Genomic DNA, 56,971 nt, shown 5'->3' on the forward strand with positions numbered 1-56,971 from the left:
TAAGTATATTGTCTCATTGACAACAATTACTTTGCCTTAACTTGTCACGAATGGCCTACCACAAACTCTTGGACTTAAATTTTTACAACCCAGCCTAATATGTCGCAGGGCTGGATATCAATAAGACTGTAAATGGAGTGTAAGCCTTAACGTCTTCAAAACTTCTGAAAAGATAATTAAGGCGATCGCATTTGGCACCGACTAAAGCGCGATCGCCTTCATAAGCTGACAGTTGTAAGAGTAAGGCAGTGTCTTACCCTTACGATGGTGTATTGATAATCTTTTTTGAACGTCCACTAGACAAAGGTGAACTGTGATAAATCAATATTTGTTGTGTCTTGCAGTACACCAATCAGCTCCTCCGAACCCGTACCACCTAGGTAGTAAATTCCTGTATCGTAATCCGCCGTGCCAACCCAGTTTGTTTCAAACTCTAGCCGATAATCACTAGAGCTACCATACAGTTGAATGGAATCAATTGAAGCTTCCCAGTCAGTAATTGTGGCGTAGCCAGCCGCATCCTCAACGTAGTATGCGCCCCACCAAGAGTTACCTAGAATAAAATAGTCAGTTCCAGCGCCACCTGTTAAGGTGTCAAATTCTGTACCTAAGCCATAACCATCAAGGTAGTCGCTACCATTGCCACCTTCCAAGGTGTCATTGCCAGAGTTGCCATATAAGCCATCGTCGCCATCTTCACTAACTAAGGTGTCATTGCCATTACCACCTTCTAGGTAGTCATTGCCGCCATAGTTGGTATTTCCGAACTCATCAACATAGTCAACTTCCTCATAAAGGTAGTCGTCACCGTCACTACCATACAGGATGTCATTGCCAAGATCTCCTAGCAACGTGTCACTGCCAGCACCGCCATCAAGGTAATCATCGCCATTCCATCCATCAAGGGTGTCGTTGTCTGCTCCACCATATAAGGAGTCATTGTTATAACCACCATTTAGGTAATCTTCACCAGAACCTCCCTCCAAATAATCATTTTCTAATCCTCCATAAAGGCTGTCATCTCCATCCTCTCCATAAAGGCTGTCATCTCCGCCGTTGCCTAAGAGAATGTCATTGCCCTCACGACCAGACAGAATATTGCTGCCAGAATAACCAACAATCTTGTTGTTGAGGGCGTTACCCGTACCGTCGATATCGTCAGAAATAGTGAGGAACAGGTTATCGACTCTCTCTCCTAGCGTAAAGCTGACTGACGACTTAACGGTATCTACACCTTGGTTAGGATACTCGGTAGCTGTGTCTTCTTGGTTGTCCACAATGTAGGTATCGTTGCCAGTTCCACCGAACATCGCATCGCTACCATTACCCCCATCTAGAATGTCGTTGCCCGCTCCACCATAGAGCGTATCGTTACCTGTTTCATCATAGTCATAGTCATATTCATTATCGCCAAACAGCTTGTCGTCACCCTCTCCTCCATCAATGGTGTCATCGCCAGCTTCGCCATAGATGGCATCGTTAGTGTTACTACCAGACAATGAATTATCAGCAGCATCGCCATTCAAGGTTTGGTCGATGACATCATTATCATTAATAGTGATTACAACCTCGCTATAAGTGCCAGTCGTACTCACCTCAACAAAGCCCATGCCATCACTTTCACTGAAGGTGTAGGTTTCTTGAGTGAAGCCATAGCCACTCTCAGTAATGTTCCAAATAACAGTTTGAGGGACTTCGACTTCGGAGAAATTATTATCAATGATATGGAGAGGTAGCAGAAAAGACTGTCCATCTACCAAGGTAACGTCAGCTAGTGTAGACCACAGTCCATCTGAAGAAAAGTTGTCACCCCATATATCGGAAGGCGGTTGATAATCCCAAGCATTATCGGGACTAACTTCAGCGGAAACAACCCCTGAACCATCATTGTTGTCTACAACAGCATTTCTACGGCGACGTGGACGTGGCATAATCTTATTCCTAACGAAAAGCTATAGTTCAAGATTCAATCTTGGTGAGCTGAAATATCTACTGAAGTAGAAATGATTTAAGAATTCTGTAAAGTAAAAAAAAGGCGATCGCCTCTTCTCTACTCCGCCTTTCTCTCAACAACGAATTTACAGGGCAACGTAAGATTCTCAGACCTTGAGGCAGAAGTTACGCAACTTTCTTACAAAACTTTATATTGATGGCTAATCATGAGAACGTAACGCCTAGATAGTAGACTGGCTCTTGCAGCATCCCAGTAGAGGAGAGCTGTACGCAATCAAGAGCCACTAACTACTAGGTGTAGCCTCAAAGGAGTTCTTATTATGACCGCAGGAAATGACCCCGTTAAGATAATGAAGCAGGAAGTCGGCAAAGCTGCTGCTGCGCTTGTGCAGTCAGGTACGATTGTCGGGGTGGGTACGGGTTCAACCACTGCCTATGCGATCGAGTGATGCATTGATAATCTTTTTTTTAAACGTCCACTAGACAAAAGTGAACTGTGATAAACCTACATTGGTTGTGTCTTGCACCACCCCAATCAACTCCTCCGGGCCTGTACCACCTAGGTAGTAAATTCCTGTATCGTAATCCGCCGTACCAGCCCAGTTGGTTTCAAACTCTAGCCGATAATCACTAGAGCTACCAGACAATTGAATGGTATCAATTGAAGCTTCCCAATCAGTAATTGTGGCGTAGCCAGCCGCATCCTCCACGTAGTAAGCACCCCACCAGTAGCTACCAAGAACAAAGGTATCAGTTCCGGTTCCACCTGTTAGGGTGTCAAATTCTGTACCTAAGCCATAACCATCAAGGTAGTCGCTACCATTGCCACCTTCTAAAATATCGTTGCCAGACCCGCCATATAAGTAGTCGTCACCATCTTCACTAACTAAGGTGTCATTGCCATTGCCGCCATACAGAAAGTCATTGCCGCCAAAGTAGGTATTCCCGTACTGATCAACATAGTCAACTTCCTCATAAAGGTAGTCGTCACCGTCATTGCCATACAGGGTGTCATTGCCAAGATCTCCAAGCAGTGTGTCACTGTCAGCACCGCCATCGAGATAATCATCGCCATCCCAGCCGTCAAGAGTGTCGTTGCCCTCACCACCATACAGAGCGTCGTTGTCCTCACCACCATTTAGATAGTCTTCACCAGAACCTCCCTCTAAATAGTCATCTCCATCCTCTCCATAAAGGCTGTCATCTCCATCCTCTCCATAAAGGCTGTCATCTCCATAGTTGCCTAAGAGAATGTCATTGCCATCAGCGCCAGACAGAGTGTTGATGCCCTCATTACCGATAATCTTGTTGTTGAGGGCGTTACCCGTGCCGTCTATGTTGCCGGAGAAATCAGCAAGGAACAGGTTGTCAATTCTCTCTCCTAGCGTAAAGCTGACTGAAGACTTGACTGTATCTACACCTTGGTTGGGGTACTCGGTAACAGTGTCTCCCAAGTCGTTCACAATGTAGGTATCGTTGCCAGTTCCACCGAACATCGCATCGCTACCTAAGCCCCCATTTAGAATGTCATTACCCGCTCCACCATAGAGAGTGTCATCACCAGATTCGCCATAGATGGCATCGTTATTGCCACTGCCAGTCAAAGAATCATCGGTGGCAACCCCAGTGGTATCTCCATTTAAGGTTTGGTCGATGGCATCGTTATCATTAATAGTGATTACAACCTCGCTATAAGTGCCAGTCGTACTCACCTCAACAAAGCCCATTCCATCGCTTTCACTGAAGGTGTATGTCTCTTGAGTGAAGCCATAGCCACTCTCAGTAATGCTCCAAATGATCGTTTGAGCCTCTTCGGACAAAGCATTATCAATGATTTCGAGCGGTAGTAGAAAAGATTGCCCATCTACCAACGTGATATCAGCTACTGCCCCCCAAGACCCGGTATCACCAAAAGGATCAGCTTGAAACCACATATCCTCAGAGAGTTCATAATCCCAGGCATTATCGGAACTAATTGCAGCGGAAGGAACCCCTGAACCATCATTGTTATCTACAACAGCATTTCGACGGCGACGTGGCATAATTTTATTCCTAAAAGAAAGCTATAGTTCAAGATTCAATCTTTACGAGCTGACATATCTACTGAACTAGAAATGATTTAAGAATTCTCTAAAAGTTGAAAAAAGCGATCGCCTCTCATACATCCCCCTTTACTCTCAACAACGAATTTACAGGGCAACGTAGACTTCTCAGACCTTGAGGCGCAACTTATGCAACTTTCTTACAAAACTTTACATTGATGGCTAATCATGAGAACGTAACGCCTAGATAGTAGACTGGCTCTTGCAGCATCCAGGTAGAGGAGCGCTGTACGCCATCAAAAGCCACTAACTACTAGGTGTACCCTCAAAGGAGTTCTTATTATGACCGCAGGAAATGACCCCGTTAAGGTAATGAAGCAGGAAGTCGGCAAAGCTGCTGCTGCGTTAGTGAAGTCGGGTACGATTGTTGGGCTGGGTACGGGTTCAACGACTGCCTATGCCATTGAATATCTAGGAAATCGCCTCAAGTCGGGTGATCTAAAAGACATTAAGGGTGTGCCAACTTCGTTTCAGGCAGAAGTCTTGGCAAAACAATACGGGATTCCCTTAACGACGCTGGATGCTGTTGACCATATTGATATCGCGATCGATGGTGCTGATGAAGTCGATCCGCAGAAGAACTTGATCAAAGGTGGTGGTGCTGCCCATACTCGCGAGAAAATTGTTGATGCCTTGGCAGACCAATTTGTTGTTGTCGTGGATGGGAATAAATTAGTCGATCGCTTAGGTTCAACATTCTTGCTACCCGTAGAAGTGATACCAATGGCGATCGCACCTGTCATGCGTGCGATTGAAAAGCTAGGTGGAAAACCAGAACTCCGCATGGGCATCAAAAAAGCTGGCCCCGTAATCACCGACCAAGGCAACATGGTTGTTGATGTGAAATTCGACTCCATTGATAACCCTGCTGAACTTGAAAAAACGCTGAATAACATTCCAGGCGTTCTAGAGAATGGCTTATTTGTAGGTGTTGCTGATATTGTTCTGGTTGGCGAAGTCAAAGATGGTCAACCTATTGTCCGAGAAATGTAAGAGTCGTAGAGACGTTCCGTTGGAACGTCTCTTTCTCAAAATGCAACCCAGTTTGAACTGTATGGCGGTATGCAGCACTTTGGAAAGCACAGTAATTTAGATTTAGAGAGGGTTTTGCTGTAGCCGTGTAGATACACAAAGCCAGTTCTAGGTTCAAAGCGTGTTTATGACGATGCAATACCGAAGATTTGGGCGTACAGAGTTACAAATGCCAGTGTTTTCTTGCGGTGGCATGAGGTATCAGTTCAAGTGGCAGGATGTCCCAGAATGGCAAATTCCCAAAGATAATCAGCAGAATCTAGAGGCGACGATTCGTAGAGCTGTTGAAGTTGGTATTAATCATATTGAAACGGCGCGTGGGTATGGGACTTCAGAGGTTCAGCTAGGGCGAATTTTGCCGACATTTCCTCGTGAACGGTTAATTGTCCAGACCAAGATTAGCCCAACTTCAGATTCCAAAGAGTTTCAACGTACTTTTGATAAGTCACTGGCGAATCTGAAACTAGACTACGTTGACTTATTAGGGATACACGGCATTAATACTCCTGAATTGCTGCATGATAGTGTCCGTCCGGGTGGTTGTGTCGATGTAGCGCGGCAGTTGCAAGCCCAAGGAAAGGTGCGATTTCTTGGCTTTTCCACGCATGGGCCAACGGACGTGATTGTCAAGACGATTGAAACGAATCAGTTTGACTACGTTAACCTGCACTGGTACTACATCAATCAATTGAATTGGGCTGCTATTGAAGCGGCAACACGCCATGATATGGGTGTCTTTATCATCAGTCCTTCGGATAAGGGAGGGATGCTCTATAAGCCGCCACGAAAGCTAGTGGAACTGTGTAAACCGCTTAGCCCAATGGTGTTTAATGACTTGTTTTGTTTAAGCCATCCTCAGGTGCATACGTTGAGTTTAGGGGCATCACGACCAACGGATTTTGATGAACACTTGAAGGCAGTAGAGTTATTGGATCGGGCTTCGGAGATTTTGCCGCCGATTTTGGTGCGTCTAGAGGAAGAAGCGATCGCAATTCTAGGAGAAGATTGGGCTAAAACTTGGCACGTCGGCTTACCGAAGCCAGAAGAAACGCCAGGAGGTTTAAATATCCGGGTGATTCTGTGGTTGAGGAATCTTGCTGTTGCCTACGACATGATTGAATACGGAAAAATGCGGTACAACATGTTGGGTAATGCGAGTCACTGGTTCCCCGGTAATAAAGCAGACCGAGTGAGAGGATTAGACTTACGACAATGTTTACGGGAGAGTCCTCATGCTGACAAAATTCCCACCCTTTTGGAAGATGCTCATCAATTATTAGGTGGTCAAGAGGTTAAACGCCTATCCCAGCAGTAACTAGTTCGCTCGTTTACTAAGCGTCAAGTGGAGTAATGTACAAACAAAAATGTTTTATGTTTCACTACCAGTTTTCCTTAGTTGAGGGGTTTTAACTTCTTTAACTGATGCTTTCCGGATGTAGAGACAGTGACGGATGCTATGGCTAATGGGTGTTGTGAAGGCTTCAATTGACTGAATCTCGCCACCTAACGGTTCAAGAACTGGTTTTAGGGTTTCGGTTTCTTCATCTGTCCAATGCCCTCGATAGAGGATGGCTAAACCACCTTTTTTTAGGAGTGGTAATGAATATTCAGCGCAGACGGATGCAGGTGCAACAGCTCTCAGGAGTGCTATATCGTAAGCTTGTCGATGTTGTGGTTGTTTGGCGATCGCTTCTGCTCTCCCTGTTAATGTCGTAGCATTTTTGAGGTCTAGTTTAGCGATGAGCGTTTCGAGAAAGGTGATTTTCTTGCGGGTGGAATCGAGTAAGGTAATGGCAGTATCGGGAAATGCGATCGCCACAGGAAATCCTGGAAACCCTGCACCTGTACCAATATCAATAATTTTTGATGTTGGACTAATCTCACATTTACCTTCTGATTCCTGACTCCATACACCCCGCAAAGAATCCCATAAGTGTTTTTCCCAAAACTCCACAGGTTCAGTAATGCGGGTCAGATTTAACTGCTGGTTGCCTTCTAAGATTCCTTCATAAAGCTGCTGGAATAATTGCTGCTGTTGAGTCGTTGGCTGCCAACCTAGTGTTTGCTGCCAGATGTGTACCATCTCCGGTAACATCAATAGTTCAAGTTCACTCATGGGGGATTGTTCGCTGCTCAAGATTAGACAAATACGGGTAGGCTAAGTTCAACCTTGTTTCAATCTGACATGTTATAGCAATCAGTAGTTAGCTTTGGGCGGTCAGCTTTGGGTCAAATCGCCTCTAGCTAAGGAACGCTCTTCTCCCGTTAATGTCCTAACATTCGTGGCTACTGCTATAAAAAGCTGTTCTCACTGCCTTGGGTCAAATTATTGCGATCGCTTTTCGGTTCAAAGAGTCTCCTCTAGATAGCTGCAATACCTTGATAAGGTTTGCCCACCACAAAGAATAAACGTCTCTTCCCCTACTCTCACTTTTAAGAAAGCTTTCAGATTCATTAGCTATACTGACATCCTCAAAAAGTGTTGAATATATACGCAAGGTTCTTCTAAAGAAGACCACTCCCTACTTTCAAATTTGCCAGTTGTGGCTTGACTTGCATGAAAAATCTTTTCCTCGACCTTCGCCAGCGCCAAACTCGTTTCCAAGTTACTGGCAAATTCATCACACTCAGCGTATTGCTAGGGCTACTGAGTACCCTCAGTACACCTGTCAAGGCTCAACCGCTAGTTACACCTTTAGTCGCTCAAGCCCAAAGCACTTCTACAACAAATCCTGTAGAAACACAATTGCAGGGACGATGGGAAGTGGAAGATCCATCGGGTCAGAAGCTTACGTTGATTTTCGCGCCAGAGGGCAAATTCTTTATGCTTTTGCCTTTAGTCCCTGATTCTCCTGTTGCCCTACCATTTGGCTATCGAATTGACTCAACTGTGCAACCCATGCACATTGATGTGCTTTTGCCAGAACAGAATGAAACGGTAATGACTATTTTTGAGCTGACTGATGATGGTCAGCTACGTTTGCAATTGAGTGATACAAACCCTGGACAACCCAGACCTACGGCGTTTACAGATGGGGCTGTCTTACTTCAGAAGATTTCTGAGGAAACAACAGTGCCGTCGGGGGTTCCAGTTCTATCTGACATTGAGACACCAGCAGAACAAGAGCAAGTTATAGCCGACCTTGAAACACAAGCTAGGGAGGCACGAGAAGCAGAAGGCAAACTGATGACTGGGGCGATGAACCGCGCACAACAGGCTTTTTACCTCGAAAATGAAAAATTTGGTACAGCAATTGAGGATTTAGGTATCGGCATTAAACCGGAAAGCGAGAATTATCGCTACCAAATTGTGCCTCAAGGCAATCAGGCTCAGAGTGTGATGATGACAGCCCAAGCCAAACGTCCTGAACTTAGAAGCTATACGGGTACAGTATTTGTCGTCAAAGATGGTGATGATCTTCTTACTGTTGCAGGGATTTGTGAAACGGACACACCTTCATCAACTCCTCCAGCGATGCCAACCGCTCCTAGTAAGACACAGGGCAGGTGGATGATTCAATGTCTCGCAGGTTCCCATCCATTAGAACGATAAATAAGGCGGCATGAATACCAATCCAACGCTAGCTGATTCTACTCCTTGCCTGATTTCACCAACTGTTCCGACCGTAGGAGCAAAAGGACAACCATTGAAACTAGGGATTATGGCTTCGGGAAGTGGCAGTAACTTTGAGGCAGTGGCTGATGCGATCGCATCCCAACAACTGAACGCCGAGATTCAAGTCCTAATTTACAATAATCCCGGTATCAAGGCAGTAGCGAGAGCCGAGCGTTGGGGGGTTCCGGCTGTCCTACTCAATCACCGAGACTACAAGCGCCGTGAAGACTTGGACACAGCAATTGTCGAAGTCTTTCGGCAGTACAAGGTGGAGTGGGTAGTGATGGCAGGCTGGATGCGCTTGGTAACACCTGTACTCATCAATGCCTTTCCTGACCGAATTATTAACATTCATCCGAGCTTATTACCCAGTTTCAAAGGCGTAAAAGCTGTAGAACAAGCAATTGAAGCAGGTGTCAAAATTGCGGGTTGTACTGTTCACCTGGTACGCCTAGAAGTTGATAGTGGTCCAATTTTGCTACAAGCGGCTGTCCCGGTTTTGCCAGACGATAGGCCAGAAACCCTCCACGCTCGTATTCAAGTCCAGGAACATCGAATTTTACCGCAAGCGATCGCACTAGTGCAGCGCGGCAGAAGTTTGTAACCACTTCCCAGCGACAAGGGGGACAAGGGAGAGATTTTAGCGGGTCACTTATTTCCGCTATGCTGCACTAGCCAGACAATTATTTAATGGTTGACGGTTGACGAAATTCAAATTCAACCAACAACCAACAACTAATAAGGGACTTGCGGGAAAATAGAATACCAGCCACTCTAGAGAAGAGGAAACAAAAAAGGCGACGCTCCTGCTCCAATCACACTTGACTCTTTCTCAGGATGATACTCGACGCAACCGTTAAAGCTACGTTCAAGGATGCCAGTGAAAAACTTACGGGATACCGTAAACGAGACTTCATAGCCAAGGTCACCGAAGATTACTTCGATGGGTCAGCGCGCAAAGCGGAAACCATCATGGGGTGGAATCGCCAGAGTGTACAACTGGGGTTAAATGAACGGCGAACAGGACTCCAATGTGTAGATAACTATCAAGCCAGGGGACGACACAAAAGTGAACAAGTGCTGCCCAACCTAGAAGCAGATATCCGTTCTTTGGTGGACACGCAAGCCCAAGCCGACCCAAAATTGCAATCTACATTTTTATATGCGCGTATCAGTGCCAGAGCAGTACGAGAGGCATTAGTGAGTGAAGCTGGCTACACAGAGTTATCCCGATATCTCAGAATGGGTGATTGACCTTGATGGTGGTGCAGCAACTCGTAGTGACCGAACGCAATTTATCAAACGCATGGTTGAACTGCTCCATTGCGATTGATGTAAAAATCCGACTGATTTACTATCCTCCTTACCATAGCAAGTACAATCCCATAGAACGCTGTTGGGCTGCCCTAGAAAATTATTGGAACGGCGCAGTTTTAGACTCGCTTGAAGCTGCTATACAATGGGCTGCCAACATGACTTGGAAGGGCATTGCACCAATTGTGCATCACGTCGAAACCATCTATGACAAAGGCATTAAAGTCCTACCAACTGAGTTAGAACAGTACCATCCTTTCTGGCAGCGTTCTGAGACATTGCCCAAATGGGATATCACGATTGTCCCCGGTTGATTGGTACCTTATTTTCTTGCAATTCCCTAACCATCATCTAAGCTTCAACTTGCCTATTTTTTAGTTTCCACAGGTAACTAGAAACCAAATTTGTAACGACATGAGCCACAATCGGGACTAACAAATTGCCAGTTGCCAAGGCGCTCAATCCTAGCAACAATCCGACGACTGATGCCCAAGCGACATAGGGCCATTGTTGGGGGCTACTGAGGTGCAAAACGCCAAACAATAAACTGGAGGCAAGTAAGCCTGTGGCATTCAAGCCAACTGCTGGTAACATTACGCCTCGAAATAACAATTCTTCGCTCATGCCAGGTAGTAGCCCTAGCCAAATGATGTCTGGTAATACTAAAGGCTTCAGTACCAACTGTAGGTAAAAGTCTGCGCTTTCGCGGTAAGCCGGCCAAAGGCGATAAACTAAGCTACTTGCCCCACTAATTGCTACCGCTAGACCCAACCCTAAAAGGATTGCATCAACAGTTCCGCGTAAAGGGAGGAGGTTAACGGAGCCGAGACGCAGCCATAGCTTGGCAACGATTAATAACACGGCAGCCGTTACACCCATCGCAATTAAAATTTGGGTGCGCGTCAGGGGTTCAATTTCAGGATTATCAGGAAGCTGTTTTGCCACGAACAGATAAGCAGTGCAAGGACGAGAGAGATGGGCTGAGGGCATCAGCACTAATACCGGCACGATGAGTAACCAGATAGCCTAGCGCCTCTAAATACGAGTGTACTCTGATTGCCTTAATCCCTAAATGTTCCGGGGGAACTTGCATGGAAGTTTGGTTTTCCTCAACGGCAATAATTTGCGATCGCGATTGGCTCAAACTCAACAAAGCACTGCCACCACAAGCACTTGCGGGGACAACGACAGCATCTACATCCGTTGCCCAGATGTCTCCAGATAGAGATGTAACGTTTGATGTCTTGTCAACAAACTGGGGCGCACGACTTAACCCAACGAGAACGCAGGGTAAAAAGGTATAGCCCAATTCTTCAGCGGCTGAACGAGGTGATAAGTCAGGGTCAAGCGGTAGAGGCGTGAGTGCGGGGGCGTGAGCGCAAGGGATTTGAAAAGTACGAACAATCAGGTGGCTAATGACGGCTTCGGCACCTGCAAGAGGGTCTACTCCCTGTCCATGTCGATAAGCGACGAGAGCTTCACTACCAGAATCATCGGGAAATCGAGCAACAACTGCGATCGCTTCTGCCCTTGCCTGATGAATCAATACATCAGCGGCTCGTAGTAAGCTGTCAGGATTCCCTATTGTGCCCCAACTCGCTCCCGATGCGGCTGTCCGCAGTTCTACGTTTAAGGGAGCGTCTGTCACCACATAATCTGTAAGATTTAACCCTAGTGTCGCTCTGGTTGCGTCTGCTGCCTGGATGTGCCTTAATCGCAAGTCTGGTTCAATTCCTTGGTCAAGGATTAATCCTACTCGATTTTGATGCCTGGGTTGTAATCCCCAGCATCCAGCCGCGAATTTGTCAAGTCCGTAGCCTTCTACATACAGCGCATTGGGTAAGTTCCAGTACAACTGGGCACCATTGAGGACGTTAGGGTGGGTAATGAGGCGATCTGAGCAGGATGCGATCGCTTTTGCCACGGGTAGCGCATCTCCCGCATAGCCACCAATAGCTGCTCCAATCCCAGTCGGAATGATTAAAACAACGGTGTAAGGACGCTGATTCACGCTTCGCTAGAAGCCTCTTGTGCTACTGTTACAATCGCTTCCACAGACACTTTCTGCTGCTCGACATCCACATCTGTTATTGCCCAGCGTAGGGGTTCACCTCGTTTTTGGAGTTCGGCTTCAATGCAAGCCTGTAACTCCGTTGGTGTCTGTTGTAGGTCAATTTCTGCCGTGATGAAGTGTGTTGTCATTGGCTTCGTGTTGTATTTGTAAGTTTAATTAGTGTATCAATCACTAGCAGTGCCGTCAGCTAGCAACTACTCGTATTTTTTTTAATAACCTGTATTTTTAGGGCTTGAGTGTAAACATTTAGTTAGATCCAACTGACAATTGCAGTTATTGCAAATTATTATGCGATCGCAAGTCTAACGTTTGCATTCTACGCATCAACCTCAACGACAATCAAACCAACCCTTATAGGGTAAAGGATAGATGTGAGATGGAACATCCCTCTCTGCTCAAGCAAGTGATGCTGCAATTTCAGGATTCTTTTAAACCCCTTCATGAAGATTTATCAGCGGCTCTCCTCACTCCTGATAAACACTTATGGGTTGGTTCAGATGAGACAACGACGCTTGAACGTCTAACATTTGATGATGATACTTATACTTTTACTAATCATCAGCATATTGATCTTGGACAGTTTATTGAATTACCAGCAGGCAAGGATGAAGAGATTGATATTGAAGGGCTAGCTTATGCTGATTACTACCTCTGGGTTGTCGGCTCACACAGTTGGAAACGCAAAAAGCCAAAAGAAGATAAAAAAGAACAAAAGAATGTTGAACGACTGGCAACTGTAGCCTCAGAAAAAAATCGTTATCTGCTTGCTCGTATCCCCCTTGTCAATGGCGAGTTATTCAAATCCTGCCCCCATCCGGAGAATCCCAATGAGCAGCTAACAGCCGCTAACTTAAAATTCACTGAACGGGGCAATTTATTAATGGATGCTCTGGACTCAGACCCCCATCTTCACCCCTTTATTCTTGCTGAAATTCCTAGCAAAGACAATGGCTTTGATATCGAGGGTATCCTTATTTCCAGAGAAAAAGTTTTTATTGGGATGCGAGGACCAGTACTCCGAGGCTGGGCAATAATTCTAGAGTTAGAGTTAGAGCTTGAAGCAAACAATCCAACAACTCTACAGTTAAAAGAAATAGGAGATGTAGGTAAACTCTACAAAAAGCATTTTGTCAAGTTAAATGGCTTAGGGATTCGTGATTTGTGTGTAGATGGTCAAGACTTATTAATCCTCGCAGGACCAACAATGGATTTAGATGGTCCTGTTAAGCTTTTTCGGTTGCCAAATGGGTTCAATGAACTAGGCAAAAGCCTCTCTTGGGAACCTACACCAATCCTCGACTTACCTTATGGCGAGGGCAATCATCATGCAGAAGGCATCACGCTATTTGATCCAATTTCCCAACAGCCGTCTATTTTAGTTGTTTATGACTCACCTTCTCCAATAACACATCTAGAAGGTGCTACTGTTCTTGCTGATATCTTCCTATTAGGTTAGGCAGAATACTAATAATGAAGTGCCGCAGGTTAACGACACTTCATCTAACAAATGTTTTGAAAGGAGTTCAGAAGTTCAGCTTGGGACAAGTGAAATAGGGATTCTAACTCTACCTCACACGCACCACCACTGAAAGAATTTTAGTGGGGGATTGCAACCCTTGCTCCTTCTCGGCACCAGAAGTTTAGTTTATCCAAAGTTCAGGAGAATTCTGAACTGAACACAGCCACGTCTGTATTCTTCTTGTTCAAGGCTTACCAAACTGACGTTGGTACACAATCTCTTCTTTTTCTGTCTCAATTTTTAAGTTAGAACGCGGATAGGCAACACATAGTAGTGCGTAACCTTCTTCTTGAAGTTCGGGACTGATACCCATCCCGTCGCTTTGCTCGACTGTTCCTTCTAAGATCTGTGCAGCACAGGTGGTACAAACTCCTGCGTTGCAGGAACTCGGTAAATCTATGCCAGCGGCATAAGCAGCCGAGAGAATCTGTTTATCCTCTGGTACTTCTATAATGTGGGTTTTCCCTTCGTGTTGGATTTCGACAGTATAAGTCTTCGGCATGAATGGCAGTGGTGTAGGTACAGTTCTCCTACACGAAAATACTTGTGAAAATCGTGGTGGAGCATATGGAATTAGATTTTACTGTAAACCTGATCGAGATAGCATAACGAGTTTGGCTTCAGCTAAAAAAAAGCTAGAGCGATCGCTCTAGCTTCATCATGTTGTCTCTACTTATCTATACTGATTTAAATAAAATTGTGTAAATGACCTTTTATACACTTATTTATCAGGTTGATTCAAGTTTAATCACGCTCTATTAAAAATACATTCGAGAAATTACTGGCACATCTCAATGTTCTCGAAAAAAGCATCCGTAGTTTCCCTAAGCCTTTCTACACATCCTAGTTCTGCTTTAATCAAAATCTGTTGGCAAATCAGGCTGGCGGTGATGCTCAAAAAGCCGTGTGATTTGAGTGGGGACAATGCGAGTGAGAGATAGTTCTGGAAGCTCATGCTCCCGAAAAAACTCTACTCCGTCCGTTTCTATATTTTGTTTAGGGGAGCCACCAATTAGTTCACACTGAATAAAAAGCTGGTAAGTATGATGTCGTGAAGGAGGATATTCGTACTTATTGCGATCGCAAACTGCTAGCATCTTAGTAGCGCGTGTCTCATAGCCTGACTCTTCATACACTTCTCGGACGACGGCTTCACGCACAGACTCACCAACATCAGCCCATCCCCCTGGTAATGTCCAACAACCATCAGCGCGTTCCCTTACTAACAAGATAGTATCGTCACGAAATACGGCACCCCGCACAACGACTTTAGGCGTTGCATAGCCGATTTCGTGAGCAAAAAGATCGAGGACGTAGCTAGGTTCTACGTTGGAATAGGTGGCTAAGATTTCTGCTGCGAGCGCTTGTAGTGCCTTGTAGCGTTCCCTATCAAAAACTCCATCAGTGTAGGTAAGACCATTTTGTGCGATCGCTTGTAGTTGTTTCCCCCATTCCAGCCATCTCAAATCCACAAGTTTCTCCTAGCCTGAGCCAAGCAATATCTTGGCAAGATTTTAACTCTTGAACTGGAAGTCCTGCGATGACGAAAAATAAAAACTGGGAGAAAGTATCCCCCAGTTCTTGCAATTGTACTAAACGCTTACGAAGGCACTAGTACAGCGCGACAGAAATAACCCACCCGTTCAAAAAGGTTAAAAAGCTTATTGTACAACCTTTCTTTCCTTCCGCCTTCTGCCTCCTATCTTCTGCCTTCTTGCACTAGACTAATTCGGCTACACGAAAACCTCAGAGAGATTGTTAGTCAAGGTGCTAGCTTGTGTCCCAACCACAACGGCTAGGACATCTCCGAATGCCGAGATCTCAGCACCATTTGCGCCTTGAGTGATAGTCAGGTTGCTCGTATTGGTAGGGCTAGTCAGACTACCCACCCTGAAAGTAGTTTGACCAAGCTGGAAGTTGTTGATAGTATCAGCTTCTCCAAAAAAGTCGAATTGCAGGACAACTATATCCTCACCGCCCCCAAGGAAGATCGTGTCACTACCAAAGCCACCATCAATGAAATCATTGCCAGAGCCAGTGTAGATGGTGTCATTGCCCGAACCACTAAAGCCCCCCAAATCACCAAAGACAGCATTATTCCCCTCACTGGCGTAGATCGTATCGTTACCAAAGCCACCAAAAATCGTATCACGCTGCGAACCGCCATAAATAAGGTCGTCGCCATCGCCACCCCGGAGATTGTTGACACCCTCGCTGCCGAAAATCGTGTCATTGCCACCAAAACCCTGAATCCTATCGTTACCGACAGTGCCAAAAAGGGTCTCGCTGTCTGATGTTCCGGTGCTCACTGAATCGAATTGCACGAAATTGAGACCGATTGAGCCTTCATTTCCAGAAAAGCCATCAACAGCAATTTGGTAGGTTGTTCCGGCTGTAGCTGTAAAGGTAACCTGGCTTATCAGACTAATGCTATCGTCGTTGCCTGCGATCGTAGATAAGCTGTTGACTGCTGAACCCGTATAGACGGCTAGGCTGGTGTCATAATTACTACCAATCGTGTCAATTGTGACTTCTCCAGATTCTGGAGCTGTCCAAGTCCACCAAACGGACTCTATAGGAGTAGACACTCCAGCATGGTTAGGTTCGCCAGGTTCTCCTGTAGCCCCCACATTAGTACCTGTGGTATTGGCTGAGTCACCGTTCAAAATGATTCTGTTAGCGAAATTGTCATTTACAGGAGGCATTTTTTTTCTCCGTTAGCTTAGAAGTTTTTGAAATGATGCCACCTCCAAAATCTCCAGCAAGACACTCTTCAACAGGGTTATGAAGCCATGCCATATGGGTATCGAGGAGGCAAATTGCTTTGGTCTAGTTTCAGAAAAGTTCTGTATCTACTTATACGTTCTATTTAATATAGATTACGTTAAGTTAGTTTAAGTTTCTATAAACTGAAGCCTAACTTGAACTTCAAAATTAGAGCCAAAGCTCTTTAAGTTCCTTCGGAGCGAATGTAGTTTCATCATGCTTGATGTGAGCAATCACTCATGAAGGTCTTGCATTATTTCGATAACTAGGAGTACCGCTTTCTTGAGAATGTAAAGGGAGGTTAGTAGGCAAAGACTTGTTGGCAAAATTTAAGGATTTATTTCTGTAAACAGAACAGATATCTTTTTACGAATCTTCATCGTTCAAGCTATCAATAGTGGCTTGACAGCAACAGCCATTAATAATGTGCGAGTTTCCTAACTACGACAAAGCGCCTGAGTTACCCCAAGCGCTTTTAGCAGTTTATTAAAAATAATTTGGTTAGTAATCTAACCTAGTGCTTCCGCACCGCCTACAACTTCCAGGATTTCCTGAGTAATTGCTGCTTGCCGTGCCTTGTTATAAGACAACGTGAGTGACTTCACTAAGTCTGAGGCATTATCGCTAGCGTTGTTCATCGCCGTCATCCGGGCAGCTAGTTCACTCGCCGCTGACTCTTGCAGTGCCCGCAGCAATTGGTTGTTCAGATACAGTGGCAAGAGAGCGTCCAGAATTTGCACTGGGTCTTGCTCAAATATCATGTCACGAGGGAAGCTACGCTGTGTTGCTGTGACTTTCTCCCGTGTCACCTCGAAGTCGCCACCACGAGTCGTCAATCTAAAGATTTCATCGTCTTGTACTTCTAGTCCTTGTGCCGTCAGCGGCAGTAGGGTTTGAATTACGGGACGAGAACTAATCAAGGAGACAAACTTCGTGTAGACCAACTCAACCCGGTCTACAGATTCTGACAGGAACAAAGAGAGCAATTCATCGGCAATCATTGATGCCTCTGCTGCTGTGGGAATCTGCTCCAAGCCTGTGTAGCTGGCACTAATCGGTTGGTCACGGCGTTGGAAGTACTGGAGGGATTTGCGCCCGACTAACACGTACTTGTAGTCGATTCCATCTTTCTGGAGTTCCTTAGCGCGGTTTTCAGCACGACGGATAACGTTGGTATTATAAGCGCCACACAGACCCCGATCGCCTGTAATGACGAGTATGCCAACTGTTCCGACTTCCCGTTGCCTCAGTAGGGGTAAATCAGCCTCTTCAAACTGCAGACGGTTTTGTAAGCCGTAGAGAACTCGTGCCAAGCGGTCGGCAAAAGGGCGGGTAGCCGTTACCTGTTCCTGAGCGCGACGCACTTTGGCAGCCGCGACGAGACGCATGGCTTCAGTAATTTTTCTGGTATTTTTGACCGACTGAATGCGATCGCGAATTGATTTTAGATTAGGCATAATCTTGTTGTTTGTTGTTTGCTGTTTGTTGTTTGTTGCTTGTTGTTAGAGTTTTTTCCTAACAACAAACAACCAATAACCAACAACTAGTTACACCGATACGAGGAAGGTCTGCTTGTATTCTGCGATCGATTCCTTCAGAATGCCTTCCGCCTCATCATTGAGCTGCTTCGTATTCCGAAGGATGTCCATGTACTGCGGCTTGCTGGTTTTCAAGTATTCACGCAGCCCTTTGGCAAAGTCGGCGACTTTCTCAACAGCAATGTCATCCAGATAGCCATTCAGACCTGCATATACAACAGCCACTTGCTCAGCTACTGATAGCGGTGAGTATTGAGGCTGCTTCAAGAGTTCCCTCAAGCGCTGACCTCGTGCCAACTGGTCTTGCGTCGCCTTGTCTAAATCTGAAGCAAACTGAGCAAAGGCTTGCAAATCATCAAACTGCGCCAGTTCCAGCTTCAATTTACCCGCAACCTTCTTCATTGCTTTGGTTTGCGCGGCAGAACCCACTCGTGATACAGAAATACCAGGGTTAACGGCTGGACGCAAGCCAGAGTTGAATAAGTCTGAAGTTAGGAAGATCTGACCATCCGTAATCGAAATCACGTTGGTGGGGATGTATGCCGAAACGTCACCCGCTTGGGTTTCAATAATTGGCAGAGCCGTCATGCTGCCTCCACCCAGGTCATCACTCAGCTTTGCCGCCCGTTCGAGTAAGCGTGAGTGGATGTAGAAAACGTCTCCAGGATAAGCTTCGCGACCGGGTGGGCGACGTAGTAGCAGAGACATCTGGCGATAAGCTTGCGCTTGCTTAGAAAGGTCGTCGTAAATGATTAGAGTTGCCTTACCCTTGTACATGAAGTATTCAGCAATTGTCGCCCCTGTGTAAGGAGCTAAGTACTGAAGAGTGGCAGGGTCGTTGGCATTCGCAGCAACCACAATTGTGTAATCTAATGCGCCTCGTTCCTGAAGCACATCCACCACCTGGGCAACAGTAGACGCCTTCTGACCAATCGCGACGTAAACACAAATAACGTCTTCCTCTTTCTGGTTGAGGATGGTGTCAACGGCAATGGAGGTTTTTCCAGTTTGGCGGTCACCAATAATCAGCTCTCGCTGTCCCCGTCCGATTGGAATCATTGCGTCAATAGCGGTGATTCCCGTTTGCATCGGTTCATGAACTGAACGTCGTGCGATAATCCCTGGAGCCATCGATTCGATTAGACGCGATTCACTTGACTGAATGTCTCCCTTACCGTCAATCGGACGAGCTAGGGCATCGACTACGCGACCAATCAAGGCTTCTCCCACTGGCACCTGGGCAATCTTACCAGTCGCCGTAACGGGGCTACCTTCTTGGATGCCGCGACCATCGCCCATCAATACGGCACCGACATTGTCTTCTTCCAAGTTGAGGGCAAGACCAACCTCACCATCTTCAAACTCAACCAATTCCCCAGACATGCACTTGTCCAAGCCATAAATCCGGGCAATGCCGTCACCAACTTGTAAGACGGTACCAACGTTAGTGGGCTTAACGTCTTGGTCGTATTGTTCAATTTGCTGCCGAATAATACTGCTGATTTCGTCGGGTCTAATGCTAATCATGTCAATTGTTAGTTTTTAGTTTTTAGTTGTTCGTTGGAGTCGAGAGGCAATGTGTCTTGTTTTCTTCTAGCCCCTAGGTACTACTGCTCAGGCGCAGACCAATACGACGTAGTTGTCCTCGCAAACTAGCATCGATTACCTGAGACCCTACTGTGATGATGACACCACCAATTAATTCTGGGTCAATTTTTGTATCCAGTTCTACCTGCTGGGCACCCGTCATGGCGGTTACTTTCTCTCGAACTGACTGCTGCTGAGATTCTGATAGTTCTACCGCTGAAGTGACTTCGGCGAGAACTGTCTGCTTCAACTTTCGTAGAAGAGTTTGATACTGCTTGCAGATTCCTTCTAAGAAAATGATGCGCCGCCGATCAATCAAAATATTCACAAAATTCTTGGTGTAGGGGTCAAATTGCTCCCCACCAATTCGTTGCAGTACGGCTTTCTTGTCTTCAGCTTTCACAATTGGACTGCTTAAAAACTCGTCCAACTCCGGTGATTCTTTCAACAGATTCAGTAAGGCTGCAACATCCTCACCAATACGCTCTGTCTTGTCACTGGACTGAGCCAGAGACATTAACGCATCTGCGTAAGGCTCTAGTATCTGACCACTCACCAGACTTCCTTTCACGATCCACCTCCCAGTAGAGCGATGCTGCGGTCAATTAATTGTTGTTGAGCAGAGTCATCTAAGTGATCTTGAAGCTGCGACTCAACTCGCTGCATCGCCATCGCTGCGACTCGCTCTCGAAGTTCTGCGATCGCACGTTCTCTGTCTGCGTTCAAATCCTGAGTCGCGGTTTTTCTAACGGCTTCAACATCTTTAGCTGCCTTCTCTAAAATCGCCGCTCTTGCTGCCTGGGCGTTTTCTTCACCCTTGGCTCGGATTCTCTCCGCCTCGGCTTGGGCTTGTGCTAATTTCTGCTGAGCATCTGCTAGAGAAGCAGCAGCCTCTTTCTGCCGTTTTTCGGCATCTTGAATCGCTTGTTCAATGTTTGAGCGTCTTTCTGATAGGGTTTTACCTAAAAATTTACGCCCAAAGAAAAATAGTACCCCGATAATGATTACGAGGTTAATCAAGTTGGTTTCTAGAAGGTCAAAGTTTAGACCCAAACCTCCTTCTGAACCGCCTTCCGCTGCGACTTCTGCCGCTGCGGTAGCCAGGAATGAGAAAGTACTCATAATATCCATATACAACTCTTGAAGATTGAGTATTGCAAATACTTTTGAAGGATACACGGAAGGCAAAAATAACGTTGCGATTAACGTTTCTAGGAAACATAACTGTCCTACTACCGCAACGGGCAATCTGATGAGAAACGGTTTAGTAATCTAGGGGGGCGTGTGAAGCAAAGCTATTCTTTAGGAAGTCGCTTACTTTTATTGCCTATTTAGAGCCTCGTTTATAGCAATGCCACTTTCACACCGCCACAGGCTTGTATCACACCCACTGCTAAAACGCTTCCACAAGATAATGCCAGCCATCACTTGCTTTACTTAACCAACTCTCGTCCCAAGAGTTTTTCGAGAATCTGGCGACTCAAGGCATCCACTTCTTGTTCAAGGGACGTTAGTGCCTCAGCTTTTTGCTGTTCAATCTCTCGTTGGGCTTGCTCTCGTTGTGCCTGAGCCTCAGCTTGAGCTTGAGCTATTTTTTGAGCCGCAACTTTCTGGGCATCTGCTTGTGCTGCCGCGATTGTCGCTTGCGACTTCCGGCGAGTTTCTCCTAGCTCTTGCTCATACTGCTTGGCTAGATTCTCTGCCTTAGCTAAACGTTCACGCGACTCCAACAAATTCTTGCGGATATAGTCATCCCGTCCATCAATTGACTTGCTCAATGGTTTGTAGAACACTACATTCAACACCACCACCAAAAGCAAAAACTGTATTGCCATTATCGGCAGGGTGGCATCAAAATCAAACAACCCCCCTTCTTTGGCAGCTTCGGTAGCAGCTTCAGCTGTTTCGACAGCCAGTAAAATTGTCCAATGTGTCATCATTATTTTCAGATCCCACGGCTTAAAAAAGGTCAGCTACTCAGTTGGGATGGGGATACTTTTGGTATAAATTGTGTCAACTTTTCCAGCGCTCAGACTCCATTATTTTGGTAAGCTGAGCGCTGAAAAAGAACCCTACTATTACGAGAAGGGGTTAGCAAACAGCAGGACGAGGGCGACGACCAGACCGTAAATTGTTAGCGCTTCCATGAAGGCTAAGCTCAACAGCAGCGTACCGCGAATTTTTCCTTCGGCTTCTGGCTGGCGTGCGATTCCTTCTACTGCTTGACCAGCTGCATTTCCCTGACCAATGCCAGGACCAATAGCAGCAAGACCAACAGCCAGAGCAGCAGCGATAACGGAAGCAGCAGCAATTAATGGGTCCATCTTGATTTTCCTTAAATTAACTAAACAACTACAGGTTAGACTCCTACCTCGAAAAATCCGCTTCTAAGGCGGACTAATGATAGGAGGTGAGCCAAAACTGAAACATCTTTAGAGTGAGGCGAACTTCACTCATGATGCTCTTCGCCATGATCCTCCATTGCCTCTCCGATGTAAGCGGCTGCCAAAGTGGCGAAGATGAGCGCTTGAATGGCGCTGGTAAATAAGCCCAGTGCCATGACCGGTAGAGGAACAAACAAAGGAACTAGAAACACCAGCACTCCCACTACCAGTTCATCCGCCAAGATGTTTCCAAACAGACGGAAGCTCAGGGAAAGAGGTTTGGTGAAATCTTCCAAAATCTTGAAAGGTACCATGATTGGTATCGGTTGGGCGTAACCAGCAAAGTATCCTAAACCCTTTTTGCTCAAGCCAGCGTAGAAATACGCTAAGGAAGTCAGTAGGGCAAAGGCAACTGTTGTGTTGATGTCGCTTGTTGGAGCTGCTAACTCCCCTTCTGGCAGCTTAATCAGCTTCCAAGGAACAAGTGCCCCAGACCAATTTGCCACAAAAATGAACAAGAATAGAGTACCGACAAAAGGTACCCAAGGGCGATACTCTTTCTCACCAATCTGAGTTTTTGCCAAATCCCGGAGAAATTCCAGAGCATACTCCATAAAATTTTGGATGCCGCTAGGAATTCTCTGGATATTTCGAGTTGCTGCAATTGAAGCCGTGACGAGAATGGCAATCACAAACCAAGAGGTAATGAGAACCTGCCCGTGTACTTTCAAATTGCCGAGGTGCCAGTACAAATGCTGACCAACTTCTAATTCAGCAAGTGGCAAAGAATTCAAAAGCGAAAAACCATTTATCATTTCCATTCCGGAGATTTCCCCAGATAGCTGTCATAAGTGGAACGGGCTTAGCTGACTAACAACTTAACCTACTTAGAAGTAGGAAGCAGTGTGCTTTGCAGTACATAGACGATGAGTGCGGCTTTGTAAGTCAGAAATCCTAAAAATATGGGCAAAATCTGCAATTTTTGCCATTGAGTGGCAACGATAAACAGCCCAATAAAAATTGCGAACCGGGCAGGACTCGGACGCCTTTTTTGTTGACCTAGCCGCTCAACGTCTTTAGCCAACATTCTCAAGTAAACCACACCTGTGCACGCCCCGATCAAATAATTCAAGGCAATGTCAAGCGAGTAAAAAATCCAAACAGAGATAAAGATGATTCCTGCCAATGTAAGTGTGACCAACAACAACGTTTGTTTGAGTTGGTAGAACTCCTGCATGGAGGAACTCATTGGGGAGGGTGGGGAACTCGCTTGAGAAAGTTCCTCTGTTGCCGATGTCGGTTGAGGAGAGTCGTCTGACAAGTTCACAGGTAGCAGCAAAAGCAATTCCAAAAAGTTGGCTTGTATTCAACAAGTCCTAGGTAATCATACCACGCAGTAGTAACAATACTTAAAAAATAGTTAATGTTCGGTATTTTTTTCCCAATCAAAGCGACTAACCTAAATTGACACAATCAGTTACTGATAAGGCGATCGCATATTTTTAAGTTTCAGTTTCATCACCATTACTTTCAAATAGTATGCCGTTTGATAGAGACGTATAAGAGCAACCTCACGTAGATTGATTCTGTGGCTTTACAAAACGTAGCATTTAGGAGGTATTGGTTCATGAAAAGTCGAACTCAGTTGCTAGTTGGCATCCTTGGAATGAGTGCCTTCATCAGTCTCCCTGCATTCGCTACACAAAACAATCAACTTGAGCGCTCATCCAGTGGAACCTCTGTCTACACAGCAGATGCTACTCCGGCTTCACCCGCCCCAGAAGCCCAAACTGGTACAACGCCGAATTCTTCCCTAGAACCTGCACCACAAGTTGCACCACCCGCTGCAGCACCCGCCTCACCAGAAGCGTCATCAGCAAGCAACAACATCGTAGAAGCGGCGACTGACCAATTCAAAACTCTTGCCAAAGCGATTGATGCAGCAGATTTAGCAGAAACCTTATCCTCAGAAGGACCTTACACCGTTTTTGCTCCTACCGATGAAGCCTTCGCTGCATTGCCAGAGGGAGTATTAGAACAGCTACTACTGCCAGAAAACAAAGAAATCCTTGTACAACTGCTGAGCTATCATGTGGTTCCCGGTGCAGTGACAAGTTCTCAAATCCAGTCAGGAGAAGTTGAAACTCTTGCTGGAGAGTCGTTAGCTGTACAACTTGGTACAGATGGTACAGTCGCCGTCAACAATGCAAAAGTCACTCAAGCTGATATTCAGGCAAGCAACGGCGTTATTCATGCGGTTGACCAAGTGATTCTACCTCGACAAGCTCTACTGGAATTGGGAGTACCACAGCAAGTTACTCAGAACAAAAATTAAGCTTACGGATTTCTTCGTTTCGCTACAACTAGAGTGTTGATTTCTAAGCCTCCAGAGTTTTAAGAAGGAGGCTTATTTTTTATTCATGCGGTCGTTGAATAATCTTTTCTAGAACCCGCCGCTTCGCTTTGGGGTCAATGCCGATCAGGCGAACATACTCACCCCTGTGTTCACCTAAGCTTTCTGCTAAAGTAATGATTGCTTCTGATGCTTCATTACCTTGGAACGAAGTACCACTTTGCCAAGCATTAGTGCGGACTCGACGCTCATTGGCGTACTCGATACTAAGTCGGTAACCTTGAGCCAAAAGCTCACGAATTTGCTCTTGGGTTTCTAGATCTAATGGAATACTCGGTACCTGTTTACTGCTGTTACTAGAATCGCTAAAGCCATTAGAAGCGCTAGTACTTGTTGACTCGTCCCCTAAATTATTAGAAGCGATCGCATTCCCATTTTCCGGCTTTTTCGGGGCAGGACGGCTGGAAGCTGCTGGTTCTTGAGGAGTTACCCGCAATCCTAGACCTTGATTGTACTCCCTGACTAGTCGCATATCCTCTATCTGCTTCTGTTCACCAGTCAACAGATTGCCAAACTCGATTAAGCGAGGTAGTTGAAAATTTGGCTTAGGAAACTTTGGGGGTTCTTCCGCACTATTTACTATTCGTGAGGAGACTCTGTCGATTCCAATCTTGTGAATGAACTCACGGATTTGTTCATCGTAAACACGCGATCGCAACGCACTAAAAAAATCAATCGCTTGATTCGAGAACGTCTCAACTAACTGTTCGATCTGGTTGCGAGGTAGTCCATCTTCAGAAAAGATCCCTTCAACAACACCGATTTTGTCTTCTCGATTAGGTTCCCAGAAGAACTTCTCCATCCGACCATCCCGAATTAATGGGGCATACAGTGTAGAAAAGTCATTCCCGGTGACAATAATTGGCACACGAGGGAGAGGTGTTGAGTCGTAACTGCCTGGGAGTTGTACATCTGTCGGGTTATCGGCAATGTTCATCAAGGTGCCGTTCACCAACTGAGTATTGACCGTATATTGAGTGCCTTGATCGAAGCGCCCAGCCCCAGCATCTAAATCATTAATCATCAGTACAGCCATCTTGCCTCGTACCTTGATCAATTCCGCTGCTTCCCGATAGCGTAGACGAATCAAACGTGCCGGGTCACCAGCATCTGGGCTTTCGAGTTCACCTGCTGACATATGAACGGCTTCAACACCCATGCGCTCGAATACTAGTTCACACTGAAAAGACTTTCCCTCTCCTTTGCGACCATGAACGCCAAGAATGAGAGGAACTCTTACTCCAGGGAGGTTTAGATAATTTTTAGTGATGTGAACGGCGAGTTTATCCAGGAAGCGGGGAGAAATGTAATAGCTCATTAAAGTAGACGTAATTTTTGCATCGCCAACACTTAATCATACATAAGCGTTCGCAATGGAGTATCAGCGACCTGGGCAACTGAGAACGGCTATGTCTGAAGGAATATTTTTCAAGCAAGAAGCGATCGCGTCCTAAGTGCTTGCTATGTCATTTATGGAGTTTTGCAATGTACTTAATCTCTTGCATTCCAGCTTCTCCACCAAGGAGTTGGGTTGAGATCTGTAGCTGTAGACCTCTTTGTGAGTAATATTGCTCAACTTAGCTGCTCAACGCTTTGCGATCGCCGCTAATATTAGACTAAAGTAAACAAGTGTAAAGAAAATCTTACTTTTACCTGCTCCCTGGTTTAAAGCCTCCTTTGGTGTCCACGCTGAAAACTTGGATAAAAACTCACAATGCAGCATCTTTTTCCAAAACGAATACTGGTATCTCTAGCAGCGTTTTTCCTTGCCCTCTCGGTTTGGGCGATCGCGCCTGTAGCACAAGCCTACGACAACCCCGATCTCTTGCCTAATATTCAAACACCAGTAATTGACTTAGCAAACTTCCTCCCAACGCTTCAGGAACAAGCACTTATTAAAGATTTAGAAAATTTTGAGGCGGAAACTGGCTGGAAATTGCGAGTTTTGACTCAGTATGACCGCACACCGGGTCGAGCCGTCAAAGATTTCTGGGGACTCAACGATAAAAGTGTGCTACTCATCGCTGACTCACGAGGCGGTAATCTGCTTGGGTTTAATGTGGGGGATGCCCTTTATCCATTCCTTCCACGCACGTTCTGGGTTGAGTTGCAGACGCGCTTCGGCAATCTCTACTATGTCCGTGACAATGGTGAAAACCAATCAATTGTTGACTCCCTACAGACAATTAAGACCTGTCTGCGTCAAGGGGGCTGTAGGGTTGTCCCTGGTTTGCCCAGGGAACAGTGGATTCTCACCCTTATTACTTCAACCTTGGGTGGTGTAATTTGCGGGTTTGCTGCTATCCCCCGTAAAGAAGGACAAGTCTTTGCTTGGCAATGGGCATTAATTTTCTCACCTCTGTGGGGTATTCTGTTTATTGCTTTTGGGATTGGGCCTGTCATTACACGAACCTCGGATTGGTTACCGCTATTTCGTAACGTTATCGGCTTTGTCCTTGGGGCATTAGTCGCTTACTTATCACCGATTATTAATCAATCCTCCACATCTGAAACCTAAACCGTCGAATACAGTAGATAATTAATTGTTGGTGGCGTCTAGCTTTTTGCGAGAGCTTCACAGCTAGATGCCTTTAGCCCTATGTGAGACAAACCCTTAAAAAAACTCAGAATAATTAACACTATTTGTATAGTGAATTACAGTAAAATAACCAACCTTCTCACACAAGGGCTTAAAAACAGCAAATCAGATTGGGATTGAAAAAGTCATGGAATGGCATGCAACGGATGCCCAAAGTTTGGCAATTATTGACCGAGAAATGGGCGAGCACGTCTTTTCACCAGCAGAATATGAGATTGTGCGCCGAGTGATTTATGCAACTGCTGACTTTGAATATCAGTCTCTAATTCGTTTTTCTGAGCGAGCTTTACAAGCGGGAGCAGCAGCGCTAGCGGCTCGTAGCACGATTGTGGTTGATGTCCCAATGGTACAAGTTGGCATTACTCCCCATATCCAAAACACCTTTGCCAATCCCGTGTATTGCAGCATGGAAGCGCTAACGCGACCTCAAAAAGAAAAGACACGAGCGGCTTGGGGTATACAAACGTTAGCCAGACGCTACCCGGAAGGGATTTTTGTTGTTGGTCAGGCTCAGACGGCGCTGACAGCACTAGTTGAGTTAATCGAGGCGGAGGAAATTCGACCAGCCTTGGTCATTGGCACACCTTCGGGATTTGTTGAAGTGGATGTTGCCAAAGATCGACTGAAAGACTCGTTTATTCCCCATATTCGGATTGAAGGTCGTAAGGGTAGCGCAGTGGTTGCGGCGGCAATTGTCAACGGTATAGTAGATTTGGCTTGGCAAGCCTATGGTCAGGACACTAATGGTGTTAGCTGACAGGACTGGTTATTAATAAGGATTGGGGCAATTAGAGAGAAAGCTCTAGGAGATTCTGGGAGAACCTTTGCAGCAACCACACAGCGTGATGGTAGAGGTAGCCGATTAGGTTGGCTGATTGACCCAGATGAACGATCTGTGCTGGTATACCCACTAGGACAACAACCGGAACTGTTGCGAGAACCCAAAGACGTGCTACCTGTCCCAGACCTTTTGGCAGGTTGGCAAGTCACTGTGGGAGATTTGTTTGGCTGGTTGAGGTTAGGAGGCGATTCTTTTACATAGATGCTACGCGATCGCTAACTAACTGAGTGCCAAAATCCTAATGCTCTTAACGAATCCGACGCTTAGTCTTGGCGGCACGTTTTTTCGGAGAAGTCGCCTCTCTAGATTCGCCCAACTGACGGCTAACCTGATCAAAAACATCTCGTTGCACATAAGGATAGTCACTAACCCAGAGATTGAGGCTAGGGATATAGACATCAGATGTCTTAGCGATGCGTCCTAGGTCAGATTGATTGGACATCACTAGCATTTCAGCAATTTGACCAGGAGCAATCCCTTTATGAGTACGACGCAGCGGCACTTGTAGCTGGGTTTCAAATCCTGTCTCATCACCCACATCTAAGTTGAGGCGTCGCTCTCGATTCTCAACAATCAATAATTCGCCTCGATTATTGACATTTTCCTCGGTACCAATCAACTCTTCTGTTACAAAAACATCCAAGACTTCACCACGCCAGAAGCCGCTATATTTGTAGCGTCGTATCTCAAGGTTACGCCTGGTTGCCCAGTAGATCGGTGCCCACAGCCAGTAAAGTGCAGCGATGATACCGAGTAACAAGCGTACAGGATTGAAACCTTCTCCAAGTGCCAGTCCCAAAATTAGAACAACGACGACTGCTATCACAGAAATCAGCAGTCGTTTTATAAAAACTGGGAATTTTCCCCAACAGTAGGCGTATTGAGGCCCTGTCGCAAGGATAGGAATGACTTGTTCAAACTTCTGGCGTGTGATGGGAACTAACATAGTTGTTGTTTGTTGTTTGTTGTTTGTTGTTGGGGATTTGCTAAAAACAAATAACCAACAACGAGTTAGAGGATTTTTTCTAATCCGTAGAGAAGGGATTTAAGCTGGGTGACTTTACGAATTGCCAGCAGTACTCCTGGCATATAGCAGGAGCGATCTGTAGTATCGTGACGTAGAGTGTAGATTTGACCAGGCGCACCGAAGATGACTTCCTGGTGAGCGATAAGACCTGGTAAGCGGACGCTGTGGATACGAATATTGTCATCCGCAACACTGCCCCTTGCCCCTGCTAATTTTTCGGTTTCTTTAACAACAGCCTGATTGTAAGTTTTTCCCAGTCCTGATAGCTGTTGAGCCGTTTGGATGGCAGTGCCGCTAGGGGCATCGGCTTTTTGATTGTGGTGCAGCTCAATAATTTCAACGTGGTCAAAGTATTGAGAGGCTTGAACGGCTGCCTGCTGAAGCAACACCATACCAATGGAGAAGTTGGGAATAATCAAGGCACCCGTGCTGGCTTTTTCGGCAAAGTCTGCGAGTTCTTGAATTTGCTCTGAACTGAGTCCTGTCGTGCCAACAACAGGTCGAACGCCATATGCGATCGCACTCCGCACATTTTCATAAACACCGCTGGGGTGAGTAAAATCTACCATGACACCCTGCACTTTTTCCTGGGTCGCCATTACTAGTGTCGCTTGCAAGTCATTCAAGATGGGAATCTCAACAGGACCACACCCAGCGACTTCACCCGCATCTTGACCCAGGTAATTTGGGTTACGGTCAATAGCACCCAGCAAGGTCATATCTTCGGCTTCGGTAACAGCCTTAATGACCTCACGACCCATTTTGCCACCAGCACCATTAACCACGACTGGGATGGGAGATTGATTAGACATAATTCCAGGATATCCTTGGGAACGATCAAGCGAATTTTAGACTAAGACGTGGGAACGAAGCGAGTTGGCTGAAAAACAATGCTTTACATGAAGTTGTTGACAGTTGACTGCCTCCATTTCACAGGACAAGGTTACCTTTAACTTATACGGCTTGGTAATAGCTCATCTTGAGTACTGACTGGAAAACTTAGATACAGTTGCAGTACAGTGAAATTTAGGCGAAAAAATGTTTGTGGAGAACAGCACTTTTGGAACGATTTGAGGTAGCTGAAACTGTACCCCTCCCTGTGGCATCAGTTTGGAAAGCCCATGAAGATGTGCAGCTTTTGGAGCGTGTTGCTCCACCTTTTCCCCTAGTCCGGCTTAAAGAATCGAACATTGTTTGTACTCTGGGCACTCAATTTACAGTGCGAGTCGAGTTGTTCGGCATTGGGATTGACTGGCAAGCCAAAATTACTCATTGGGACCCCCCAGTTTGTTTCGTAGACGAACAAGTCAGTGGTCCTTTCCGCATCTGGGAGCATACTCATCAGTTTATGGCAATTACCTCCGAATCAACCCGCATCGTTGATTCGGTGAGATTTGAACTCAATCCCCTAGTGGATGGTACATTGATTCGCCTAGGGTTGGAGACAATGTTTAAGCTGCGGATGCAAAACCTTAAGCAGATGCTTGTAGATCGCTAAGTAAGTTAAAAGTCAAGGGCACTACTTAAGCTGGGAGACCTCCTCCTTAGCCGAACCTAAGAGTTCCGCTTCGCTAACGCGCCCAAAAGTCAAAAAGGGAAAAGTACTGGTAGCAAGACTGCAAGGCTTTTCCCTGTATGTAGATTAAATGCTGTCTTTGAGTCTTTGAGTATCTAATAAACGCAAATAGGACAGACACTTCTGTCTGCCCTCTTAATTCTTAACAGATCGTACAAAAATAACTCCGTTGATATACGTACTGCTCCTCTGTTGGGCGCACTAGTCTTCCCAAAACTAGTGACCCCGGAACCAATGACTTCTTTCCAAGAGGAGTTTAAACAGAAGGACGATTTTTATACGATGACTGTCTCTCGCTCTCGGTTCTTATTTTTGACCAGTAGCCTCTTCCAGCTTCTCCTGGATTATTCCCTCAACCGACTCAGCGCCTGTATTTGAGGGTCGCTTCATCTTATTGATATCAGCAGCTCCCTGAACCTCATTGAGTCCCTCATTAGACTTTCTCATGACTTCTTCGCCTGAAAGCAGATCTTGCGAGCGGTTAACAGTTTTTTGTCCTCCCGCTTCAATACCCCTTAGTTGCGCCTCACCCTCAGTGGGGCTGGTCGGTGTAGCCGCAGCGTTATCAGAGGCAAATGGGTTGGGTATATTAGGCAGACTGTATGCCGGTAGTGCATTAGAGAACAATATCAACGCGCAGGCACAGCTAGCTACAAAAAGGCGAAAAGAATGCCATAGAGCAGATAGGTTAACGGTGACAAATTTCATACAAAGCTTCTCCTATTTTGGCTATTTTTGCTACAATTCGGGTCGTTGAACCGTTGCAACAAGTCAGATATTAAACTACTTTATCCATTTAGCCAAATCTTTAATCTTAGCAAATCTACACCTAGACAGATCTAGATTCAAAGTTTTCAAAACTTAATGCGCGTCACATTGTTAGGCAGCGCTTGTCAACATTAAGGATGAAAAGTGGGTTTGAGGGATGTAGCTATCTAGCTATGCCATGCTGAGGGACATCAACTCCTCTGCCATCTCGAAGTTCGTTGTGACATTTTGCACATCGTCAAGGTCTTCTAGAGCATCTATCAATTTCAAAAGCGATCGCGCTAAGTCTGGGTCAGTCACTTCTACTGTATTCCCCGGAATCCAACGAAGTTCAACATCACGCACCTGAAATCCTTTTTCCTTTAATGTGTGATTGAGAGTTTCCAGGTTACTAATTTCTATAAAAACTTCAGCCGTTTCAGCATCCATTTGGACATCTTCTGCTCCCCCTTCTAACGAGGCTTCCAACAACTGGTCTTCTGCGACAGTCCCGTCGAGAGAAACAACACCCTTTTGCTCGAACATCCAAGAGACGCAGCCAGTTTCACCAAGATTACCACCATTTTTCGTAAAGGCTCGGCGAAGATCAGCGGCGGTACGATTGCGATTATCAGTGAATGCTTCAATCAGAATTGCAACACCAGCCGGACCATAGCCTTCATAGCGAATCTCTTCAAAATTGTCGCCATCACTACCAAATTGTCCAGAACCTTTGGCGATCGCACGTTCTATATTCTCATTCGGAATCCCTGCCGCTTTTGCTTTGTCAATAGCTGTGCGTAACTGGAAGTTTCCTTCTGGGTCGGGAACCCCTGTTCGGGCTGCAACAATAATCTGCCGAGAGAGTTTTGCAAAGGTCTTACCCTTAACAGCATCGACCCTGGCTTTTTGGCGCTTAATGTTCGCCCATTTACTGTGTCCTGCCATAGCTTCAAAAACGATTATTGACTGTCTTCCTAAGGAGTACAACTGGATTTAAATCCAGTTAATTTTGTTTAAAGTTGCACCAAAATACCTAGTTTACAAGTTAATTTCATGCCTTCCTACAACTCTATCCAAAAGCATCTTGGGAGGTTCAGCCATAGATGCACCCTAACAAACCCACTCACCTTGCCTCAGGCAAATTATTTTCTAGATAGAATTCAAGTCTCATTAGCCAATGGGTAGTGGTAGACGCTTATCAGCAGTTAACAATTGCCTGAAATCTTCAGCCGGAACGGGACGACTAAATAAATAACCTTGCATTCCATCACACTGATGTTGACGAACAAAAGAAAGTTCTGCTTCGGTCTCTACACCCTCAGCAACCAATTTGAGATTTAGGCTTTTTGCCATAGCAATGATTGCTCTGGTAATCGCCGCATTGTTGGGATTCTCTGTAATATTTCGGATAAAGCATCGATCAATTTTGAGAATATCAAACGGAAATTGTTGCAAATAGCTTAACGAAGAGTAGCCTGTTCCAAAATCATCAATAGCAATTTCTACACCTAACGACTTTAATGCATTTAGCCGTCGAATTGCTACCTCAGTATTTTGTACGAGCATACTTTCGGTGAGTTCTAACTCAATGAACTTCGGGTCAAGACCTGTATCCATTAAAATCTCGACTAATTGTCGTCGCAAGTCTATTTGACTAAATTGACGGCTTGATAGATTGACCGCTATTCGTAAAGAAGGAAATCCCTCATCTTGCCACGCTTTAGTTTGCTTACAAGCTGTACGCAACACCCATTCCCCAATCGGCACAATTAAACCTGTTTCCTCAGCAAGCGGCACAAACTTATCCGGTGAAACTATTCCTCGTTCTGGATGCTGCCAGCGGACAAGCGCTTCTGCACCAACGATTTGCCCGGTTTGGAGGTTCAATTGGGGTTGGTAGTAGACTCGGAGTTCTTCTCGTTCTAGGGCATGACGCAGACTACTCTGCAAGGCGAGACGGTCTGAGGAGCCAATGTTAAAGGCAGCGCTGTAAAGCTGATATTGATCGCCCCCGTGCTGCTTTGCCTGAGTCATCGCTGTATTAGCCGCCGCCAGCAACTGTTCAATTTCCGCCCCATCATGGGGATAAAGGGCAATGCCGATGCTAGCGGTGATAAAGATTTCTTGACCAGCTAGAACGTAGGTATGGGAGAGTTTCTCTAAAATAGTTTGGGCAATATTGCCAGCCTCTTTTTTGTGATCGACATTGGCAAGGATAATGGCAAATTGATCAGTATTTAAGCGAGCAACTGTATCCTTGCCAACACAAGTAGTGAGGCGTTCGGCAACCGCTTTGAGCAACGAGTCACCAACGGTGTGCCCTAAGGGATCGATAATGTGATTGAATCGATCTAAACCCAAACATAAAACAGCTACGACTTTTTCAGTGTCAGTGTCTTGTGGTTGTACCTGCTTAAACCGCTCTCGTAGTGATAGTCGATTCGGTAGCTTTGTTAAGCTGTCATGGTGGATTAAGTAATTGAGCTGTGCTTTTGCTTCCTGGAGTTCAGTGTTGTAGTGTTCTTGCACCGCTGCTTGTTTTTTGAGACGAATTGCGATCGCTCCTAACAATTCCGCTCTGGTAAACGGCTTCGTAATATAATCATCCGCACCCAATTCCATCCCCTGACGAAAATCAGCTTTAGCCGCTTTTGCCGTCAACAGAATAAAGGGAGTTGTTGCCAAAACTGGGTCTTGACGTAACTTTGCCAAGACGCTATAACCATCCAGTTCAGGCATCATCACATCACACAAAATCAAATCAGGGCGAACTTCTTGAGCTAAATCAATGCCAATGCGCCCATTTTCTGCACCAATTACTTCAAACCCTTCAGCATCCAGGAGTTCAAGAATATTTTCCCGAACAAATTCTTCATCTTCAATTACTAGAATCGTTTTCATTAGTCGAGAACCATGTGTACAGTGGTAAATTTACAAGTCTGGCAACAGACTTTTGATGCTTATGAGTTATGATTTTGCTGCTTAAATTTCATCACTCATAATTCTGAATTCAACAGATTCTCCCAAGCTCTAAACAGGTAGTTTGACGGTAAAAGTAGTGCCTAACCCAACTTCACTTTCCACAGCAATTTGACCTTTGTGAAGATCCACACATTTTTTAACAATTGCTAGTCCCAAACCTGTTCCAGCAATTGTGCCGACATTAGTAGCGCGGTGGAAAGTTTCAAATAATAAGCCTTTGTCTTGGTTTGGAATACCGATACCTTGATCGCGTATTTGAAAAATCGCCTGGTTTTGATGATAGTAGAGTGTAAACTCAACACTCGTATTGCTAGGCGAATACTTCAGCGCATTGCTCAGCAAATTTTCTAAGATTTGCCGCAGCAGTTTTTCATCCAGGCAAGGGAGATTAGTGCGGAGGGGGAAGTAGGGCGCATCAAACATAGACTTGATAGCTTCGCTTGAGTTGTCTATTTCCTCACTCCCCATTCTTGATTCCCCATTTCCTACCTGAAAGGTAATTATGTGATGATTGGTGTCATTGAGTTGCAATTCTTCTACTAAATTGCTACAGAATTTTTCCAGATCCAGCGGAACCGGACTATACTCTAGTTTTCCCGCTTCTGCCTTACCAATGATCAAAATGTCATTCAATAGTTTGGTCATATGTTTGACCGATGTTTGAATGCGGTACAGGTGAATCTGTTTTTTTTCCTCTGACCATCTTTGGCTGTAACGTTCTATTAACTCGGCTGAAGATTGAATCGTCGTCAGCGGTGTACGAAACTCGTGAGATGTCATGGAGACAAAGCGAGATTTGAGTTCAGTCAGTTCCTTTTCCTTCTCCAGTGCCTTACGAATTTCTCCTTCTGCTTGCTTGCGTTGAATCATTAACCCTAATTCCGTCGAAGCCGAAATCAGTTCAATTAACTGTTGGTCTTCGTCTTGGGATTCAAACATATAAAAGACGAGGACAGCTAGCACACCATTAGTGGTAAGAAGTGGAATTCCCAGTCCCGCTTTGAGACCAGCTTCTCTCGCCATCTGGGTGCGGAGATAAATTTGCTCAGACTCGGCTGACACATCTCGTCGCCACTCTGGTTGTTGCGATACCCAAACTCGCCCTGGTAAACCAACGCCTGGGAGAAATGTCAACTTCTCGCTCAGGCTTCGGAACGACTCTAGATGCTTGCTATTGCTGTGCCAAGCAGGGCTACATTCAAGAACACTGCCATCAACTGTAGGAACCCAAGCTTCTCCAAAATCCCAGCCAGTGGCTTCACACACTTTCTGTAGGGCAACCTTTAGCGCCGCATGAAAGTCTTGAGACTCAAAAATCGCTTGCTTAATTGAGTGCAATAGACGAATCTCTTGCTCTGCCTGCCTACGCGCTGAGACATCTGTTGCCATGGAGATGACCAGTCGTCTACCATCAGCAAGCTGACCTAAGGAAGCGGAACTAAAATTCCAGATTTTGCTGCTACCTGTCTTAGTCGTAAGAGTGAATTCTCCCTCATGGACTTTGTGCTTCAGGTCATATAACTGGTTAATGCCAGCTTGCACGGTGTCGTTGTTTTTTCCAAGGGCTTTTTGAGTCCACTGCGTGATTGTGGGGATGTCCTCGTGGGTGTAGCCTGTCAAGTCAGTCCAGACTTCGTTGATTTGGAGAACTTCACCATCTTCGGCGTGAATCATGATTGGGAAGGGCGCATTGACTATAGCTCTACGGAAGCGTTCTTCGCTCTCCCGCAGTGCTTTCTCGATTCGCTTGCGCTCAACAATCTCAGCTCTCAACGTGTGGTTTGCTTCTCTTAGAGCAGCTGTGCGCTCGGCAACACGGAGTTCTAACGCATCATTGACTTGCTGGAGTGCGACTCTCCCTTGTACACGCTCGGTAATGTCCTGCACAATTACGGCAACTTCATCAACTCCGCTCTTAGCAATGCGAGCTTCAAAGTGGCAGTCTTTGCCATTGAGCCACAGTTGATACTCAATAATTTGAATTTTATTCGTTTCTAAAGCTAGCTCGATGTGGTGCCAAGCTAGTCCAGCTACATCAGTCGGCAAACAGTCATGTAAATGTTTTCCGATGACTTTATTAGCTGGCATCAGCAGAGCGTCTTCTTTAGCCACTTTGCACTCCAAATAGATGCCATCTCTACTCACTCGAAAGAGCAAATCTGGGACAGCATCTAGAAAGGCTTGGTTTCTTGCTTCGCTTGCTTTGAGTGCAGACTCAGTTTGCTGACGTGCGATGCACTCAGATTGATAGCGCTGTTCAAGCTCAACGAGGGTAAGCGCGATCGCACATTGATTAGCAATTGCTTCGACAAAGGCAATTTCTTGGGCTGCCCATTCTCGTGCCTGCTCATACTGATGCAGTATCACACTACCCATGTAAAACTGTCGGTATAACAACGGCACAATCAAAAGGCTAGTAATACCACTGTCCCTAGCTGCTTCTTGGATAACTGATGGAAGTAGTCGCTCAATTCCAGGCATTGCTACCGCAGTACCCTGAGCTAACCAAGATTGATAATACTGGCAAATATCACGACCTAGGCTGAAGAGGCGTTGCTCTGGTTCTGTGTAACAATTTTTACCAGGTCTATATCTAGCTTCTTGTTCAACTGTTACAACATTTAATACAGGTGTGGGTGTTGCCGTGGAGCTAGGCAGGTTTGTCGCTAGATCAGAGCGACTAAGCGAACCAAGAGTGGAAGCGGCTAGAGGTTGACATCGATCAGCTTGAACAATCAGACAACCACTTACCTGTAGCGTGTTATGCAATGCAACAGCAATGAAGTTTAGCACGTCCTCAAGAACCATCGTCCCGCGTGTGACTTGGGCAACTTGGTTACTTATTTCCGCTTGGATAGCTAAGAAATAAGGGTCACTCGTCCATTTGTCAGTGGTTGACTTGAGCGGTAGAGGGTCGGGTGAAAGAGGCATAACTTGCAACGGATTGAGAGTAAGACTGAATCAAGAAGCGATGTATCGGGTAACAACTGACCGATTGATCAATGTGTTGGACAGATAGAGCAAGGAAAAGGCTTACAGCACAAAAGAATTTTTCTTACCCTAGACATTGAACAACTCCTGAGAATTGCAATTGGCTTTATGGCAGTGCTTTTGCGATCGCATCCAGGAGTTCTGCCAAGGTAAATGGCTTGGTTATATAGGCGTCCGCTCCCAATTCCAGACCATGACTCAAATCTGTTTTGGCAGCTTTGGCAGTCAGAAACAAAAAAGGGATCGACGCTGTTGCGGGTTGGGAGCGCAACCCTGTAAGAACTCCGTATCCGTCCATTTCAGGCATTCGGACATCACACAAAATTAAATCAGGTAAGTGCTTTTGCGCTAAGTCAAGACCAATACGACCATTTTCTGCCGCGATTGCCTCAAACCCCTCGGCATCCAGCAGTTCCAATATATTTTCTCGGACGGTTTCCTCATCTTCGATTACTAATATCGTCTTCATTGGTTCCTTCACTTTGAAGTTGGCGGGGCTTGGTTAACCTGACTCTGGGCGGCACTACCCAGACTCACTTCACTCTTTACAGCAGTTTCACCTTGGTAACATCTACATAGTTTCGGCAATTGTGATGTTCTAGCAATTTAGAAGACAATCTATAAATTGTTGCATGGTCAAATTAACTAGCCCTCGTGGAAATTACGGGGTTGTGCGCTTTTTTTGATAACTTGTCATCAGTAAATTTACGGTTGTCTTATGTAGTAAGCTTTCTCGTTATGTGTATGAGATATGAGAAAACTACAGCGTTTGAAACACTGATGTGGAAGCTTTGGCGTTACGTCAGTCGATTTTTGCTCTCAGGTCTATGCCTTTTAATACTACAGGGATGTCAGTTCCAAGCACATCCTGATCAGACGGGTGTGATGCGGCTAACACTATGGCATGGCGTAAACCCGCCACCGAATCGTGATGTCTTGCAGGAGTTAGTGAATCAGTTTAATCGTGAGCATCCCAACATTCAGGTGGAATCGCTCTATATCGGGCAAGAAGACCAGCAAACGCCAAAGATTTTGGCAAGTGTAGTCGGAAATGCGCCACCTGATCTGTTGTGGTTCAATCCCACCCTGACTGGACGATTGGTGGAACTAGGTGCGATTCGTCCCTTGGACGATTTAGTCGCTGCCTCCCCAGTGCGCGATGAACTTGATCCAGCACTGCTGGAATCCATGCAGTTCCAGGAGCATATTTGGTCAGTGCCGTTTGGGACGAACAACGCAGGGATTTTCTATCGGCCATCTCTTTTCAAGGCGGCAGGGATTACCCAGGTACCGAGGACTTGGGAGGAGTTGCGACAGGTTGCTAAAACGCTGACTCGTGACACAAATGGTGATGGTCGAGTAGACCAATATGGGATGTTATTACCGTTGGGTAAGGGCGAGTGGACGGTTTTTATGTGGATGCCGTTTATGTGGAGTGCGGGTGGTGATTTAATCCCTCCCCAAGCGGCTTCCCGCTCGAAAAATGTGAACGTAGTGAATGAGGGCGCGATCGCAGCACTGCAATTTTGGCGTGATTTAGTTACGGATGGCTCAGCCACATTGTCTTTACCAGAACGAGGCTATGAAATGAATCGCTTCCTTGCAGGTAAGGTCGCAATGCAGTTATCCGGCCCTTGGACGTTATCTCAATTGCAGACAACAGGTGTGGATTTTAGCGTGTTCCCGATGCCATCTGGGGTACGACAAGTCGCGGTAACTGGAGGTGAGAATTTGTTTTTGTTTAAAACGAGTCCGGAACGAGAACGAGCAGCATTTACCTTTGCTGAGTATGTCATGGGGGAGGCGTTTCAGACGCAGTGGGCGATAGGAACGGGTTATCTGCCAGTTAATCTCAAAGCACGCGAAAGTGAGGAATATCAGGAATTTGTTGCCCAGCAACCAGTAGTCAAGGTGTTTCTTGAGCAAGCGGAATTTGCGCGATCGCGTCCGATATTCAGAGGGTACGCTCGGATTTCTGAAAAATTAGGTCGTGCGATCGAGTCAGTACTATTAGGCAAAAGCTCTCCTGTTGAGGCACTCAAGGACGCTCAGCGGCGGCTAGACTTAATTTTTCAGTAGTTTAGGACTTACGCATTGACAAAAAAAACAATATATGTGAAAACAGGAAAAGCTGATTCAGGGTTCTGCCTTCTGCCTTCGTCAAATCAAGCATTGACGTTGAATCAGTAAAGCAGTTTTGGCACTCTCATACTCAGTTTCCACTTTCGATAAAAGTGCTACTGAAGTAGCCAGGACACTAGCTAGGGCGTTATTAGAGTAGGCTAGGCTGAGTGTTTCCAACTCCTGGCAAAGTTGAGATAGCCTTGTTGCGCCAATCATGGCACTGGTTGACTTCAGGGTGTGGGCAGTTCGCTCTAAAACAGTCGCATCCTTTTGTGTTGCCTCCTCAGTTTGCTTCAAAGTGAGGAGATTGTGCATCGTTTGCAGTAGCTTCGGAGTTTCTTCTAAGTAGCGGTCAATCACTTCCAGCAAGACATCATCTTGATCGATCATTTCACGTAACCCTTGAAATACTTCAGCATCAATGGATGAGGGGGAGGAAGAGAGTAGAGGAGTAGGGGAAGCAGGGAGAGAAAGTTCTTCTTTGCTTTCTAAATGCAGTGGTGCTTCCCGTGTGTTGTTAAAAATAGAAGAGTTCCACTCTTGAGGGGACAGAGTGTTTACTGGAAAAGTCTCATCCTCTGGTTTAGCAAGCAACGTTGCCTGTCCGTACATTCGGTAGGCACTACTGTTTAAATTAGACACTAAGCTATGGGTAATGGCATTGGAATTAAGCGATCGCCCATTTTCTTCCCCAGTAGTGATTGCCTCTTTACACTTGCTCAAGACCCGAACTAGTTCCGGTACTCGAATCGGCTTGCTGATGTAGTCATCCATACCTGCCTGTAGGCACATCTCCCGATCTCCTAACATCGCATTGGCTGTCATTGCAATAATCCAAGGACGTTCTCTAGGCGACCAGGTTTGGCAGATTTGACGTGTTGCCGTTAATCCATCCATCTCTGGCATCTGTACATCCATCAACACCACATCATAGGACTGGCGTGAAAGCGCTTCAATTACTTCCAAGCCATTGCCTGCTACATCTGCTCGATACCCCATCCGCTGCAATAAGTGCAATGCAACCTGCTGGTTGACCAAATTATCCTCAGCTAAGAGAATCCGCAGAGGCAAGCGTTCAGCAAACTGCGGGTCAATCTCCGGAGAGGCAAAATAAGACGGTCGAACTTTAATCGGCTGTCCGGCTACAACTTGAGTCAGAACATTATAGAGCTGAGACTGTTTAATTGGTTTCGTTAGGAAAGCCGCAAAGTGACGCTCGCTAGTTTTGTCGCTGTTTCCTGGCTTGCCAAGAGAGGTCAGCATTACCAAGAGCAGTTTCTGACAACTCGGCAGCTTACGGATTTCAGCCGCCAAGGTTAGCCCGTCCATCTCTGGCATTTGCATATCCAGAATTGCCAAGTCGAAGCATTCTCCTCGATGTAGCCACTCTAGCGCCTCTCTCGCAGACTGGGCAGCACAGGTTGGCATTCCCCAAGAATTCGCTTGCATTGTCAAAATTTGTCGATTTGTCTGATTGTCATCGACGATTAACAGGCGCTTTCCCGCTAGCTGGGGTTGAGGTGTATGAAGTTCATTTAGATCGCAACTGAGAACGGCTTGGGCAACAATCGTGAAATAAAACGTTGAACCTCGACCGACTTGACTTTCAACCCACATTCTGCCTCCCATTACTTCACTGAGTTGCTTGCAGATAGCCAGTCCCAGCCCGGTGCCACCGTACTTCCGGGTTGTCGAGGAATCCACTTGACTGAAGGGTTGAAATAAACGGTTCAAGCGGTCTGACGGAATGCCAATGCCACTATCCTTTACCGCAAAACAAATTTCGTATTGATCTGTATTCCCATTGGTGATTGGCTCATTCAGTTTGTTGGCTTTTACAACAACAACGACTTCTCCAGCTTGAGTAAATTTAACGGCATTGCCCAATAAATTCACCAGAATTTGGCGCACACGGGTAACATCTCCCACAACCATACTGGGAGTTTGCGGACTGAGTTGGTAGGCTAACTCCAGTTTTTTCTCAGTGGCTTTGGCAGCGAGGAGGTCGAGGGATTCTTCAACACAATCTCGTAGGTCAAACGGCTGCTCCTCCAAGTCCATCTTGCCGGACTCAATCTTGGAGAAGTCCAGAATATCGTTAATGATCGTGAGTAAGGCATCACCACTGTGCCGGACAGTTGTCACAAACTCACGCTGCTGAGACGTTAGTGCCGTCTCTAACAGCAGTCCAGTCATGCCAATTACGCCATTCATCGGCGTGCGAATCTCGTGGCTCATGGTCGCCAAGAACTCACTTTTGGCACGAGTTGCGGCAAGTGCCTCGTCACGAGCTTTGGCTAGCTCCTGTGCAGCTTGCTGGCGCTCAATTTCGCCACCAATCCACTGTGCCATTAACCGTAAAAGTTCTATGTCTAAGGCTTTGAAGGGTTTCTGATGGGGAGCGAAGCTGGAGAAGCTTAGTGTGCCATACACTTGACCAGCAACAACAACTGGCGCACCAATATAGGCTTCTATCTTAAAAGTTCTGTAGCAAGGGTGGTCATGCCATTCTGAAGTCCCGGCAGAAACAATGTATAAGGGTTTTTCGGATTGCAACGTTTCATGGCAATAGGTCTGCCTCAAACTGAGAATTGCCCCTCTGGCATTGAGATTATTCGGTAGTTGGGTTGCCATGACTTCATAGGCATCGCCTTCAACACGAGTCAAAACCCCAATTTCAAGACCAAACTGTCGCCGTCCCATTACTAACAGTCTTTCTAAGCATTGGTCAAAGTCTAGGTGTCCAGAGGCTGTTACCTCATATAGGGCACGAATCGCCGCTTCGCTCTCAATCAGTTCTTGTTCGACTCGCTTACGTTCAGTGATATCAATGGCAATTCCCAAGATAGCTGGGGTTGCTGAACCAGCGACAAAAAATGGAATTCGCGTTGTTTGGAGGATACGAACGTTGCCATTACCATCCGTAATGACTTGTTCAGGAATATGTTTAGGCTGTCCACTGTGAATGATTTGTCGCTCTTCTTCTCTGGATTGACGTGACTCCTCTAGGGATTTCGCAAAGTCCTCGTCCTTCATGTTGAGCATTTTGTCAACCGAGGTGTTGTATGCCTCTGCGATCGCACGATTCACCAGAATGAATTGCCCATCAATATTCTTAGCGAAAATAAAGTGAGGAACTAAATCAATGACCTGACGCAGCTTCTGCTCACTCTGTTGTAATTTTTCCTCGGCTTGCTTGCGCTCAGTAATGTCTGCGATTGAACCTTCGTAGTAAAGTAGCACTCCCTTTGCATCACGGACAGCACGGGTATTTTCAGAAATCCAAATCGCTCTCCCGTCTTGACGATAAATTTGGGACTCAAAGTTAGAAACAGCGCCGTACTGATGCATCAAGCGCGTAAACTCGGCACGCCAATTCGGGTCAACGTAAACTTTTTGATTCAGTTCTGTCAAACCTGCAATTAAGGCTTCGGGTGAGGAGTAACCATAAATACGGGCTAATGCTGGATTCGCGCTTAGGTAGCGTCCCTCTGGTGTGACTTGGAAGATGCCACTAATCGCATTCTCAAAGATGCTGCGATAGTTCTGTTCAGCCAGCTGAAGTGCTTTATCCGTTCGGACGTGTTGAGCGATTTCGGCTTCTAATTTTTCGTTAACTAATCTTAATTCTGCTGTTCGCTCATTAACACGCTCCTCCAATTGAGCATTCAGTGTGCGAACATATTCTTCAGCTTGTTTGCGATGCCTTGCGGCTGCTTCGCTAACGCGTATTTCATTTTCTAGTGCCTGATTCGCTGCCTCTAGTTGTGCTGGACTAGGCAGTTCTAAGGCTTTGGGAATCAGTGGGAAAAGCACTACAGCCGTGTAAAACGAAATTAAAGCTGTAATTGCCTTAAGGAAGCCGGATAGCCAATAAACGGGATGCCACAGCGTCCAAATATCCATCAAGTGACCCGTACCACAGGCAATGATGAAGGCACCAAATAAGAGAAATACTCTGTGGAACGGTACATCTCGTCGCTTCTGCACAAAATAAACGAGCAGCACCGGGATTGAATAGTAGGCGAGGGCAATAGTCAAGTCTGAGACTAGGTGCAGCAGCACTAAACCGGGCTTCCATAAATAGCAATGCCCGTGGGGAATAAATGATTCAGACGCAACAAGATTTTGCAGAAACTCCGGCATATGCTTCCTTAATCAATCGAAAATCTAAAACACTCAATCAGTGAGAAACAGGTAAGCTTGCCCTTTAATTCATAACTGAGTATCTTGATCTACCCAGCATTAGATTACAGAGTCCAATCTTTGTACTCTGCTTATTATTGTCTTCTTTACATAAAGCTGCCGCCTCAGCCAGATGTCTAAACTACGTTTCAACCCATCTGCGATGATCAGCTTAATAGCCGAGAATTATGATATGTAACGTTCCGGTACCCTTTTGTGTCAGTAGTCATTTACGAAAGTATCCGTAACCATTCCCTGAATATCACTTGTTGAGGCTGTACCTAATTAGTAGCACACCCCCCTGAAGAAACGCATCTTGTTTAACCAGCGACTTTCGGTCATATTCTGGAGGCACAAATCGCTGCACCAATTAGCCCAACCTGTGGGTTGAGGACAACATGAACGGGTACTCTTTCGAGTAAAGAACTCACTCGACCTTTTTGACCAAAGGCTCGTAAAAACTGACCTTCTTGAATCAGGGTAAGAATTTTAGCGGCAATTCCTCCAGCAACATAAAGACCACCATAAGGTAGAAGTTTGAGAGCAAGATTACCTGCCTCTGCACCGTAAGCTTCGACAAACATTTGTAAAGTTTGTTCACAAAGGCGATCGCGTTTTTCTAATGCTGCTTTAGCGATCGCAGCCGCTGGATCAACACTTTTCTCAGTGCGCCCGGTTTCATGTTCCCAAGTTCTGATTACTTCCTGAATTTCTGGGGATTCTGGGGCAAACTCTCGATCTCTCAAGAACTGATACAGGGCGACAACCCCTTGTCCAGAAACGACACGCTCAACCGAAATACGCTGAATATCATATTTTTCTCGCAAGTATTGCAAAAGCTGAAATTCCAGCCCAGTGCGGGGAGCAAAATCCGCGTGTCCACCCTCTGAAGGAAAGACTTCATAATGTGATCCCAATCGGATCAAAAAGCCTTCTCCTAAGCCTGTACCTGCACCAATCACGGCAATCGGAGCATGGGGTTCAGGAGTTGCCGCTTGCAGTGTGTGTAAATCTTTGGCTTCCAAGCCGAGAATACCGTAACCAACGGCGGCGAAATCATTAATCAGGCTGACTTTATCAATATCGAGTTCTTTCTCTAAGCGTCTAGCGTCGAGAAACCAATCCAGATTGGTGAGGATAGAGGTATTGTTGACCACGGGACCTGCGATCGCAAAACAGGCTTTCTCTGGACGAGGAACTTTACCCAGTCGCTGCCCTGCTGCTGACAAAAATTGTTGTACTATCGGCACTAAATCGGGAAAGTCACGGCTAGCGTAAAGTGCCTCGTAAAGTGTCGGCCATGAGCCTTCAACTGATTCCTCTACCAGTCGCAGAATTGTCTTGGTACCGCCGATGTCTCCTGCCAATAGTAATGTCATGGGCTTTTGGTTGGCTGCTTAGCTAGTAGTTGACCACAGGAATTTTGACAGATAGCCGATTTGGGTAGCGTCCACCCGAAGGGAGGCTCAATCATTAGCGACTGCCATACAAGATAAGGAGAAGTTTTCTCCAAGTCTTAGGTTATCCCAGACAGAGAATTTTCCCTGTTATCTTTAATGCCTTTGAATAGCTTTAATTAAAGCGAATACTGTCCTCTGTCTCAGTCAGGTGTGAGGTATCTCCATTGAGTTCCATGATCCATCCTTGTTCTTGACGCACCAGCTTGACTAAGCAACACAGAGAAGCATGAACTTCTGGTGTTCCAGCCACTAGCCCTTGCGTCGTACCAACGACTGAAGCACCGTGACCTACAAGTAATATGTCTTCTGTGAATTCCGCCGTCAAACGTCGTGCCGTTTCAGCCGTGCGTTCTAGTACCTCAACGCTGGTTTCTGGATAGTGAGCAATTACACGCGATGTATAACTGAGATCAATTCGGGGATATTGCTCGTGCAATACTTCAATGGGTAGTTTTTCTGGCATCGTATTCATCCACTCAGGATTGAGCCATTCACTAAGACCCGACTCAAGCTTGATGGGCAAGTCGAGAGCGTCTGCTACCTGGACTGCTGTTTGTACAGTTCTCAAAAAGGGTGAGGCAAAGATGTGCCTAATTCCTTCCCCAACCAGACGTTGACCTAATTGCTTGGCTTGTTCAAAGCCATCCTCGGAAAGCGGGGGATCGTAAGGTCGCTTTGCCGTGTTGAACCATTCAGGGTTAACAAAGTCGAGGCGGTTTCCATGTCTTGCAATCCAAACAGTGTGGCGCATGAATTTGGTTGATGAATTTAAATACTGCACCCGACCCGATGTGAAGGTTTTGTCTACACTACAAACTCTTCAGGGGTCGGACTTACGCATCTTCAGGCATCAGCATAGCAGTTGCCTCGACAATACTAGTGCATCAAGGCAAAAGTTTCTGACCACTTCGCATAGGAAGTAAATGGCTCAGCGCGATCGCCTAAATGAGTATATGGCGGTTTTCAATTGGATGAGGTAAAGCGTCGATGTGTGTGAAACAAGAGACAGGCAAGGAAAACAAAAAAGCTGATAGCTAACGGCTTTCTGCTAGATGAGAGGCTTCGCGGTGCGTCCTACAAGATTTTTCTCATTTTGTTTTCCAGGATGCAATTGTTCCGCCTTTCTCTGGGTACTCTCTTAACTACTGCCTCATAGCAGAAACAGTTCTTAACTTCCACTCTTTAAGTTTGCTCTTCCTTTCTCATAAATGTTACAATATTTAAACAGTTGCGGCTTTACACACAAAGTTTTATGACGATAGTCATACTTCTGACGGTGAACACACTATCAGCCTACTTTATATTGTCAGCAAGGGCTAGTTATAATTCCTCTCTAGTCCCTTTGTTAATTAGCCGCAATTTACGAAACATTCCTTAAATTTTTTTCTCATAGAGATTAAATCACCGTTATGCGGTGGTGAACCGGGTACAAAAGTCAGCACGTTTGCTTAAACTCCATTTATCTTTGATCGAGCGCTATGAAAACTGCTCAGACCTCTACAGACCTAGTCCGCACCTATCTGCGAGAAATTGGGCGTGTGCCACTGCTAACCCATGAGCAAGAAATTCTGTATGGAAAGCAGGTGCAGCGACTGTCCGCTTTACAGGATGTGAAAGAATCCTTGTGGCAAAAGCTGGGTCATGAGCCAACACTTGCACAGTGGGCAGAAGCGTCTTTCCTGACTGAAGACGAGTTGAACAACTGCCTTGCAGCGGGTGAAACCGCAAAGCGCAAAATGGTAGAAGCTAATCTGCGACTGGTTGTGTCCGTAGCAAAGAAGTACATCAAGCGCAATGTGGACTTACTGGATTTGATTCAGGAAGGCACGATTGGGATGCAACGGGGTGTTGAAAAATTTGACCCCACTAAAGGCTATCGGTTTTCTACTTATGCGTACTGGTGGATTCGGCAGGCAATTACTCGTGCGATCGCAGAAAAAGGTCGCACCATTCGTCTCCCGATCCACATTACTGAAAAGCTCAACAAAATAAAGAAAGCTCAGCGTCAGCTTGCTCAACAACTAGGACGGGCGGCTAGTGTTTCCGAGTTAGCAACAGAACTAGAATTAACGCCTAAGCAGGTGCGAGAGTACCTGGAACGCGCCCGTCAACCGCTATCTTTAGACTTGCGTGTCGGAGATAACCAGGATACAGAACTCGTAGAGTTGCTGGAAGATACGGGTTCTTCGCCAGAAGACTTCGTAACTCAATCTTCGATGCAAGTTGACTTAGAGAAGCTGATGGCGGATTTGACACCTCAGCAAAGAGAGGTATTAGCGCTACGATTTGGCTTAGCAGATGGACAAGCCTTAACACTAGCCAAAATAGGCGATCGCCTCAACATCAGCCGTGAACGAGTGCGACAAATTGAACGGGAAGCCCTATCTAAACTTCGTAAGCGCAAAGCAGATATGCGCGAATACATCGCAGCTAGCTAACGGAACACTCGAAGAGTTAAGGGTTAGTAGGTAGTAGGGAAAATCTACTCGCCTACTAGCTCTTAACTACTAATAAATAAATTCCCAAGAGGTGAGAGAATCCGATATCAATGGTTCGGTTGCACCCACTTTGTCATTGCGATTATCTTGTTACATTAATTTGCAGAGACAAACACAGTTGAGAAAGAAACAACAAGCTGCTCCTCCATCAGTGGGAAGATGTGAGTGAGCCGTACCTAGGAGGTAAAAGGTGAACAACACATCCAATCAAGTTCCTGAATTTTTTGAAGGCGATGCTGACACCAACTTGCTATGGCAGTACGTGCAATCGATGAGTCCAGACACGATGGCTCGTCTATCTAAGCCGATGTCCTCTGAAGTGTTTCAGGTGATGGAACGCAATATCGTAGGGTTGTTAGGAAACCTTCCCTCAGATCACTTTGGCGTTACTATCAATACAAGCCGTGAGAACTTGGGGCGCCTGTTGGCTTCAGCAATGATTAGTGGATATTTTCTCCGCAATGCTGAGCAACGGATGGTTTTTGAGAAATCTTTGCAAACGGCTGAATCCCATTCTTCAGATGTGGGTTAGTAACCCAGTTGATACCCAGCAGCAACGATTCTTTTGAGGAAATACGACTATTGCGAATACACCGAACACTGACAGATCAGCAAGTGAGTCTGTCGGTTTCGACTATAGAAGAACAGCAAAAAAGTCTTGACAAAGAAGCCTCTGCTGAAGTGGAGCAATCTGGGTTGGCAACAACTGCGCGATCGCATCATCAATCGCTTCTTGGTTGGTACGCTAACTTTGGTCGAGACTTGCCTTGGCGACGTAGCCGTGACCCTTATGCTATCTGGGTGTCTGAAATTATGCTTCAGCAGACCCAGGTCAAGACAGTCCTTCCTTACTATCAGCGGTGGTTGTCGCAGTTTCCTACGATTGAGCAGTTAGCCTCAGCCGACTTACAGCAGGTACTCAAAGCCTGGGAAGGTTTGGGGTATTATACCCGCGCTCGTAACTTACATACCAGCGCTCAGGCAATCATGCAACATCAGGGTGGGGCATTTCCCACACAGCTAGAAGAGGTCTTAGCTTTACCGGGGATTGGCAGAACAACGGCAGGGGGTATTCTTAGTGCGGCATTCAATCAGCCGCTAGCCATCCTGGATGGAAATGTTAAGCGAGTGCTAGCACGGCTAGAGGCTTTACCCGTACCACCAGCCAAAGCAACAAAACAACTGTGGCAACTCTCAGAAGCCTTACTTGACCGAGAAAATCCTAGAGACTTCAACCAAGCACTGATGGATTTGGGAGCGACTATTTGTACGCCCAAAAATCCTAGTTGCCAAAGTTGCCCTTGGACAATTCATTGTCAGGCTTACAATCGAGGTATTCAATCTCAGTTGCCCATGCGCGAAACTTCTTCTCCCTTGCCCCACAAAAATATTGGTGTTGCCGTAATCTGGAACAACCAGCAGCAAATTTTGATCGATCGTCGCCGACCTGAGGGCTTGTTAGGGGGATTATGGGAGTTCCCTGGCGGCAAAATTGAACTCGGTGAAACTGTTGAAGAGTGTATTAAACGGGAAATTCGGGAAGAACTAGGAATTGAAATTGAGGTAGGCGATCGCTTAATTACTATCGATCACGCCTACAGCCACTTTCGCGTTACCCTCAACGTACATCACTGCCGCTACCTTACAGGAATTCCTCAACCTATCGAATCTGACGAAATTCGTTGGGTCACTTTAGAGGAAATTGACCAGTTTCCCTTTCCAAAAGCCAATAGCCAGATTATCGCCGCCTTACGCCAAGAAAATGGGGAGATGAGGGGATAAAGGGATGGCGTGATGAAGGTAATTAAATTGTTGAAAAAGCCTAATATGTAATAAAAAATTTTCCCCTGCTTCCTCTGCTCCTCCGACTTCCCATGCTCCCTATTGATAAACGGGTAAGGTGAAGTGAAAGCACGCCCCCTTCGGAGCAGCATCTACCCAAATGCTACCATAGTGAGCGCGAACAATTTTTTGGCAGACTGATAAACCTAAACCATATCCATCTTTTGCTTCGTCTCGCTTGAGCCGGAAGTGGTTTTCAAAGACGCGATCGCGATTTTCTTCAGGGATGCCAGGACCCTCATCGCCAATAGTCACCTGAATTTTCTGGGTCGTCCGGTGGAGAATTGAAACATGAATCTTACCACCTGGAGCAGAATATTTAATCGCATTATCCAGTAAATTGACGAAGACTTGGCGTACTAATTCTTCATCAGCATAGACACAGGGTAAGTCTTGGGGAATATCAGTAATCACCTCCTGAGATTTGAGCTGAAACTGCTCACTCATCCGCTCTAGAACCTCCTGACAGAGTTTCCCCAAGAGTAATTTGTGAGGCTGGATCTTTAATTCGGCACTGGTTCCCTTTGCAGCTTGAAGCAGATCTGTAATCATCCGATCCATGGTGCGGACTTGGCTACGCGCTTGCTCAAACAGTCGTGCTTTTATCGCTGGAGTCAACTGAAGGGCACCTGCCTCTTTGTGTGTCTGTTTCTCTAGTTCTAGAGTTTCTAGAGCAATTGAAGCTGCTGTCAGGGGGTTACGCAAGTCATGCGCCAACATTGACACTACTTGGTCTTTGAATCGCAACTGCTCAAGCAACTCCTCTTTTTCTTGTTTAAGGCGAAAGATTTCATCAGACAGTTGAATCAACTCCACAGAAGCCGCAATTGAATTCGCGGCTGACTGTACTATTGGTGTTGAATTAGATGAGCTGATAGGTGATTGTAAACAGGTACCTGTTGAAAGCCCCAGTTCGTATTCTTCTACAGACCGTTGCCAGCGTGGCCACCAATTCTTTAGCTGACCGACCAAATTGCTACCAGCAATGGTTTGACGAGGGTTCGGATGAATTTTAATCAGTGCTGGCGTTGCCACCAGCTTGAAATGCTCAGCCAAATAGGGCTGCTCTCCAACGTCCACGACTGTAAGCTCAAACGGATAGTCCACCTTCAACGTTTCGAGGCAACTGCGGATTCGCTGAATATGCTTCCGAGAACTAGGGCGTTCATCAACAAACAGCAGTAGCTGTAGTGATGCTTCCGAATCAGCTGACTTTTCAAGAGCTGCCTGCATGCAATTTGGTGTGAACACGAGGATCGTGGATAAGGCTCTAAAAACAGTTAGGATCAACTGTTTGTTGCCAGAAGTATGAACTTCCTTACAATTTAATATCTATTTTAGATTTTCGGCACTACTCATCCCTTATGGTGTTGACTTCTATTCGCAACCTGACGCGGCTGTGCGATCTCCCGTCCCTTTCGTCCTAAAATCTTAAAAGACCGTAATACTCCCAGCTTGCATCCGTTTTCGTTACCCATCGATTCAGAGTCCTATTCACCATGGCTACTGGCTACGTCGCTCTTGTTCTCCACGCCCATCTGCCTTTTGTCCGCCATCCCGAAAGTGATTATGTCCTCGAAGAAGAGTGGCTATTTGAGGCAATCACTGAAACGTACATTCCCCTCCTGCATGTATTTGAGGGGTTAAAGCAGGATGGCATTGACTTCAAAATCACTATGAGCATGACACCTCCCTTGGTGTCGATGCTGCGTGACCCGCTATTGCAAGAGCGCTACGACAAGCACTTGGCTTTACTGGAAGAACTTGTCCAAAAGGAAGCCGAGTTTAACGAACACAACGGTCATATCCGCTATCTGGCTGAATATTACGTTAACGAGTTCAGCCGGATTCGCAAAACCTGGGAACAGTATAAGGGTGACCTGGTATTAGCGTTTAAGCAATTCTTAGACAGCAACAACCTGGAAATCATCACCTGTGGTGCGACTCACGGCTACCTACCGCTGATGAAGATGTATCCTCAAGCTGTGTGGGCGCAAATTCAGGTAGCTTGTGAACATTACGAGCAAAACTTTGGTCGTCCGCCTAAAGGAATTTGGTTGCCAGAATGTGCCTATTATGAAGGACTTGATCGAATGCTGGCAGATGCTGGCTTGCGCTATTTCCTGACTGATGGGCATGGGATTTTGTATGCACGTCCTCGACCCCGTTTTGGCACTTATGCGCCAATCTATACGGAGACTGGTGTGGCGGTGTTTGGGCGTGACCAGGAATCATCCCAGCAAGTTTGGTCTTCGGAAGTTGGATATCCAGGTGCGGCTGAATATCGGGAGTTTTACAAGGATTTAGGTTGGGAAGCGGAATACGATTACATTAAGCCCTACATCATGCCGAATGGGCAGCGGAAGAATACTGGTATTAAGTATCACAAAATTACGGGGCGTGGACTTGGGTTAGGCGATAAGGCATTGTATGACCCCTATTGGGCAAGGGAAAAGGCAGCAGAACACGCCTCGAATTTTATGTTTAACCGGGAGCAGCAGGTTAATCATCTAGCTGGGATTATGCAGCGTCCGCCAATTATTGTGTCTCCCTATGATGCGGAGTTATTTGGTCACTGGTGGTACGAAGGGCCTTGGTTCATCGATTACTTATTCCGCAAGTCTTGGTATGACCAAAATACTTACGATATGACGCACCTAGCAGATTATTTGCACGATAATCCGATGCAGCAAGTCTGTAAGCCCTCGCAGTCTAGCTGGGGGTATAAGGGGTTCCACGAGTATTGGTTGAATGAGACTAATGCCTGGATTTATCCTCACCTGCATAAAGCAGCGGAGCGAATGATTGAGCTAGGACGGCGGGAAGCAGCGGATGAACTAGAGTGGAAGGCACTGAATCAGGCGGCGCGAGAGTTGTTGCTGGCGCAGTCGTCGGACTGGGCGTTTATTATGCGGACGGGGACGATGGTGCCGTATGCTGTGAGACGGACGCGATCGCACCTGATGCGGTTTAATAAGCTCTACGAGGACATCAACATCGGCAAAATCGATAGTGGTTGGCTAGAAAAGGTCGAGGAAATCGACAATATCTTCCCCGAAATCAACTATCGGGTATATCGACCTTTATAAAGGTCATGTGGCGAACACCAGAAGAACTATTGGAAATTGGTTTGAGGCGATCGCGTGTTGTCATGATCAATGAAGCACACGATGGTCTCAAGCGCTGCATTCGCACCCGCCAGATTGGGCAACGGATACTACCGACAGCCCACAAGGTGGGTTTACGGCACTTAGCGATGGAGGCTTTGTCTCCGTTCTTTGTTGATGAGGCAAATCGGACTCGACAGTTGCCTGAAGTCAAAATAGGGATGGGTTATCTTCATCAACCGGATATGAGAGCCTTTATGCAAGCAGCGCTTGATTTGGGCTGGACACTCATTCCCTACGAAATCAATTTTCAGGAATATCCATTAAATTACCCCCTCTCGATGGAATACACTAATTTCCGAGAGGAGAAGCAAGCGAAGAATTTAGTCCAGGCACTACAAGATTTGCCCTCTGACACTCAACTTCTTGTCTGGTGTGGCAACGGTCATCCTACAAAGGTAGCTGTGAAAGATTGGCTACCGATGGGCCATCAGTTCAAGCAGTTGAGTGGCATCGATCCCTTCGTCATCGATCAAACCTCAACAGTTAAGTCTTTTCAATGCTCGCCAGAGCAACAGCAGCAAAGCGAACAATTTCTCAAGCAGTTTGCCTCAGAGTTGGTAAGGAAGAGTGGTACAGCAGGTTTCTTGAGAGAAGAAGCTCCTGCTTCTTTCTTCCAATCTACTGAAGGAGCAGATGCTTTCCTTGTGTCGCTTTTAAATGATTTGGAATAGCTGTGGTATGGAAAAGGCTCTTCCAACAATTGAAAGTACAAGAGTTCTCTTGCGCCTTGCTTGCTTAGATGACGTTCCAGAGATTATTCATTACTACACTGACAATAAGGTTCATCTTGCCCCCTTTGAACCGCTTAGATTTTCAGACTTCTATACAGAAAGCTACTGGTGTAAACAGGTGAAAGAAGCCCTGGATGACTTTAACACTGACCGCTCCCTGAGGCTTTTTCTTTTTGAGAAGGAGAATGAGAGCGTAATCATCGGGTCAATTAACTTTCGTAATTTTGTTCGAGGAGTGTTTCAATCCTGTACTCTGGGCTACAACCTGGCGGAAGCTTCTCAGGGAAAAGGCTACATGACGGAAGCTTTAAAGGTAAGTCTCAGTTATGTATTTACTGAATTGAATATGCACCGAATTATGGCATCTTATTTGCCACATAATCAACGTAGCGGTAGGCTCCTGAAGCGACTTGAGTTTGTGGTTGAAGGTTATGCTCGTGACTATCTCCTGATCAATGGACAGTGGCAAGATCACATTCTCACGAGTTTAATCAACCCTCACTGGAAGTTGGCTTGATCGTTACTTTGTTCACATTTTTCGTATCAAAAATTGATTGCCACTTCGACTAGCTCTTGTTTGTTGCAAAGTAGCTCCCAGCATTTTGTCCAGATTTTGCATAAGAAGGGATAATGCTCCTTGTTGTACTGCTTTTTATGTTGGTTATAATCGTCTTCAATCGCCAGCCACAATTGCCGCAGTTGTTGCCAAGTGGAGCAGTTCTGAATTTGATAAGCTACTGCATTTTGCCAGTGTTTTAATTGGCGATAACTAATGAATTCTCCACCTTTGTCGCAACGATGGACAAATACGACATATGCCCAAGCTTCGACGCGCACAATTAAGTGCTTGGGGATTCTCAGCAATTGCGCGATGCAAGTGATACTGATGCGGAATTTGTGGGTAGGTTGGAGGCGACGAAATAGAGTAGTCATGATGGCTTCACTCCTCGCATGACCTCTGCCTCAGCAGGACTTCCGGGTCGGTGTCTTCTGCCGCGATGTCAAACATAATTTCCAAGGGAACATTTGGAATCAGTTGTTTTAGGATTCGCAGATGTCCCTCAGCATCACTGCGGCGACGAAAGCGCCCAACAATTCGCATCTGGACATTAGAGACAGGACGGATGATGCACCACGGATTCAGCTTGTCTTTGTAGGTCATGAAACTCTCTTAACACTGGCTCTGGATTGCTTTGCTTGTAGTGCTGTTGTGAGGGCAGCAACATCTGGCGCGACACGTAGGAATTTGTTCGCGTGTAATTTCCTCATGGGTATTTGATTAAGATGAGACATTAATAAGGAAAGACCAGTCAGCTACGCCATATACTGACGGAGCCAGTTAAACTTGCTGGTCTTTTATGCTTACCAACATGAACTTTAGCTCCTGTTACTTCTGGATGTCAAGAGCTAAAGTTCCGGAACTTTAGCTCAAAGATGACTGACTCAAACGAAGGGAAATCTCCATTGAGACTTCTCAGAGAAGCGGCTGAACTAACCCGAACTGAACTGGGGAGGCGTATTGGAGTATCTGAACGCCAAATTTACGATTGGGAAAATGGGATTAAACTGCCACGAATTGACAGGGCAGTTGCTCTAGCGCGTGAGTTAGGAGTTCCGCTCCAGACTGTATGTAAGGCGTTAGGAATTGATGTGACTGGTGTTCTTGAGGATAAACCACCACCGTGATTGCGTAGCGCTACGCTAGTGAAGCGTTAGCGAGTCTTCGAGCGTCAGCGCAAATGGCAATCAGAGGACGGTTAGGTAAATGACGATCGCCTCTGGTAGATTTGGCTTTGTAGCGATCGCGCCATTAGAATCGCAGTAGGACAAAGGGTAAACCGAAAGCTGTTCACTTACCCTTGTTTAGTAATAGAAAGGCGATCGCTTAATTTCTTGGGTAATGCGATCGCACTTCTTCTTTAATCCTGACGAGCCTGTAACCAAGCGTCCAGATCATCTGGTTCCGAAAAATCTAACAGTGCTTCACCCAAATCTTCTAGCTCTTGCGTCGCTAGCTCTCGAATTTGTGCTTCCAGTTCCGGCTCTACTGTACCAATCCGGCGTGTCAGCAGGCGCATAGTGTATGCTAATGCCTCTTCCCGCTTTCCTTCTTCTCGTCCTTCTTCCAAAATTTATTGGTAAATAACAGATTCCCGCATAATTCCTTTGCTGAAAAGTTGGCAGATTAACCTACCAACAAAGGGATTTGGGTAAGTTTCTGAAAGATATTTACAGGTATTGTCAAAAGACATGGTTATTCAGGTTAGACTGCACTCCTTTTACCCGATTATCTGTCATAAATGCCCTAATTTTGGCATTAAACCTAGTTCGCACTAGGAGCAAGAAAGGAGGTTAGCGAAGCGTTTCCCAAGAAGAATCGCTTATGTTTTTGGTAATGCGATCGCGCCAAAGACAACGAAGGGACAAGCACACTAACCACTTCTAAAAATCAAGAGCAATCTGCCATTGGGTTGTCAGATGCGATCGCTTATCCTTTTTCTACATTCAACGGATTAACTAACAAAACTATCCGGATACAACAGACAAAGCCCTGAAAGACGAAAAGGCAAGACTGTTAAAGTCATGCCTCAAACCATTGAAAAGCATACAGGGTATCACTTTTGGTCTTTTGTCAGTCAACCATCCACCTTCAAAATGAAAGCGACTTCTTAGGAAATAACTCTACGCTACCGGAAGCGAAGGTGAGGACATTCTCTGCGATCGCTTCCCACACTCCCGATGCCGACACCAACATTCGCGTGACGCATAGCTTTTATCGGCACATCGACAACGCTATAAGTACTAATACCTAAAGCACTCTTTTTACAATTGTTTCACAAAAAAGAGTGCTTTCTTGACAAGTTGTTCACATTCATTCTCTAGATTAGGAACAGGTATCGGAATGTTAAACGAGATAAGCAACATGCCTGAGTATCAATGGAAGCTGACAATCGTAGAACGCAACTTATTGCTTTCTAATTGGATAAAGCTTATTCCAGAAGCACAAGAGCAGATGCTCTGGGAAGCCGACGACTTAATGAGAGATTTATCTCTACTAGACAGGCAACGGTTGCTTACATCCCTTGAAATGCTACAAGACCATATCGAAGAAGATTGGCAGCAGAGGATTCAGCGGATTTTGAGCAGAGAGTTAAATGGTGATATCCGAAAAGCGCTTGAATCTAGTATCCAGAATACTGCCATCTCAGGAGGCTCGTCGCTATTGGTCGAATCAGCCAGCTAGGTAGTAAAAAACTGATACCAACTCTTTAGGGGCTGGAATAAATAAAAACTAGGTAGGGACGTACAATTGTGCGTCCCTATTTAGCATTTAATGCAAGCCTAATTGTGAATCCATAGACACTCTACAAATTAACGTTCGCTTACTACTATTTTGTTCGCTTACTTCTAGCTTCTACTTACCACTTTTTGTAGGGTAGAAACTTACCTGACATGATGACTTTAACGCGATCGCCTTTTGGGTCTTCTTCTTTCTCGATATCCAAAGTAAAATCAATCGCACTCATGATGCCATCGCCAAACTTTTCATGAATCACGGCTTTCATGGGCATTCCATACACCTGCATAATCTCATAGAACCGATAAATTAACGGGTCAGTGGGAATAACCGGGTCTAAAGACCCTTTCACCGGAAAGTCTGTTAGTTCTGCTACCATTTCTGGTTCTAACCCCAAAGCCGAGATAATTTTACTCGCCTCATCTTCAGAAGCACTGGCTTGACGGTAGAATACCGCTGAAATCCATACTTCGTCACGTCCAACTATCTTCTCTAGGTCAGCAAAAGTTAGCCCTTTTGCTTTTTTGGCGGCTAAAAGCACTGCAGTAATTTCTGGAATAGACACAAAAAAACTCCTCATCGTGCTGTCAGTTGCAGAC

The 56,971-nt window shown here is 45.9% G+C and carries 55 protein-coding genes and 1 pseudogene; 23 read left to right on the plus strand and 33 right to left on the minus strand.

Translation table 11 applies throughout. The features are described 5' to 3' along the window. Positions 1-296 precede the first annotated feature (296 nt). Positions 297-1,931, minus strand: coding sequence for a calcium-binding protein (locus tag AC5JL3_RS06305; protein WP_496073665.1), 1,635 nt, complete (start codon positions 1,929-1,931; stop codon positions 297-299). Between the two features lie 342 nt (positions 1,932-2,273). On the opposite strand from AC5JL3_RS06305, the gene AC5JL3_RS06310 reads away from it, so the two are divergent. Then, entirely contained in the window at positions 2,274-2,402 is a 129-nt protein-coding gene (locus AC5JL3_RS06310) for a hypothetical protein (RefSeq protein ID WP_496073666.1), read from the plus strand. Positions 2,403-2,432: 30 nt separating this feature from the next. On the opposite strand, the gene AC5JL3_RS06315 is transcribed toward AC5JL3_RS06310, so the two are convergent. After that, a complete protein-coding gene (locus AC5JL3_RS06315; protein WP_496073667.1) occupies positions 2,433-3,995 on the minus strand; it encodes a calcium-binding protein in 1,563 nt (520 codons plus the stop codon). Positions 3,996-4,337: 342 nt separating this feature from the next. Here AC5JL3_RS06315 and rpiA point away from each other — a divergent pair, with 342 nt between their 5' ends. Next, positions 4,338-5,048, plus strand: coding sequence for a ribose-5-phosphate isomerase RpiA (rpiA, locus tag AC5JL3_RS06320; protein WP_496073668.1), 711 nt, complete (start codon positions 4,338-4,340; stop codon positions 5,046-5,048). A 172-nt stretch (positions 5,049-5,220) separates the two neighbouring features. Beyond that, positions 5,221-6,402, plus strand: coding sequence for an aldo/keto reductase (locus tag AC5JL3_RS06325; protein ID WP_496073669.1), 1,182 nt, complete (start codon positions 5,221-5,223; stop codon positions 6,400-6,402). Between the two features lie 54 nt (positions 6,403-6,456). On the opposite strand, the gene rsmG is transcribed toward AC5JL3_RS06325, so the two are convergent. Beyond that, on the minus strand, positions 6,457-7,203 hold the full coding sequence (gene rsmG, locus AC5JL3_RS06330; RefSeq protein ID WP_496073670.1) for a 16S rRNA (guanine(527)-N(7))-methyltransferase RsmG: 747 nt from the start codon (positions 7,201-7,203) through the stop codon (positions 6,457-6,459). A 441-nt stretch (positions 7,204-7,644) separates the two neighbouring features. On the opposite strand from rsmG, the gene AC5JL3_RS06335 reads away from it, so the two are divergent. From AC5JL3_RS06335 to AC5JL3_RS06350, 4 genes are all read left to right on the plus strand, one after another. Then, positions 7,645-8,640: a type IV pilin-like G/H family protein gene (locus tag AC5JL3_RS06335; protein ID WP_496073671.1), complete on the plus strand. Its 996-nt coding sequence runs from the start codon at positions 7,645-7,647 to the stop codon at positions 8,638-8,640. A 10-nt stretch (positions 8,641-8,650) separates the two neighbouring features. Further along, positions 8,651-9,307: a phosphoribosylglycinamide formyltransferase gene (gene purN, locus AC5JL3_RS06340; RefSeq protein ID WP_496073672.1), complete on the plus strand. Its 657-nt coding sequence runs from the start codon at positions 8,651-8,653 to the stop codon at positions 9,305-9,307. A 233-nt stretch (positions 9,308-9,540) separates the two neighbouring features. Further along, positions 9,541-9,957, plus strand: a complete 417-nt coding sequence (locus AC5JL3_RS06345) for a hypothetical protein (RefSeq protein WP_496073673.1) — start codon at positions 9,541-9,543, stop codon at positions 9,955-9,957. 26 nt (positions 9,958-9,983) lie between these two features. Continuing rightward, positions 9,984-10,331: an ISAzo13-like element transposase-related protein gene (locus AC5JL3_RS06350; RefSeq protein ID WP_496073674.1), complete on the plus strand. Its 348-nt coding sequence runs from the start codon at positions 9,984-9,986 to the stop codon at positions 10,329-10,331. Positions 10,332-10,368: 37 nt separating this feature from the next. Here AC5JL3_RS06350 and AC5JL3_RS06355 read toward each other — a convergent pair whose 3' ends face one another. Genes AC5JL3_RS06355 through AC5JL3_RS06365 form a run of 3 tightly spaced genes read right to left on the minus strand, consistent with a single transcriptional unit; the run spans position 10,369 to position 12,219 of the window. Continuing rightward, a complete protein-coding gene (locus AC5JL3_RS06355; protein ID WP_192220516.1) occupies positions 10,369-10,962 on the minus strand; it encodes a CPBP family intramembrane glutamic endopeptidase in 594 nt (197 codons plus the stop codon). Then, positions 10,943-12,028, minus strand: a complete 1,086-nt coding sequence (locus AC5JL3_RS06360; RefSeq protein ID WP_496073675.1) for a DUF3326 domain-containing protein — start codon at positions 12,026-12,028, stop codon at positions 10,943-10,945. Before AC5JL3_RS06360 ends, AC5JL3_RS06355 begins: the two co-directional genes overlap by 20 nt. Next, positions 12,025-12,219, minus strand: coding sequence for a DUF8621 family protein (locus AC5JL3_RS06365; RefSeq protein WP_496073676.1), 195 nt, complete (start codon positions 12,217-12,219; stop codon positions 12,025-12,027). The genes AC5JL3_RS06360 and AC5JL3_RS06365 overlap by 4 nt, the downstream gene beginning before the upstream one ends. Positions 12,220-12,467: 248 nt before the next feature. On the opposite strand from AC5JL3_RS06365, the gene AC5JL3_RS06370 reads away from it, so the two are divergent. Then, a complete protein-coding gene (locus tag AC5JL3_RS06370; protein WP_496073677.1) occupies positions 12,468-13,547 on the plus strand; it encodes a DUF3616 domain-containing protein in 1,080 nt (359 codons plus the stop codon). A 247-nt stretch (positions 13,548-13,794) separates the two neighbouring features. Here the strand turns inward: AC5JL3_RS06370 and AC5JL3_RS06375 are convergent, their stop codons facing one another. The 11 genes from AC5JL3_RS06375 to AC5JL3_RS06425 all read right to left on the minus strand — a co-directional run bounded on the left by AC5JL3_RS06375 (position 13,795) and on the right by AC5JL3_RS06425 (position 23,212). Next, positions 13,795-14,112: a 2Fe-2S iron-sulfur cluster-binding protein gene (locus AC5JL3_RS06375; protein WP_192220512.1), complete on the minus strand. Its 318-nt coding sequence runs from the start codon at positions 14,110-14,112 to the stop codon at positions 13,795-13,797. Positions 14,113-14,464: 352 nt separating this feature from the next. Next, positions 14,465-15,082, minus strand: coding sequence for an NUDIX hydrolase (locus AC5JL3_RS06380; RefSeq protein WP_496073678.1), 618 nt, complete (start codon positions 15,080-15,082; stop codon positions 14,465-14,467). A gap of 261 nt (positions 15,083-15,343) precedes the next feature. Next, on the minus strand, positions 15,344-16,315 hold the full coding sequence (locus AC5JL3_RS06385; protein WP_496073679.1) for a calcium-binding protein: 972 nt from the start codon (positions 16,313-16,315) through the stop codon (positions 15,344-15,346). Between the two features lie 570 nt (positions 16,316-16,885). After that, positions 16,886-17,833, minus strand: a complete 948-nt coding sequence (locus tag AC5JL3_RS06390) for a F0F1 ATP synthase subunit gamma (protein ID WP_496073680.1) — start codon at positions 17,831-17,833, stop codon at positions 16,886-16,888. A gap of 90 nt (positions 17,834-17,923) precedes the next feature. After that, positions 17,924-19,441: a F0F1 ATP synthase subunit alpha gene (gene atpA, locus AC5JL3_RS06395; protein WP_496073681.1), complete on the minus strand. Its 1,518-nt coding sequence runs from the start codon at positions 19,439-19,441 to the stop codon at positions 17,924-17,926. A gap of 73 nt (positions 19,442-19,514) precedes the next feature. Next, positions 19,515-20,072, minus strand: coding sequence for an ATP synthase F1 subunit delta (atpH, locus tag AC5JL3_RS06400; RefSeq protein ID WP_496073682.1), 558 nt, complete (start codon positions 20,070-20,072; stop codon positions 19,515-19,517). Beyond that, entirely contained in the window at positions 20,069-20,623 is a 555-nt protein-coding gene (locus tag AC5JL3_RS06405; protein WP_242058613.1) for a F0F1 ATP synthase subunit B, read from the minus strand. Before AC5JL3_RS06405 ends, atpH begins: the two co-directional genes overlap by 4 nt. 311 nt (positions 20,624-20,934) lie before the next feature. After that, positions 20,935-21,438: a F0F1 ATP synthase subunit B' gene (locus AC5JL3_RS06410; RefSeq protein WP_496073730.1), complete on the minus strand. Its 504-nt coding sequence runs from the start codon at positions 21,436-21,438 to the stop codon at positions 20,935-20,937. Between the two features lie 141 nt (positions 21,439-21,579). Continuing rightward, positions 21,580-21,825 (minus strand): ATP synthase F0 subunit C, encoded by a 246-nt coding sequence (gene atpE, locus AC5JL3_RS06415; protein WP_190641179.1) that lies wholly within the window; start codon positions 21,823-21,825, stop codon positions 21,580-21,582. A gap of 125 nt (positions 21,826-21,950) precedes the next feature. Next, positions 21,951-22,706: a F0F1 ATP synthase subunit A gene (gene atpB / locus AC5JL3_RS06420; protein ID WP_496073683.1), complete on the minus strand. Its 756-nt coding sequence runs from the start codon at positions 22,704-22,706 to the stop codon at positions 21,951-21,953. A 62-nt stretch (positions 22,707-22,768) separates the two neighbouring features. Next, entirely contained in the window at positions 22,769-23,212 is a 444-nt protein-coding gene (locus tag AC5JL3_RS06425) for an ATP synthase subunit I (RefSeq protein WP_496073684.1), read from the minus strand. Positions 23,213-23,512: 300 nt separating this feature from the next. Between AC5JL3_RS06425 and AC5JL3_RS06430 the strand changes: the two genes are divergently transcribed. Then, positions 23,513-24,220 carry a fasciclin domain-containing protein gene (locus AC5JL3_RS06430; protein WP_496073685.1) on the plus strand — a complete coding sequence of 236 codons (708 nt, stop codon included), beginning with the start codon at positions 23,513-23,515 and terminating at the stop codon, positions 24,218-24,220. Between the two features lie 79 nt (positions 24,221-24,299). Here the strand turns inward: AC5JL3_RS06430 and AC5JL3_RS06435 are convergent, their stop codons facing one another. After that, positions 24,300-25,616: a RuBisCO small subunit-like domain-containing protein gene (locus AC5JL3_RS06435; RefSeq protein WP_496073686.1), complete on the minus strand. Its 1,317-nt coding sequence runs from the start codon at positions 25,614-25,616 to the stop codon at positions 24,300-24,302. 396 nt (positions 25,617-26,012) lie between these two features. Here AC5JL3_RS06435 and AC5JL3_RS06440 point away from each other — a divergent pair, with 396 nt between their 5' ends. The 3 genes from AC5JL3_RS06440 to AC5JL3_RS06450 all read left to right on the plus strand — a co-directional run bounded on the left by AC5JL3_RS06440 (position 26,013) and on the right by AC5JL3_RS06450 (position 27,939). Next, complete coding sequence (locus tag AC5JL3_RS06440) at positions 26,013-26,816, plus strand: TPM domain-containing protein (protein WP_496073687.1); 804 nt, start codon at positions 26,013-26,015, stop codon at positions 26,814-26,816. Positions 26,817-27,024: 208 nt separating this feature from the next. After that, entirely contained in the window at positions 27,025-27,654 is a 630-nt protein-coding gene (locus AC5JL3_RS06445; RefSeq protein ID WP_496073688.1) for a precorrin-8X methylmutase, read from the plus strand. A gap of 138 nt (positions 27,655-27,792) precedes the next feature. Next, complete coding sequence (locus AC5JL3_RS06450) at positions 27,793-27,939, plus strand: hypothetical protein (protein WP_496073689.1); 147 nt, start codon at positions 27,793-27,795, stop codon at positions 27,937-27,939. Positions 27,940-27,985: 46 nt separating this feature from the next. Here AC5JL3_RS06450 and AC5JL3_RS06455 read toward each other — a convergent pair whose 3' ends face one another. Next, the gene (locus tag AC5JL3_RS06455; protein WP_192220499.1) at positions 27,986-28,684 is read right to left on the minus strand and encodes a DUF8619 family protein; all 699 of its coding nucleotides are present in this window, start codon (positions 28,682-28,684) and stop codon (positions 27,986-27,988) included. Positions 28,685-28,749: 65 nt separating this feature from the next. After that, positions 28,750-29,577: a 4-hydroxy-tetrahydrodipicolinate reductase gene (gene dapB, locus AC5JL3_RS06460; RefSeq protein ID WP_192220498.1), complete on the minus strand. Its 828-nt coding sequence runs from the start codon at positions 29,575-29,577 to the stop codon at positions 28,750-28,752. Between the two features lie 248 nt (positions 29,578-29,825). On the opposite strand from dapB, the gene AC5JL3_RS06465 reads away from it, so the two are divergent. Then, complete coding sequence (locus tag AC5JL3_RS06465) at positions 29,826-30,263, plus strand: SRPBCC family protein (protein WP_496073690.1); 438 nt, start codon at positions 29,826-29,828, stop codon at positions 30,261-30,263. Positions 30,264-30,647: 384 nt separating this feature from the next. Here AC5JL3_RS06465 and AC5JL3_RS06470 read toward each other — a convergent pair whose 3' ends face one another. The 5 genes and pseudogenes from AC5JL3_RS06470 to AC5JL3_RS06490 form a co-directional block, all read right to left on the minus strand. After that, the gene (locus tag AC5JL3_RS06470) at positions 30,648-31,049 is read right to left on the minus strand and encodes a hypothetical protein (RefSeq protein ID WP_496073691.1); all 402 of its coding nucleotides are present in this window, start codon (positions 31,047-31,049) and stop codon (positions 30,648-30,650) included. Positions 31,050-31,280: 231 nt separating this feature from the next. Next, complete coding sequence (locus tag AC5JL3_RS06475; RefSeq protein WP_496073692.1) at positions 31,281-32,036, minus strand: YebC/PmpR family DNA-binding transcriptional regulator; 756 nt, start codon at positions 32,034-32,036, stop codon at positions 31,281-31,283. A 225-nt stretch (positions 32,037-32,261) separates the two neighbouring features. Next, positions 32,262-33,992: a putative bifunctional diguanylate cyclase/phosphodiesterase gene (locus AC5JL3_RS06480; protein WP_496073693.1), complete on the minus strand. Its 1,731-nt coding sequence runs from the start codon at positions 33,990-33,992 to the stop codon at positions 32,262-32,264. A 129-nt stretch (positions 33,993-34,121) separates the two neighbouring features. Next, positions 34,122-37,004, minus strand: coding sequence for an ATP-binding protein (locus AC5JL3_RS06485; protein WP_496073694.1), 2,883 nt, complete (start codon positions 37,002-37,004; stop codon positions 34,122-34,124). A gap of 181 nt (positions 37,005-37,185) precedes the next feature. After that, positions 37,186-37,533, minus strand: a pseudogene (locus AC5JL3_RS06490) (response regulator transcription factor); the annotation flags it as partial. A gap of 275 nt (positions 37,534-37,808) precedes the next feature. Between AC5JL3_RS06490 and AC5JL3_RS06495 the strand changes: the two are divergent. Then, positions 37,809-39,143: an ABC transporter substrate-binding protein gene (locus tag AC5JL3_RS06495; protein WP_496073695.1), complete on the plus strand. Its 1,335-nt coding sequence runs from the start codon at positions 37,809-37,811 to the stop codon at positions 39,141-39,143. Positions 39,144-39,224: 81 nt separating this feature from the next. Here the strand turns inward: AC5JL3_RS06495 and AC5JL3_RS06500 are convergent, their stop codons facing one another. The 3 genes from AC5JL3_RS06500 to AC5JL3_RS06510 form a co-directional block, all read right to left on the minus strand. Beyond that, on the minus strand, positions 39,225-43,334 hold the full coding sequence (locus tag AC5JL3_RS06500) for a response regulator (RefSeq protein WP_496073696.1): 4,110 nt from the start codon (positions 43,332-43,334) through the stop codon (positions 39,225-39,227). Between the two features lie 377 nt (positions 43,335-43,711). Further along, entirely contained in the window at positions 43,712-44,752 is a 1,041-nt protein-coding gene (locus tag AC5JL3_RS06505) for a glucokinase (protein ID WP_496073697.1), read from the minus strand. A 193-nt stretch (positions 44,753-44,945) separates the two neighbouring features. After that, complete coding sequence (locus AC5JL3_RS06510; protein ID WP_496073698.1) at positions 44,946-45,584, minus strand: histidine phosphatase family protein; 639 nt, start codon at positions 45,582-45,584, stop codon at positions 44,946-44,948. Between the two features lie 727 nt (positions 45,585-46,311). Here AC5JL3_RS06510 and AC5JL3_RS06515 point away from each other — a divergent pair. The 3 genes from AC5JL3_RS06515 (at position 46,312) to mutY (ending at position 49,113) form a co-directional block, all read left to right on the plus strand. Then, entirely contained in the window at positions 46,312-47,271 is a 960-nt protein-coding gene (locus AC5JL3_RS06515; protein ID WP_496073699.1) for an RNA polymerase sigma factor, RpoD/SigA family, read from the plus strand. Between the two features lie 250 nt (positions 47,272-47,521). Next, entirely contained in the window at positions 47,522-47,863 is a 342-nt protein-coding gene (locus AC5JL3_RS06520) for a DUF760 domain-containing protein (RefSeq protein WP_192220397.1), read from the plus strand. 149 nt (positions 47,864-48,012) lie between these two features. After that, a complete protein-coding gene (gene mutY, locus AC5JL3_RS06525; RefSeq protein ID WP_496073731.1) occupies positions 48,013-49,113 on the plus strand; it encodes an A/G-specific adenine glycosylase in 1,101 nt (366 codons plus the stop codon). Between the two features lie 99 nt (positions 49,114-49,212). Here mutY and AC5JL3_RS06530 read toward each other — a convergent pair whose 3' ends face one another. After that, complete coding sequence (locus tag AC5JL3_RS06530; protein ID WP_496073700.1) at positions 49,213-50,406, minus strand: histidine kinase; 1,194 nt, start codon at positions 50,404-50,406, stop codon at positions 49,213-49,215. A gap of 266 nt (positions 50,407-50,672) precedes the next feature. Between AC5JL3_RS06530 and AC5JL3_RS06535 the strand changes: the two genes are divergently transcribed. Genes AC5JL3_RS06535 through AC5JL3_RS06545 form a run of 3 tightly spaced genes read left to right on the plus strand, consistent with a single transcriptional unit; the run spans position 50,673 to position 53,591 of the window. Further along, on the plus strand, positions 50,673-52,262 hold the full coding sequence (locus AC5JL3_RS06535) for a glycoside hydrolase family 57 protein (protein ID WP_192220399.1): 1,590 nt from the start codon (positions 50,673-50,675) through the stop codon (positions 52,260-52,262). A gap of 5 nt (positions 52,263-52,267) precedes the next feature. Then, positions 52,268-53,014, plus strand: coding sequence for a hypothetical protein (locus AC5JL3_RS06540; RefSeq protein WP_496073701.1), 747 nt, complete (start codon positions 52,268-52,270; stop codon positions 53,012-53,014). Positions 53,015-53,021: 7 nt separating this feature from the next. After that, entirely contained in the window at positions 53,022-53,591 is a 570-nt protein-coding gene (locus AC5JL3_RS06545; RefSeq protein WP_496073702.1) for a GNAT family N-acetyltransferase, read from the plus strand. A gap of 26 nt (positions 53,592-53,617) precedes the next feature. Here AC5JL3_RS06545 and AC5JL3_RS06550 read toward each other — a convergent pair whose 3' ends face one another. Beyond that, positions 53,618-54,007, minus strand: a complete 390-nt coding sequence (locus AC5JL3_RS06550; RefSeq protein ID WP_496073703.1) for a hypothetical protein — start codon at positions 54,005-54,007, stop codon at positions 53,618-53,620. 7 nt (positions 54,008-54,014) lie between these two features. Continuing rightward, positions 54,015-54,236, minus strand: coding sequence for a hypothetical protein (locus AC5JL3_RS06555; RefSeq protein ID WP_496073704.1), 222 nt, complete (start codon positions 54,234-54,236; stop codon positions 54,015-54,017). A 272-nt stretch (positions 54,237-54,508) separates the two neighbouring features. Here AC5JL3_RS06555 and AC5JL3_RS06560 point away from each other — a divergent pair, with 272 nt between their 5' ends. Next, positions 54,509-54,760, plus strand: coding sequence for a helix-turn-helix transcriptional regulator (locus AC5JL3_RS06560; RefSeq protein WP_496073705.1), 252 nt, complete (start codon positions 54,509-54,511; stop codon positions 54,758-54,760). A gap of 233 nt (positions 54,761-54,993) precedes the next feature. On the opposite strand, the gene AC5JL3_RS06565 is transcribed toward AC5JL3_RS06560, so the two are convergent. Next, complete coding sequence (locus tag AC5JL3_RS06565; RefSeq protein ID WP_496073706.1) at positions 54,994-55,203, minus strand: DUF4351 domain-containing protein; 210 nt, start codon at positions 55,201-55,203, stop codon at positions 54,994-54,996. A gap of 492 nt (positions 55,204-55,695) precedes the next feature. Between AC5JL3_RS06565 and AC5JL3_RS06570 the strand changes: the two genes are divergently transcribed. Both AC5JL3_RS06570 and AC5JL3_RS06575 read left to right on the plus strand, forming a co-directional pair. Continuing rightward, positions 55,696-55,887 carry a hypothetical protein gene (locus tag AC5JL3_RS06570; RefSeq protein WP_496073707.1) on the plus strand — a complete coding sequence of 64 codons (192 nt, stop codon included), beginning with the start codon at positions 55,696-55,698 and terminating at the stop codon, positions 55,885-55,887. A gap of 110 nt (positions 55,888-55,997) precedes the next feature. Then, complete coding sequence (locus AC5JL3_RS06575; RefSeq protein WP_496073708.1) at positions 55,998-56,318, plus strand: hypothetical protein; 321 nt, start codon at positions 55,998-56,000, stop codon at positions 56,316-56,318. Positions 56,319-56,493: 175 nt separating this feature from the next. Here the strand turns inward: AC5JL3_RS06575 and cynS are convergent, their stop codons facing one another. Next, entirely contained in the window at positions 56,494-56,937 is a 444-nt protein-coding gene (cynS, locus tag AC5JL3_RS06580) for a cyanase (protein ID WP_496073709.1), read from the minus strand. Positions 56,938-56,971 lie beyond the last annotated feature (34 nt).

The sequence above is a fragment of the Symplocastrum torsivum genome (assembly GCF_059505465.1).

What these genes read in the sequence shown, in the direction of transcription:
- AC5JL3_RS06305 (WP_496073665.1), bottom strand. Translation starts at nt 1,931, where the DNA reads ATGCCACGTCCACGTCGCCGTAGAAATGCTGTTGTAGACAACAATGAT.
- AC5JL3_RS06310 (WP_496073666.1), top strand. Translation starts at nt 2,274, where the DNA reads ATGACCGCAGGAAATGACCCCGTTAAGATAATGAAGCAGGAAGTCGGC.
- AC5JL3_RS06315 (WP_496073667.1), bottom strand. Translation starts at nt 3,995, where the DNA reads ATGCCACGTCGCCGTCGAAATGCTGTTGTAGATAACAATGATGGTTCA.
- rpiA (WP_496073668.1), top strand. Translation starts at nt 4,338, where the DNA reads ATGACCGCAGGAAATGACCCCGTTAAGGTAATGAAGCAGGAAGTCGGC.
- AC5JL3_RS06325 (WP_496073669.1), top strand. Translation starts at nt 5,221, where the DNA reads ATGCAATACCGAAGATTTGGGCGTACAGAGTTACAAATGCCAGTGTTT.
- rsmG (WP_496073670.1), bottom strand. Translation starts at nt 7,203, where the DNA reads ATGAGTGAACTTGAACTATTGATGTTACCGGAGATGGTACACATCTGG.
- AC5JL3_RS06335 (WP_496073671.1), top strand. Translation starts at nt 7,645, where the DNA reads ATGAAAAATCTTTTCCTCGACCTTCGCCAGCGCCAAACTCGTTTCCAA.
- purN (WP_496073672.1), top strand. Translation starts at nt 8,651, where the DNA reads ATGAATACCAATCCAACGCTAGCTGATTCTACTCCTTGCCTGATTTCA.
- AC5JL3_RS06345 (WP_496073673.1), top strand. Translation starts at nt 9,541, where the DNA reads ATGATACTCGACGCAACCGTTAAAGCTACGTTCAAGGATGCCAGTGAA.
- AC5JL3_RS06365 (WP_496073676.1), bottom strand. Translation starts at nt 12,219, where the DNA reads ATGACAACACACTTCATCACGGCAGAAATTGACCTACAACAGACACCA.
- AC5JL3_RS06370 (WP_496073677.1), top strand. Translation starts at nt 12,468, where the DNA reads ATGGAACATCCCTCTCTGCTCAAGCAAGTGATGCTGCAATTTCAGGAT.
- AC5JL3_RS06375 (WP_192220512.1), bottom strand. Translation starts at nt 14,112, where the DNA reads ATGCCGAAGACTTATACTGTCGAAATCCAACACGAAGGGAAAACCCAC.
- AC5JL3_RS06385 (WP_496073679.1), bottom strand. Translation starts at nt 16,315, where the DNA reads ATGCCTCCTGTAAATGACAATTTCGCTAACAGAATCATTTTGAACGGT.
- AC5JL3_RS06390 (WP_496073680.1), bottom strand. Translation starts at nt 17,833, where the DNA reads ATGCCTAATCTAAAATCAATTCGCGATCGCATTCAGTCGGTCAAAAAT.
- atpA (WP_496073681.1), bottom strand. Translation starts at nt 19,441, where the DNA reads ATGATTAGCATTAGACCCGACGAAATCAGCAGTATTATTCGGCAGCAA.
- AC5JL3_RS06405 (WP_242058613.1), bottom strand. Translation starts at nt 20,623, where the DNA reads ATGAGTACTTTCTCATTCCTGGCTACCGCAGCGGCAGAAGTCGCAGCG.
- AC5JL3_RS06410 (WP_496073730.1), bottom strand. Translation starts at nt 21,438, where the DNA reads ATGACACATTGGACAATTTTACTGGCTGTCGAAACAGCTGAAGCTGCT.
- atpE (WP_190641179.1), bottom strand. Translation starts at nt 21,825, where the DNA reads ATGGACCCATTAATTGCTGCTGCTTCCGTTATCGCTGCTGCTCTGGCT.
- atpB (WP_496073683.1), bottom strand. Translation starts at nt 22,706, where the DNA reads ATGGAAATGATAAATGGTTTTTCGCTTTTGAATTCTTTGCCACTTGCT.
- AC5JL3_RS06430 (WP_496073685.1), top strand. Translation starts at nt 23,513, where the DNA reads ATGAAAAGTCGAACTCAGTTGCTAGTTGGCATCCTTGGAATGAGTGCC.
- AC5JL3_RS06435 (WP_496073686.1), bottom strand. Translation starts at nt 25,616, where the DNA reads ATGAGCTATTACATTTCTCCCCGCTTCCTGGATAAACTCGCCGTTCAC.
- AC5JL3_RS06440 (WP_496073687.1), top strand. Translation starts at nt 26,013, where the DNA reads ATGCAGCATCTTTTTCCAAAACGAATACTGGTATCTCTAGCAGCGTTT.
- AC5JL3_RS06445 (WP_496073688.1), top strand. Translation starts at nt 27,025, where the DNA reads ATGGAATGGCATGCAACGGATGCCCAAAGTTTGGCAATTATTGACCGA.
- AC5JL3_RS06455 (WP_192220499.1), bottom strand. Translation starts at nt 28,684, where the DNA reads ATGTTAGTTCCCATCACACGCCAGAAGTTTGAACAAGTCATTCCTATC.
- dapB (WP_192220498.1), bottom strand. Translation starts at nt 29,577, where the DNA reads ATGTCTAATCAATCTCCCATCCCAGTCGTGGTTAATGGTGCTGGTGGC.
- AC5JL3_RS06470 (WP_496073691.1), bottom strand. Translation starts at nt 31,049, where the DNA reads ATGAAATTTGTCACCGTTAACCTATCTGCTCTATGGCATTCTTTTCGC.
- AC5JL3_RS06475 (WP_496073692.1), bottom strand. Translation starts at nt 32,036, where the DNA reads ATGGCAGGACACAGTAAATGGGCGAACATTAAGCGCCAAAAAGCCAGG.
- AC5JL3_RS06480 (WP_496073693.1), bottom strand. Translation starts at nt 33,992, where the DNA reads ATGAAAACGATTCTAGTAATTGAAGATGAAGAATTTGTTCGGGAAAAT.
- AC5JL3_RS06485 (WP_496073694.1), bottom strand. Translation starts at nt 37,004, where the DNA reads ATGCCTCTTTCACCCGACCCTCTACCGCTCAAGTCAACCACTGACAAA.
- AC5JL3_RS06495 (WP_496073695.1), top strand. Translation starts at nt 37,809, where the DNA reads ATGAGATATGAGAAAACTACAGCGTTTGAAACACTGATGTGGAAGCTT.
- AC5JL3_RS06500 (WP_496073696.1), bottom strand. Translation starts at nt 43,334, where the DNA reads ATGCCGGAGTTTCTGCAAAATCTTGTTGCGTCTGAATCATTTATTCCC.
- AC5JL3_RS06505 (WP_496073697.1), bottom strand. Translation starts at nt 44,752, where the DNA reads ATGACATTACTATTGGCAGGAGACATCGGCGGTACCAAGACAATTCTG.
- AC5JL3_RS06510 (WP_496073698.1), bottom strand. Translation starts at nt 45,584, where the DNA reads ATGCGCCACACTGTTTGGATTGCAAGACATGGAAACCGCCTCGACTTT.
- AC5JL3_RS06515 (WP_496073699.1), top strand. Translation starts at nt 46,312, where the DNA reads ATGAAAACTGCTCAGACCTCTACAGACCTAGTCCGCACCTATCTGCGA.
- AC5JL3_RS06530 (WP_496073700.1), bottom strand. Translation starts at nt 50,406, where the DNA reads ATGCAGGCAGCTCTTGAAAAGTCAGCTGATTCGGAAGCATCACTACAG.
- AC5JL3_RS06535 (WP_192220399.1), top strand. Translation starts at nt 50,673, where the DNA reads ATGGCTACTGGCTACGTCGCTCTTGTTCTCCACGCCCATCTGCCTTTT.
- AC5JL3_RS06540 (WP_496073701.1), top strand. Translation starts at nt 52,268, where the DNA reads ATGTGGCGAACACCAGAAGAACTATTGGAAATTGGTTTGAGGCGATCG.
- AC5JL3_RS06545 (WP_496073702.1), top strand. Translation starts at nt 53,022, where the DNA reads ATGGAAAAGGCTCTTCCAACAATTGAAAGTACAAGAGTTCTCTTGCGC.
- AC5JL3_RS06550 (WP_496073703.1), bottom strand. Translation starts at nt 54,007, where the DNA reads ATGACTACTCTATTTCGTCGCCTCCAACCTACCCACAAATTCCGCATC.
- AC5JL3_RS06555 (WP_496073704.1), bottom strand. Translation starts at nt 54,236, where the DNA reads ATGACCTACAAAGACAAGCTGAATCCGTGGTGCATCATCCGTCCTGTC.
- AC5JL3_RS06560 (WP_496073705.1), top strand. Translation starts at nt 54,509, where the DNA reads ATGACTGACTCAAACGAAGGGAAATCTCCATTGAGACTTCTCAGAGAA.
- AC5JL3_RS06575 (WP_496073708.1), top strand. Translation starts at nt 55,998, where the DNA reads ATGCCTGAGTATCAATGGAAGCTGACAATCGTAGAACGCAACTTATTG.